Genomic DNA, 56,325 nt, shown 5'->3' with positions numbered 1-56,325 from the left:
CGTCATCACCCATAACGCGGGCATTCGTGCGATGGCCCATCGAGTCGTTCACTTTGCCGACGGGGGTATCGCCGAGGTCGTGACCAACGACACCCGGATCGCGCCCGCCGAGATCGTTTGGTGATCATGCGGGCGCTCGACAAGAAGCTGGTTCGCGACATCCGGCGACTTTGGGCGCAGGCGCTCGCCATTGCTGCCGTTCTGTCGGTGGGCGTGATGATCATGGTCATGGCCTTCGGCACGCAGCGCAGTCTGACCGAGACACGCGATACGTTTTACGACCGGGCGCGGTTTGCCGACGTCTGGTCGTCCGCCGCCCGCGCGCCGAAATCGCTGGTGGGAGAGATCGCGGCGATCCCCGGCGTTGCGCGGGTCGAGGCGCGTATCAACCAGTATGCCGTGCTCGATCTGCCGGACATGGCGGACCCGGCCATGGCGCAGATCCTGTCGATCCCGGGCTCCGGCGCGCCAGAGATGAATGCCCTGATCGTCAAGGAAGGGCGACTGCCTGAGTTCGGGCGGCGCGACGAGGTGGTGGTGAACGAAGCCTTCGCGATCGCCCATGATTATGGTCCGGGCGACGGGTTCTCGGTCACGCTCAACGGCCAGAAACGCGATGTTCGCATCACCGGCGTCGTGTTGTCGCCGGAGTTCATTTATACCATCGGCCCCGGCTCGATCATGCCCGACGATGAACGCTTCGGTATCCTGTGGATGGCTGAAGATGTTCTGGCCGCCGCCTTCGGCCTCTCCGGCGCGTTCAACTCGGTCACGCTTTCGGTCACGCGGGGCACTGACCTCGCCCCGGTGCGCGACGAGCTTGAGCGACTGCTAAAGCCCTATGGCGGCACCGGCTCCTACGCCCGCGATCAGCAGGTGTCCAACGCGTTCCTCGATGGCGAGCTGGAGCAGCTCGACGTGATGGCCCGGATCGTGCCGCCGATCTTCCTCGTGGTGAGCGCCTTCCTCGTGAACATGGTGCTGGGGCGGCTGATCCAGCTGGAGCGCGAGCAGATCGGACTGCTCAAGGCGCTGGGCTATTCAACGGGCGAAATCGCGGCGCATTACCTCAAGCTCTCCCTAGGGATCGGCGCGATCGGGGTTCTGATTGGCTGGCTCATGGGGCTGGCCGCGTCTCAGGCGATGGCATCGGTCTATGTGGAATATTTCCACTTCCCCTATCTCGTCTTCGTTCAGCGCCCGAGCGTTTATGTCATCAGCGCGTCGGCGGGCCTCTTCGCGGCGCTCATCGGGGCGATGATGGCGGTGCGCCGGGTGGTTGGTCTGTCGCCCGCCGTGGCCATGTCGCCGCCCGCGCCCACGCGGTTCCGCCGGGGCCTGTTCGACCGGCTGATCCGCGTACTGCGCCCCCAGCAGCCTACAATGATGATCCTGCGCGCCATTGGCCGCTGGCCGCTGCGCGCGGCGCTCACGAGCCTCGGCATTTCCATATCGGGCGCGATCATCGTCGCAGGGTTGTTCATGTTCGACAGTTTCGACGAGCTGCTGGACGTGGCCTTCGTGCAAGCCAACCGGCAGGACGCGATCCTGGAATTCGCGGTCGAACGGCCCGAAGCCGTGCTGGATGCGGTCGCGAACCTGCCCGGCGTCATGAAGGCCGAAGGCAGTCTGTCGATTCCCGTTCGGCTGCACCACGGCCACCTGACTCGCACGATCGGGATCGAGGCCTCGCGACCCGGCAACGACCTCGTGCGCGTTTTCGACGGTGACGACAGGGTGGAAGTGTCTCCCGAGCACGGCATCGTACTGGCGAAACGGCTGGCCGGGCATCTCGACGTGGGTGTGGGCGATATCCTCGAAGTTGAGTTTCTTCAGGAAGGCGACCGGCGTTACCGTGTCCCCGTCACCGGGACGGTGGCGCAGTTCTTTGGCCTCTCGGCATATATGGACCTCGAAACCGCGAGCAGCATCCTTGGCCACGCACCGCGCCTCAGCCTCGCCAACGTGGACATCGACCAGGCTGAGCGCGAGGCGCTCTTCGCCGCGGTGAAGGCGAGCCCGGCGATTTCCGGCATCACCTATATGTCCGAGGTGCGAAAAGGGTTCGACGAGACCATCGCGGAAAGTGCGGGGATCACCATGACGGTCTATACCTTTATGGCTGCTCTCATCGCCATCGGCGTGGTCTACAATTCGGCGCGAATTCAGCTCTCCGAGCGCGCCCGCGAACTTGCCAGTCTGCGCATCCTCGGCTTCACCCGCGGCGAGGTGAGCTACATCCTTCTGGGTGAGCTCTTCATCCTCACGCTGGTGGCGATCCCTATCGGGCTTCTGATGGGCTACGGGATGGCTGCCGGAATGGTGCTGAGCTTTGAATCCGACCTTTACGCGCTGCCGCTCATCGTGACCGAAAAGACCTATTGGCGCGCGGCGGGCGTCGTGGCGGGGGCGACCATCGTCTCCGCGCTCATCGTGCGGCGCCGGATCGACCGCATGGACCTCGTCGCCGTGATGAAAACAAGGGAGTGACCCCATGAAACTGAGAAACATCGTGATCGGCGCGGTGGCCGTGGCCGCCATCGGCGGGGCGGTCTGGGTGTCTATGCAGCCCGAAGTGGTCCCCGTGGACATAGCCGACGTCGCCTCCGGCCCGATGGAGGTCACCGTGAACGCCGACGGCACGACCCGCGTTCGTGACGTCTATGAGGTCGCGGCCCCCGTTTCCGGCACCGTCCAGCGGTCCCCCGTCACCGTGGGTGATAGCGTCGTAGCAGGCGAGACGGTGATTGCACGGATCGAACCGGGCGAGCTTGCCTTCCTCGACGAACGAGCACGCAAGCAGGCCGAGGCGGCGGTGGCACAGGCGCAGGCGGCGCTGGCGCTCTCGCGGACCCAGATCAGGGTGGCCGAGGCCGATTTGAACAACGCGCAGCGTCAGCTTAACCGTGTGTTCGATCTGCATGAGCGCGGCACCGCGCCGGACGCCCAACTCGAACAGGCCGAGACGGCCGTGGACATCGCATCGGCCACCCTCGACAGCGCCCACGCGACCGCCGACATGCGCGAGAGCGAAGTATCTGCGGCCCGCGCAGTTCTTACCCAGCCCGGAGAACGACAGGAGGTTGACGAAGGCGGCTGCTGCGTCGATCTGCGCGCGCCGGTTTCAGGCACGGTGCTGTCGGTTACGTCGCGCTCGGCCCGGCCCGTCACGGCAGGAACGGCTCTGGTTTCCATCGGACCGACCGACGACCTCGAGATCGTGGTGGAGCTTTTGTCGACTGATGCCGTGCGCCTCGCCACCGGCGTCCCCGCGCATATCGAACGTTGGGGCGGCGACGGTGCCCTTGAGGCTCGCGTGCGTGAGATCGAGCCCGCGGCGTTCACCAAGGTCTCGGCATTGGGGATCGAGGAGCAACGCGTACGAGTCGTGCTGGATTTCGCGCAGGACACCGAAGTACCGCCGCTCGGGCATAATTTCCGCGTCTATGCGCGCATTGTCGAATGGTCCGCAGACAATGCGCTTCAGGTGCCGATCTCGGCGCTTTTTCGTGAGGGCGATGACTGGGCGGTTTTCACGGTCGAGGAGGGCGCGGCGCGGCTGACACCGGTTGAGATCGGCAGGCGCAATGCAGATGTCGCCGAACTACGGAGCGGACTTGAGGCGGGCGACACCGTTATCACCCATCCGAGCGACCGGGTCAGTGATGGCACCTTGGTCGAGGCGCGTGCGGCGGGGAACTAGCTCCGCCGCGTCGATGAGCCGGCGGCAGCACGCTCCGGTCGGTCGCGACCACTGGGCAAGGGCGCACGGGCGTGGCAGAAACGCGTCATGAGCCGTATAGATACCGCCCGCGACATCCTCGCCACCCTGATCGCCTATCCGACTGTCTCGTCGGACAGCAATCTCGACCTGATCCACTGGATCGCGGATTACCTCGAGCGCCACTGGGCGCGGGTTGAGGTGCTGACCAACGCGGACGGCACCAAGGCCAACCTTTTTGCCACGATCGGCCCCGAAGGCGACGGGGGCATCGTTTTGTCGGGGCACTCGGACGTCGTCCCGGTGGCCGAGCAAGACTGGACGACGGACCCGTTCGAGATGCGCGAGGCCGACGGGCTGCTTTACGGGCGCGGCTCCTGCGACATGAAGGGGTTCATCGCATGCGCCCTGGCGATGGCGCCGTATTACGCCGGGCGCGAATTGACCCGTCCGATCCATTTCGCCTTCACCCATGATGAGGAGGTCGGCTGCCTCGGGGCCGCCGATCTGATCGAGACTCTCTCGGCGCGGGGTATCCGTCCTGCCATGGCGATCATCGGAGAGCCGACGGAGATGCGGGTGATTGAAGGGCACAAGGGTTGCTGCGAATACACCACGCGCTTCACCGGGTTGGAGGGGCACGGATCGGACCCGGGGCAGGGGGTCAACGCGGCGGAATACGCGGTGCGCTACGTCTCGCGCCTTCTGGAAATCCGCGAGGCACTGAAGGCGCGTGCGCCGGCCGACAGTGCGTTCGAGCCGCCCTGGACCACGCTCAATATCGGCGGTGTCCACGGGGGCGTCGCGCATAACGTGATTTGCGGCAAGGCGGAGGTGGAATGGGAGTTCCGCCCTGTGGTCGCGGAAGACATGGATTTCGTGAAAGACGAAATCGGGACATATGCCCGCGACGTTCTTATCCCCGAGATGCAGTCGATTGAGCCGAAAGCGGGAATCGTCACCGAGGTGATCGGAGAGGTGGCGGGGTTCGAGCCGATGCCGACCAATGCTGCACGCGACCTGGTCCAGGCGCTCACGGGTGCCAACACGGCCGGGGTGGTGCCGTTCGCGACCGAGGCGGGACTCTTCCAGTCGCTTGGATGCGACGTCGTCGTTTGCGGACCGGGCTCCATCGCACAGGCCCATAAACCAGACGAGTTCGTCGCCCTGGATCAGCTCGAAGCCTGCCTGGATATGCTCGACCGGCTGGCTTGAGTCAGACGCCAATTGGCGTGACTGTGGACCCAAAGTGCCCCGGTCGTCGTTCGGATAGACAATGTTTCGAAGTGCCGCATTCCTGATTGTGTTGCTGTGCACGGACCCCGCGCTCGCGCAACAGGTCAGGTCTGCGCCGCGCGCGGAGGTTTGCGGTGCGCCGCAAATTTCGCTCGGGATGCGGGAGGACCTTGCAGTATCCGACACGTTTTCGCAGGTGCCTGAATGGCGTTTCTGCAATGACTGCCGCGACACCTCTGAGCACGACGATGTCTTGCAAGTTGCGGCCGCTGCGTCCGGCGCGACGATCCTTTTCGATACGGGGGACATCCGGCTGTCTTCTATCGGCGAGGCTGCACCCCAGGATTGCCAGTCCTTCGACCTGGGGTCCCGACAAGTGGTTGCAGTGGACGCGTCAGCTTCAACGGAATGGACACTTGAGGAAAGCCGTAGTCGGCTCGCCGCGCAGTATTGCGCATGGGAAGATGCGGATGGGACTTTGTGCCTCTCTTTCGTGTGTCAGCCCGATGAGCAACGATGGGAACTGCTTGCGCGCGGTGTCGTGGACGGTCTGTCTTTCGACAACTTGTTGGAAGTGGAACTCGATCTTCGCGTCGACGGGGAGTTGGCCGGCTATCTGACACTCTCGGCGCGCGCGGGCCTTCCCGATACTTACCTCGCGGTCTATGTTCCCCGGCTCGACGACACGCTGTTGCGTGATCTGCGACGCGGTGAGCGTGGCTCCGCGACCGTGCGGGCCGACAAGCAAGAGCGCCGCCTGGGGATCACGCTGGACGGCTCCTCGCGGGCCCTTGGTGCCGTTCTGGCGAATTGCCCGGACCTGCAACGGCTCGCCACGCCCGAAATCGCCCCGGATCGCTTCGTCCTGCTCAATGGGACATCAAACGAAGGTGCCGTGGCCGCGGCGCGTTCGGCGCTGGATGAACGTCTGGACGCGCTGTTCGGGTTGGAAGGGGCACCTGAGCCGGATGTGCAGCGCGCCGTTGACGTGCGGGTGGACCGCTGGTGGTTCATCGACGCTCTCGTCGGACCGTCGCCGGAACTGAGTGACAGCAACTTCGCGCGGTACCTGCTCGTCCAGCCCCCGGGACGCGACTGGGTGGTTTTCGACCCTGTCGAGCGGCCCCCGAGGATTTACATTGACCGGAAGCGTCCCATAGGCGCGTGGCCGAACCTGCTGCTCGCGCAGAACCGTCGTGATCGCACGTATTATGAGAGGTGGTATTGGGACGGGGCCAACTACCTCTATCGCGAAACCATTCCGCAATAGGGCGCCACTCGCCCCGCATTCGATTGGTGCCATAGGCGCCACCCCTTGGAACCAGTGACATCGGGCCGACTCTCACAACAAATTCAACGCGATTCCGGCCTCCGCGTGTATTGTGTTACCAACATTGCCAAAAACCCGTGCGTTTGCGCGAAAGAATGTGTCGTTTTCCCCGGCTTTTGCTTCGTATTTGATCAAACGCTCATTTGTCTGGCAGAAGCCTGTTGAAATCCGTCATTCAATCGTGTTGCTTTGGACAAAAGCAAAAAACAACAAATACCAACAGGGATGTAAGGGGGTCTTTTGGCCAGCCAACCGGAAAACGACGGTTTCGTCGTCTTTGATCGCGTTCAGAAATCCTACGATGGCGAGATCCTCGTCGTGAAGGATCTGAACTTGTCCATCGGCAGAGGTGAATTTCTGACCATGCTCGGCCCGTCAGGGTCCGGCAAGACCACCTGCCTGATGATGCTCGCCGGTTTCGAGACCGCGACGCACGGGGACATCCTGCTCGGCGGTCAGCCGATCAACAACATTCCACCGCATAAACGCGGGATCGGCATGGTCTTCCAGAACTATGCGCTGTTCCCGCACATGACAGTGGGCGAGAACCTCTCGTTCCCTCTGGAAGTGCGCAAGATTTCCAAGTCGGACCGCGAAGAGAAGGTCAAACGCGCGTTGGACATGGTCCAGATGGGCGATTTCCTGAACCGCCGACCGGCTCAGCTTTCGGGCGGTCAGCAACAGCGGATCGCGCTCGCCCGCGCCCTGGTGTTTGAACCCGAGCTCGTGCTTATGGACGAACCGCTCGGCGCGCTCGACAAGCAGCTGCGCGAGCACATGCAGTTCGAGATCACGCGCTTGGCGCACAACCTCGGCATCACCACGGTCTACGTTACGCACGACCAGACCGAGGCTCTGACAATGTCGGACCGCGTCGCTGTGTTCGACGATGGCCGTATCCAGCAGCTCGATCCGCCGGATATCCTGTACGAAGAGCCGAAGAACAGCTTCGTTGCCCAGTTCATCGGCGAGAACAACACGCTCGAAGGTGTGATCAAAGAGATCAGGGGCAAGACCTGCATGGTCCGCCTCGACGACGGCGAAGAGATTATCGCGACGCCGATCAACGTGGGAGAAGTCGGCCAGCGCACCAAGGTCTCGATCCGCCCAGAGCGGGTCGAATACAACAAGGAGCGCATGCACGACGATGCGCATACCATCAAGGCCGAGGTGCTCGAGTTCATCTACATGGGCGACATTTTCCGCACGCGGCTGAAGGTCGCCGGAAACGAGGACTTCGTCATCAAGACGCGGAATGCACCGGACCAGGTAAAGCTGAAGCCCGGCACGCAGATCGAAATCGGGTGGTTGCCCGAGGACTGCCGCGCACTCGATGCCTGAACAGAACACCCTCGCGCCGGTAGGGCGCGAGTGGGATGGGGGGCGAGCACGCCCGGCTCTGCCTCTCCGCAAACCCGAAATGGGCGAACGACTGGGAGAAAGTTAATGAAACTCAAGACCCTACTCATGGGCTCCGCACTGGCCGGCGTTGGAACGCTCGCCATGGCCGAGAGCCACGCTGACATGGCGATGGACATGACACTCGTGTCCTGGGGCGGTGCCTATCAGGCCAGCCAGCAGAACGCGTATGTCGAGCCGTATCTCGAGATGAATCCCGACGTTTCCATCACCTGGGACGAAAGCTCGGCCGAAGCCGTGGCGAAGCTGCGCGCGATGAACGAAGCGGGCAACGTCACCTGGGATCTCGTCGACGTCGTGGCCTCGGACGCCATCCGTCTGTGCGACGAAGGCCTCGCGATGGAAATCGACACCGAGGAACTGCTGGCCGAAGCGCCGGACGGCACCTCGGCAGAGGATGACTTCGGCGACCTTCTGGTCTCCGATTGCTTCATCCCGCAGATCGTCTACTCCACCACCGCTGCTTACCGCCCGGACCTGTTCCCGGAAGGCGCGCCGGCACCGGAGTCCATCTGCGCGATGTTCGACACCGAGACCTATCCGGGCAAGCGCGCGCTGGAACAGCGCCCGATCAACAACCTGGAGTGGGCGCTGCTCTGTGACGGCGTTGCCAAGGAGGACATTTACGACGTGCTCGAGACCGAAGAAGGCCAGGATCAGGCGTTCGCAAAGCTCGACACGATCAAGGACGATGTCATCTGGTGGTCGGCCGCTGCCGAGCCGCCGCAGCTTCTCGCCGACGGCGAGATCGTGATGGGCTCGTCCTATAACGGTCGCTGGTTCTCGGCGATCGAAGAGCAGGATCAGCCGTTCGAGATGCTCTGGGACGCTCAGGTGTTCGACCTCGACGGCTGGATCATTCCGGCCGACCTGCCGGAAGACCGCCTGGCCCGTGTGAAGGACTTCCTGTTCTTCGCGACGGATACTCAGCGTCTGGCCGATCAGGCCGCCTACATTTCCTACGGTCCGGCGCGTCAGTCGTCCGCTCCGCTCGTGGGCGACCACGCCGAGTTGGGGATCGCGATGGGTCCGCACATGCCGACCGCTCCGGAGAACAGCCAGAACGTGTTCGTCTACAACTACGAATGGTGGGCTGATTACCGCGACGACCTGGACGCCAAGTTCCAGGCATGGCTCGCGCAGTAATCTGACCTGACATCTCTCGGGAGGGGCCTTCGGGCCCTTCCCAACCCAAGCACCGAGGACGACGATCATGAGCGACGCGACCGAGACTTCCGGCCCGATGCTGGCCGCCGACGGGCGGCCCCTGAAGGCAAGCCTCAACCGGGCGCTGCGCCGGCAGAAACTGCGGGCCCTGATGCTCATCGCGCCGCTTTTGATCTTTATCCTCGTCGCCTTTATCGCGCCGATTGCGGACATGCTGTTCCGCTCGGTCGAAAACCGCATCGTCGAAGAAACCCTCCCGCGCACCGTCGCCGCGATGGACGACTGGGACGCCGACGCGGAACCGACGCCGGGTGAAGAGGTGTATTTCGCCCTTTTCCGCGACCTGTTCGTCGCGTCCGAGAAGAAGATCCACACCCGCCTCGGCTCACGCCTGAACTACGAAACCACCGGTATTTCTTCGCTCTTTCGCCAGACCGGTCGGGATGTCGAGGATATCGCCGAAATCTACGAGGATCAGTTTGACGACCTGAACGAGAACTGGACCGAAGAGGTTTTCTGGGCCGAACTCATGGGCGACCCCGACTGGTTCGCTGAAGCGAGCACGACAGAGGACGGCACCGGTCCGGACTTCGTGATGAAGGAGGGCATGGAAGACCGCCTTCCCATGACCGCGGAAGCCTATCGCACCTTCGCCGAATTCACGCAGGTCGAGGACGAGGACAACCCGGTGGGCGAGAACGTCTGGCCGCTCGTTCACGCGATGCTCTACCACGACCTCACGGGGAACGCGGCCGTCGACGGATATACTGGCTTCGGCTCCGAGGAATTACAGGCGGCGAAAGAGGCCGCCGCCGACTTTGAAGGCGTCGACTACAAGCAGACCTTCCTCGATATCGACGAGGATTGGGGCGACCCCACGATCCTCGGCACCATCAAGGTCTATTCGCCGACCTATACGCCGGGCTACTTCCTGACCGCCGTCGACCTGCAGCTTAACCCGGAAGGGGTGGAGGCGCAGGACGAGGATCAGGCGATCTATATCAAGCTGTTCTGGCGAACGGTCTGGATGTCGCTGACGATCACCTTCGCCACAATCGTGTTGGGCTATCCCGTGGCCTATCTTCTGTCGAGCCTTCCGATGCGGGTGTCGTCGCTCCTGATGATCCTTGTGCTCCTGCCCTTCTGGACCTCGCTTCTCGTGCGAACCTCGGCGTGGAAGGTGCTCCTTCAGCAACAGGGGGTGATCAACGACCTGTTGGTCTGGTCGGGCCTCATCAACGAGGCGGGCAGGCTGGTAATGATCAACAACCAGTTGGGCACGATTATCGCGATGACGCATATCCTGCTGCCATTCATGATCCTGCCGCTCTATTCGGTCATGGCGACGATTCCCCCAAGTTTCGTGCGCGCAGCCAAGAGCCTTGGCGCGACGAACTGGGTGGCCTTCTGGAGAGTGTATTTCCCGCAATCGGTGCCGGGCATCGGCGCGGGGTCGATCCTCGTGTTCATTCTCGCAATCGGTTACTACATCACGCCCGCCCTCGTGGGGGGCACAAGCGGGATCTTCATCTCGAACCGCATCGCCTATCACATCTCGTCGAGCCTGAACTGGGGTCTCGCGGCAGCATTGGGCACGATACTGCTCGCCGCCGTGCTCATCCTCTACTGGGCCTATGACCGGATCGTGGGCATCGACAACGTGAAGCTGGGGTAAGCCATGACGGACGCAAGCGCAGACAACGAGCTTATCGTGGACACCGGCAGGCCGCCGATGTGGGGCTTCACAGTTCCCATGATTGCCTTGTTGGGTGGGTTCTTCGGCTTCCTTACGGGGAATACGAGCGACTATGGCCTGATCGGCTTTCTGATCGGTCTCGTCTATGGCGGTGCGGTGGGGTTCATTCTCAACAGCCTTGTTCCGAACCGCACGGCGGGTCGCTGGGCTCTCATCGTGATCACCGCCGTGGTTGGCTTTCTGCTGGCGCGCTGGGGCGGACTGGTCGCCGGGGCCATCGTCGGTGCCGTCGTCAGCTGGGCGGCCTACTGGATCGGGCGCGGACACTACCGCGACGGCGTGCCGATCTATGCCACCGGAGGTCAGACCCTCTGGCACAACACCTATCTCTTTATCTGCGGGGTCATCTTCTTCTTCCTGATCGCACCAATCCTCACGATCATTCCGCTGTCATTCAACGCCGAGAACTTCTTCACCTTCACGCCGGAGATGCTGTCGCTCGACCCGGAAGGCTACTCGCTCAAGCACTATCGCGACTTCTTCAACACCGACGACTGGCAGAGCGCGATGTGGAATTCTCTCAAGATCGCGCCGATGGCGACGGTACTCGCCGTGGGGTTCGGGACCCTGGCGGCGATCGGCCTCAGCCAGCCACATGTGCCGTTCCGGCAGACGATCATGGCGATCCTGATCAGCCCGATGATCGTGCCGCTCATCATCTCGGCTGCGGGCATGTATTTCTTCTATTCCCGCGTGGGGCTTCAGGGCACCTATCTAGGTGTCGTGCTGGCCCATGCCGCTCTGGGCATCCCCTTCGTCATTATCACCGTGACCGCGACGCTGGTGGGCTTTGACCGATCGCTCACACGGGCATCGGCCAACCTGGGCGCGGACCCGGTCACGACATTTCTGCGCATTCAGATGCCGCTCATCCTGCCGGGTGTGATCTCGGGCGGCCTCTTCGCCTTCATCACCTCGTTCGACGAGGTGGTCGTGGTGCTCTTCGTCGGCTCGGCGCAGCAGAAGACGCTGCCGTGGCAGATGTTCATCGGCCTGCGCGAACAGATCAGCCCGACCATCCTGGCGGTGGCCACGATCCTTGTGGCGATCTCGATCGCGCTGCTTACCACGGTGGAGCTTCTGCGCCGCCGGTCCGAGCGTCTTCGCGGCCTCGCGCCGAGTTGATCGCAAAGCTTTCTTAACCTTTTTGCCTCATGCCCTTCGGCATGGGGCAGGGCCTCTTGAAGCCCCCCGGAACCATGACTAGGCTCTTGGGGACGGGCCGTCCGGCCCGATTGACAGTCAGAGGCAGGCGCAATGAAAGATCCCATCGATACCTATATGAATACCCTCGTTCCGATGGTCGTCGAGCAGACGAGCCGGGGCGAACGGGCCTATGACATCTTCTCGCGGCTGCTCAAGGAACGGATCATCTTCCTGAACGGCCCGGTGCACGACGGCATGTCTTCGCTGATCTGCGCGCAGCTATTGTTCCTAGAGGCGGAGAACCCGTCCAAGGAAATCGCCATGTACATCAACAGCCCCGGCGGCGTTGTGACAAGCGGGCTGTCGATCTACGACACGATGCAATACATCCGGCCGAAGGTTTCGACCCTCGTGATCGGGCAGGCGGCCTCGATGGGGTCGCTGCTGCTCACCGCCGGTGCAAAGGGGATGCGCTTCTCGCTGCCCAACTCGCGCATCATGGTCCACCAGCCTTCCGGTGGCTATCAGGGGCAGGCGACGGACATCATGATCCATGCGCAGGAAACCCAGAAGCTCAAGGACCGGCTTAACCAGATCTACGTCCACCACACGGGCCAGAAACTCAAAGCCGTGCAGGATGCGCTGGAGCGTGACAACTTCATGGACCCGGGGCAGGCCAAGGACTGGGGCCTGATCGACGACATCCTCGAGTCGCGCGGCGAAGCGGAAGAATAAGAGAAATTCGCCCCCGCAAGCGTGACCAGAATCGCATTGCGGGGGCCGAGTGCCTGCCCTAAGCTTGGGCAGATTACGGACGGTTCGGGCTCCCGACGGAGCAGACAGGAGCGGGGCAGGTGCCCCCGAAAGGCGATATGGCGAACAATTCCTCCGGCAGCGACAGCAAGAACACCCTCTACTGCTCCTTCTGTGGAAAGAGCCAGCACGAGGTCCGCAAGCTGATCGCAGGTCCGACGGTCTTCATCTGTGATGAGTGCGTCGAACTGTGCATGGATATCATCCGTGAGGAAACCAAGGGCTCCGGCCTCAAATCCACCGATGGTGTGCCGACGCCGCAGGAAATCTGCGACGTGTTGGACGATTACGTCATCGGTCAGGCCCACGCGAAGCGCGTTCTCTCGGTTGCTGTTCACAATCACTACAAACGCCTCAATCACGCTGCCAAACATGGCGACGAGATCGAGTTGGCCAAATCGAACATCATGCTGATCGGCCCAACGGGTTGCGGCAAGACGCTCCTTGCCCAGACGCTCGCGCGGATTCTGGATGTCCCATTCACTATGGCGGACGCCACGACCCTCACGGAAGCGGGCTATGTGGGCGAAGACGTCGAAAACATCATCCTGAAGCTTCTTCAGGCGTCGGAATACAATGTCGAACGTGCGCAGCGCGGCATCGTTTACATCGACGAGGTCGACAAGATCACGCGCAAGTCCGACAACCCCTCCATAACCCGTGATGTGTCGGGCGAGGGCGTGCAGCAGGCGCTTCTGAAGATCATGGAAGGCACCGTGGCCTCGGTGCCCCCGCAGGGCGGTCGCAAACATCCGCAGCAGGAGTTCCTGCAGGTGGACACGACCAATATCCTGTTCATCTGCGGCGGGGCCTTCGCCGGTCTGGACCGGATCATCGCGCAGCGTGGTAAAGGGTCTGCGATTGGCTTTGGCGCTGACGTAAAAGATGAAGAGGCGCGCAAGGTCGGCGAAGTGTTCCAGGAACTGGAGCCGGAAGACCTTCTGAAATTCGGCCTGATTCCTGAATTCGTCGGGCGTCTGCCTGTCATAGCGACACTCGAAGATCTCGACGAGGACGCGCTGGTCACGATCCTGACGCAGCCAAAGAATGCACTGGTGAAACAGTACCAGCGTCTCTTCGAAATCGAGGACGCGAAGCTGACCTTCACCGAAGATGCGCTTCTGGCCATCTCGAAAAAGGCGATTGCGCGCAAGACGGGCGCTCGCGGCCTTCGGTCGATCATGGAGGACATCCTGCTCGACACGATGTTCGACCTTCCGGCGCTGGAAGGCGTGGACGAGGTCGTGGTGAACGAAGAGGCGGCGAATACCGACGCCAAACCGCTGATCATCTACGCGGAAGATCGCAAGGAAGGCGCCAGCGCCGGCTGAGCCGGACCGGGGCGTGGCACCATGGCCAAGAGCCCCGATATCCAACCCTATTCGCCGGACGACCGTGACGCGGTCTGTGACCTCGCGGTTGCAGCCTGGGCTCCGGTGTTTGAACTGACGCGTCAGGACGTGCCGGGTTTCGTCTACGATGCCTTCTACCCGGAAGGGTGGGAGCCACGTCAGGTTTCCGACGTTGGCGCCCTTCTCGACGAAGCACCCGAGGCGTTCTGGGTGGTCCGCGCGGGCGATGCGCTCGCAGCGTTTGCAGGCATCAAGTTGCACCCCGAAGACCGGATGGGCGAGATTCTCATTATCGCAGTCGCGCCCGACCACCAACGGAAAGGCATTGGTGCGGCCTTGATGGCCCATTGTGAAGCTGAAATCCGCGCTGCGGGAGCAGACATTGTGATGGTTGAAACTGTCGGCGACCGTGGCCACGCACCCGCCCGCCGTACTTATGAAAAAGCGGGTTACAAGCAATGGCCAGTGGCGCGCTATTTCAAGGATCTGACATGATGCGCCGGTGGGGCCCGGGCGAGCGCACATGACCCGCCAACGTATCAGTTCCGGTTCGCCGTTCGAGGCGCAGATCGGCTACTCCCGCGCTGTGGCGGTGGATGGCTGGGTCTTCGTATCCGGCACGACCGGCTACGACTATGCGACAATGGAGATGCCCGAGGCCATCGCCGAACAAGCTGCCAATGCGCTTGCCACGATAAGCCGCGCATTGGCGGAGGCAGGTGGGAACCTGGATGACGTGGTGCAGGTGAAATACATTCTGCCGGACGGAAACGATTTCGAAGCCTGCTGGCCCGTCCTGTCTCAGGCGTTCGCTACTGCCCGTCCGGCTGCCACGATGATCGAGGCGCGGCTCATGAAGCCCGAGATGAAGATCGAGATCGAAGCGGTCGCGCGCCTCAGTCCGTGAGAGAGGCGAGGATCACGCGCCCCGTTTCGATCATCTCTTCCGTGGCGCGATCCCACAGGACCATCGCTTTCTGATATAACTCTGGCGGCTCACGGTCGCTGCGCGCAAAGGCGTCCAGCCCACTGCTCGACTGCATGACATGGTCGGTTGTGGCGCGGGACGAAATGGTTACGCTTTTCGCGCCCGTCTCGCGCTCTGTTTCGTAGGCGTCCATGCCGTGTCCCTGCAGTTGCAGGGCGCCAATCAATACGGCGCCGGCGGCGATCGCACCGAGGTTGTGGAATTCGAACATTGCTGCTCTCCTCAATGGTTACTTTCAAATATTGGTTATGTATGCGGGACAATCTGGCCGATTTGATGGCTTTGTCACGACAACTGAACGAAACTGTCCAGACGGATCTCCGCCCATCTGCGCCAATCGGGCTGGACCTCGCCGGGGCTTTGGGCCATACGGGACAGGTCTAATCCGGAGGCATCCAATGCGGTTCATCCTGTCTCTTCTGACCTGGTGGCATGAAGAAACCCTCGGCACCCGTCTCTACACTTGGCGCAAAGGCGTGAAGGTGGGCGAGGATGCGCAGGGCAACATTTTCTACCGCACCAAGGACGACAGCAAACGCTGGGTCTGCTACGCGGGCGAGCCGGAGGCCAGTCGCATTTCGGCCGACTGGCACGGGTGGCTGCATCGCACGTTCGACGAAAATCCGGAAAATTCGCCCCTGGCGCACAAGGACTGGGAAAAGCCGCATGTGGACAACATGACCGGCACCGCCATGGCCTATGTGCCCGCAGGCTCGATCCGAAATGAACGGCCCGTCGAGCGCTCGGACTACGAGGCCTGGCAGCCCGAATAAGCTGCCTCTGGGGGTCCGCATGATCAGCCGAAGCGAGATTGCCGAAACCGTCGCCGGCGGCGTTGTGCTGGCCGTCGCGGTCGGATTCCTTCTCTATGCGGGTGGTGTGATCGGCTGGTTCGGCGGGAACAATGCGACCGAGGACTACCGGGTGAGTCTCGTGTCCGCGCGCGGCGTTCAGGTCGGATCGGACGTCCGCGTCGCGGGCGTCAAAGTGGGCCGGGTGAGCTGGCTTGCATTGAACCCAGAGACATTCTCGGCGGAGACCGAGCTGACCGTCGACCCTGCCTTCACCTTTCCGGAGGACAGCCTTGCGGTAGTAGCATCCGAGGGCCTTCTGGGCGGCAGTTTCGTGGAAATCATTCCGGGGCAGTCAGCGTTCCCGCTCGAGGCCGGGGGGCGGTTTCGCACCGCCGCACCTGAACAGGGCCTCATGGACTTCATCATCGAACAGTTGAACGGGAGGCGGTAATGCGCCCGACCATCGTTATTCTCGCCGCAGCACTCGCCGCCGCGGCCCCTGCGCGTGCCCAGGACGACGGGCAGTTCGAACCGCTCGACGTCATCGAGGGCGAAGAGCCGCTCGACACGCCCGAGGACCAGGTGTTCGAGGAGGACGTGCCGTTCGACGAATTCGGCAACCCTATCGACCCGAACGCGCCCCTGCGCGAGGGCGAGGGAGAAACCGTGACGACCGTGCAGGAAGGCCCGGAGGTGACGTCGGGTACCGGAGCGGTGCTGCGGGGGCTGGACAAGCTCGCAGGGTCCTCAATCGACCTGGACCTGTCAGAGGGCGAGACCGGAGAGCTGGGATGGCTTCAGGTCACGTTGGCCGAATGCCGCTACCCGACCGACAACCCGCAGGGCGATGCCTTCGCGCACCTCGTGATCCGGGATGGAAACGAAGAGCAGGCGTTGTTCGACGGCTGGATGGTGGCGTCTTCGCCGGCGCTCTCGGCGCTCGATCATTCGCGGTTCGACGTCTGGGTAATGCGCTGCACAACCGAGTGAGGATCGGGCAGGGGGCGTGAGGTGATGTCCGCCTCGCCGTCCGCAAGTGCTTCGCGGAGCAACAAATGGTACTGGGCGCGCGGAATCTCTACGCCGCCGAGCGTTGCGAGGTGGCTCGTGATGAACTGCGTGTCGAAAAGCGTAAAGCCGGTTTGGGCGAGATGCACCACAAGTGTCGCCAGCGCGACTTTTGACGCGTCCCGGCGGCGCGAGAACATGCTTTCACCAAAAAAAGCGCGGCCGAGCGTGACGCCATAGACGCCACCGACGAGCGCTTCGCCCTCCCACACCTCGAGCGAATGGGCACGACCGCGCCGGTGCAGCTTTCGATACCCGTCAAAGATCTGATCGTTGATCCATGTGGTGGAGCGGTCCGCGCAGCCCTCGACCACGCCCTCGAAATCTTCGTTCAGTCCGGCGCGGAAACCGCCCCGTCGGATCGTGCGGGCGAGCGAGCGGGATAGGTGAAAGCCGTCGAGCGGGAGGATGCCACGGAACTTGGGGTCGACCCAGAAAACGCCCGTGTCAGTCGCGTCCTCGGCCATTGGAAAAATGCCCGAGGCATATGCGTGGAGCAGGATTTCCGGGGTCAGCCTGTCGCGCGGGCCGGACATGCCATCAGCCCAAGTTCTTCGCCAGCCAGTGCTCCAGCCAGTGGATATCGTAATTTCCGGTCAGGATGTCTTCTTCCCCCAGCAGGGCGTGGAAGAGCGGAATGGTCGTATCGACGCCGTCCACCACGAGCTCGCCAAGCGCACGGGCAAGGCGGGCGAGCGCCTCGGGCCGGTCGCGACCGTGAACGATGAGCTTGCCGATCAGGCTGTCGTAGTAGGGCGGGATCGAATAGCCATCGTAAAGTGCCGAATCCATCCGCACGCCGAGGCCGCCGGGCGCATGATACTGGGTGATCCGGCCGGGACTGGGCGAGAAGTTCGGAAGTTTCTCGGCGTTGATCCGGATCTCGATCGCATGACCGTTGATCTGCAGGTCGTCCTGCGTGAACGACAGTCCCAGACCTTCGGCCACGCGGATCTGTTCGCGCACGAGGTCGACTCCGAAGATACCCTCGGTCACAGGGTGTTCGACCTGGAGCCGCGTATTCATTTCGATAAAGAAGAACTCTCCGTTCTCGTAGAGAAACTCGATCGTGCCGGCGCCGGAATAGCCCATCTCCGCGATGGCCTTGGCGCAGATGCCGCCGATGCGGTTACGCTCCTCCTCGCTGATGGCGGGGCCGGGCGCTTCCTCGAAAACTTTTTGGTGGCGCCGCTGGAGCGAGCAGTCGCGCTCACCCAAATGGACGCCGCCGCCTTTGCCGTCGCCGAAGACCTGCACCTCGATATGGCGCGGCTTCTGGAGGTATTTCTCGATATAGACTTCGTCGTTGCCGAAGGCGGCCTTGGATTCCGTGCGCGCCGTGCGGAAAGCGGTTTCGAGCTTCGCCTCGCTCTCGGCCACCTTCATACCGCGCCCTCCGCCACCCGCGGTCGCCTTGACGATGACCGGGTAGCCCATTTCGCCCGCGACCTTCTTGGCCGTTTCGATGTCGGGAACGCCGCCCTTGGAGCCCGGGACGACCGGGATCCCCAGCTTCTCGGCGGTTTCCTTTGCGGTGATCTTATCGCCCATCATCCGGATATGCGCAGCCGACGGGCCGATGAAGGTCAGGTCATGGTCCTCGACGATCTGTACGAAATTGGCGTTCTCGGAGAGGAAGCCGTAGCCGGGGTGGATCGCCTGCGCCCCTGTCACTTCGCAGGCCGCGATGATGCCCGGGATCGAGAGGTAGGATTGCGGACTCGGCGGCGGACCGATGCAGACACTTTCGTCGGCCATGCGGACGTGCATCGCGTCGGCGTCGGCAGTCGAATGGACGGCGACCGAGGCAATCCCCATCTCGCGGGCGGCGCGGATGACGCGAAGGGCGATCTCGCCCCTGTTGGCGATCAGGATCTTGTCGAACATGCCGGGTGCTGCCTTACTCGATGATCATGAGCGGCGCGCCGAATTCGACCGGCGAGCCATCTTCGACGAGGATGCGTTTCACGGTGCCCGCACGCGGCGCGGGAATTTGATTCATGGTCTTCATCGCCTCGACGATGAGGAGCGTGTCACCCTCGGCAACCTTGTCGCCGGGCTTCACGAAGGCGGGAGTGCCCGGTTCAGCCTGAAGATAGATCGTGCCGACCATGGGCGAGGTGACGGCGCCGGGATGGCTGGCGGGGTCCTCCTCGCCAGACGGTGCGGCGGCGGGCGCCGCCGGGGCCGCAGGCGCGGCGGGAGCAGCAGGCGCGGGCGCTGCGGGGGCCGCGAAGGTCTGCACGGTGCCACCGCGCGAAACGCGCACATTGAGCCGGTCTGCCTCGCCGTACTCCCGCTTGACCTCGAGTTCCGTGAGATCGTTTTCGCGCAGAAGCTCGGCAAGTGCCTGAATGAAGGCGACGTCGCTGTCGTGGGATTTCTTGGTCATACCGTCCTCGAGCCTGAACCCCCGTCTCACGCGGGGTCGTTACATTTCCCCGCTTATAGGACGGCAGAACCGTGGAGGAAAGGCATTGCGAACAGATTGGGCCACCCGTCTACAGTGGTGGGCGGGTCTGCGTCAGTCTGATTCGGCTGCTTCTGGACCATTTGTTTCTGTGCCGCTCGGCGTACGGGGTTCGGTCACATCGCCCGATGATGCCAAGGCGTTTTCCGGTATGCTCGGTTGGCCCTGAACGCCTGCCGCATCACGCTCGGCGGTGCGCTCGGCCTCCATGCGCGCGAGCTTCTGTTTCAGGTCACCTTCCACCTCCAGCAAGCTCACTTCGAAGGAGGGCGGTGGGCCGGCAGGTCGTTGTCCCTGAGCGACGGCACGCCTCAACGCAAGAATGTCGCGCGAAGCGGCCGCCTTAGCCTCCTGCTCCGGTCGTTCGTGCGCGTCGGTGCCCGCGTCTGTCGTGGCGCTCTGGGCCTGCACCTTGCGCACATCGACGGGGCGCGTCTCTTGGTATGGCACGGCATAGGCGGCCTTGGTGCCCAAGGGGGATGGTCCGGAAATCTCCATTTCCTTGCTCCGACTACGGTGCCCCCACCGTATGCGTCCTTCGATTTTCGGTAGCGAACGCGTGCTTGTCCACAGAATCCGGGCCTAGTGGTTAACAAGACCTTGCCGCGCGGGCGCGAGGGCGCTGGTGTAGAGATGAGTGAGGAACGCGCGCGCGTCGTCGAAATGCTCGCTCCCCTGAACTCCCAGAACCCCGCGCACCTGGATGTCGAAATCCGCGTAGTGTTGTGTCGTCGACCAGATCGAAAAGATCAGGTGATAGGGGTCGACCGGCGCGATCTTGCCCGCCTGGGCCCAAGCCGCGATCACGCCTGCCTTTTCGTCCACAAGCGGACGCAAATCGCTTGTGATCAACTCCATGATACGCGGCGCGCCCTGAACGATCTCATTGGCGAACAGCCGGCTTTCGCGGGGCATTTCACGCGACATGTCCAGCTTGCGAAGGACGTACGCCACGATCTCTTCCACCGGGTCGCCCGTCGCATCCAGAGCGCGAAGCGGCTCGAGCCAGTCGGTCATCAGGTGGGCGAGCAACTCGACATGGATCGCCTCCTTCGAGGGGAAGTAATAAAGGAGGTTGGGCTTGGAGAGCCCCGCCGCCTGCGCGATCTGGTCCAGCGTCGCACCCCGGAAGCCGTGCTGTGAGAACACGTCCAGCGCCGCCTCGCGGATGGTTTCGCGATTGCGCCTCTGGATGCGCGTGGCGGGTTTCGCCGTGGTCATGTGATCGTCCCCCGGTGCGTGAGCGGAGGGCCAGAGTGCATGGATTTGACCGGACGATCAATAACTACGCAACTCTACGGACTGGCGCGTGGCGCATGTGCCGCATAGGCTCTGCCACTGGGAGGATCGGGACATGAACCTGGCACTTTGGCTGGAACGGGTCGCGGCGGTCGCGGGAGAGCGTCCGGCGCTGTTTCGCGGCGAGACCTGCGTGGCCGATTATGCCGCGTTCCAACGTGCCGCAGCGGGCGTGGCCGAGGGGTTGAGCGCGCGGGGCATCGCGCCGGGCGACCGGGTGGCGCTCTTCATGAAGAACGTGCCGGACTACCTTATCGCGCTCTACGGGATATGGATCGCGGGTGCGGCGGCCGTACCGATCAATGCCAAGCTGCATCCTCGCGAGGCGCAGGTGATCCTCCAGGACACGCAGGCCAGGGCGGTTTTCGCGACGGACGGGTTGGCGGAAGGCCTCGCCGATATCGTCGACACGCCGATCTTCGGGATGGATACATTGTTCGAGATGGCCGCAGGCGAGCCGCGAGAGATCGCGCCACGGGCCGCCGATGACCTCGCCTGGTTGTTCTTCACCTCCGGGACCACCGGCCGGCCCAAGGGTGTCATCATCACTCACGGTATGCTGTCTACGATGTCGCTCTCCTATCTCGCCGACGTCGACGAGGTCTCACCCGAGGACGGGGCTTACTACATGGCGCCGATGAGCCATGGCGCCGGGCTTTACGCGTTGGTTCACGTTCTGAAGGGCGCGCGCCACATCTGCCCCCCGTCTGGCGGATTCGACACGGGTGAACTTCTCGCCGCGGCGAGGGCTCAGGGACCGCTCCATATGTTCATGGCGCCGACGATGGTTCGACGGATCACGGATGCGGCCAAGGCGGCAGGAGATCGTGCGCAAGGGATCAAGACCGTCGTTTATGGGGGCGGGCCGATGTACGTCTCGGACATCGAAGAAGCGGTCGATTGGTTCGGGCCGAAGTTTGTCCAGATCTACGGGCAGGGGGAATGCCCCATGTCGATCAGCGCGCTCTCGCGCGCCGAAGTTGCGGATCGGGTCCACCCCGACTGGCATGACCGGCTGGCCAGCGTGGGCCGAGCGCAATCAGTGGTCGAGGTGGCAATCGGAGATGCGGAGGGAAACCCGGTTGCACCTGGCGACGTAGGCGAGATTATGGTCCGGGGCCATACGGTGATGCCGGGGTACTGGCAGAACCCCGAGGCCACCGCCAAGACGATCCAAAACGGTTGGCTGATGACCGGAGACATGGGCTTTCTCGACACGCACGGATATCTCACGCTCAGGGACCGCTCCAAAGATGTCATCATCTCCGGCGGCACGAACGTCTATCCGCGCGAAGTGGAGGAGGCGCTCCTAACCCATCCGGAGGTGCGGGAGGTGTCGGTCGTCGGGCGGCCTTCTGCGGAATGGGGTGAGGATATCGTGGCCTTCGTCGTTGCGGACGGTGTGGACGAGGCGGCCCTGGATGCGCATGTTCTTGCACAAATCGCACGTTTCAAGCGGCCCAAGGCCTATTTTTTCACCGATGAATTGCCGAAAAACAACTATGGCAAAGTACTGAAAACCGAGCTGCGGGAGCGGCTCAAGGAGATGGACGCATGACCTCACTTAACGGAAAAACCGCCCTCATCACTGGCTCGGCCTCGGGCATTGGGCTGGGCATCGCGCTTGAACTCGCGCGTGCCGGGGCGCGTATCGCGCTCCATTCGCTGCCGGGCGACGCGGGCGCGGATGACGCGGTCAAGGCGGTGCTGGACGCGGGTGCGCCGGAGGCGAAGTTCTTCGGCGCCGACGTTTCCAAGGCGCAGAACGTGCGCGACCTCATGGCGGAGGTCGAGGGCTGGGGGCCGGTCGACATTCTCGTGAACAACGCAGGCATTCAGCACACCGCCCCGATCGAGGACATGCCGGACGAAAAATGGGACGCGATCATCGCGATCATGCTGTCGGCCTGCTTCCACACGATGAAGGCGGCATTGCCGAAGATGGCCGAGCGCGGCTATGGGCGCGTGGTCAACATCGCTTCGGTCCACGGGCTCGTCGCGTCCAAGGAGAAATCCCCCTATGTCGCGGCCAAGCACGGGCTCGTCGGCATGTCCAAGGTCGTGGCCCTCGAATATGCCTCCAAGGGCGATCCGGCCAAGGGCGGGGTGACCGTCAACTGCATCGGACCGGGTTTCACCGAGACGGCGCTGATCGAAAGCCAGATTCAGGCCAAGGCAACGGAGCACGGCGGCGACCGGGACGCGGGGATTGCTGATCTGCTGTCCGAGAAGCAGCCGTCGCTGCGCATGACGCAGACATCGGACCTTGGCGCATTGGCCCTGTTTCTGTGTTCCGATGCCGCGCACAACATCACGGGCGTTACGGTTCCCGTCGACGGCGGCTGGACCGCCCAATAGGATTGAACCGAAACCCGCGTCGCGTGCACTCTCCCCTGTAACGGGAGAAATGTGACGATGGACCCTCGGATCCGAGCGCTGGAGGCGTATCTTGTCGCCTCGGCGCGGGCCGGGGATCGGCGGGACTTGTCACGGCTCGTGGCGCTGCGGGGCGACCGGCTGATGGCCCACGCGGTCCGGCTCCTGGGCGACCGGGAGGCGGCGCGGGATGTGGTGCAGGAGGCTTGGGTCGAGATCATGCGCGGGCTCAAGAGCCTGCGCGACGATCACGCCTTTCTGCCTTGGGCGCTGAGGATCGTGACCCGCCGTGTCGCGCGCGAAATCGCGCGGCGCCAGCGGGGGCGGGCGGTCGCGGCCGCCTGGGCCGAAGAGGCCGAGACTTCGGTCGATGAGGCCGGGCCGCAGGCATCGGACGCTGTCCGGGTGCGGGCGGCGATTGCCACGCTGCCACGCGATCAGGCCGCCACCATCGCTCTTTTCTACCTCGAAGACCTCACGGTGGGGGAGGTCGCGACCGCGCTCGACGTGCCGGTCGGGACCGTGAAAACCCGCCTCATGCATTCCCGGCGCAAGTTGCGCGCCATTCTGGAAGGAGACGACGATGAACAGGATTGACCGGCTGATCGAAGAGGCCCTGTCCGAAGAGGACCGGGCCATCGCCGAGGCCACGGCGGAACGCGGCTGGTTCGCCCTCAGCCTCGACCAGTTCCGGGGCAAACTCGGCTGGGTCACTTGGGTGGTGATGATCGTGCAGACCACGATGTTTGTCGCGGCGGTCTGGTGCGGGATCGAGTTCTACGGGGCGACCGATACATTGGTCGCTGTGAAATGGGGGATCACGGCGGCCACGCTTGCGCTGATGGCGACCGTGCTGAAACTCAGCCTCATGCCTCAGATACAAGCTGACCGGGTTCTGCGCGCGCTAAGGCGGGTTGAGTTGATGATCGCGAAACGGGACGCGGGCCAGTGACCCAGACGATCGCCCTGATTGCCGGCCCCTACCTGTTGGTGACCGCCATCGGTTTCCTCGTCTCGCGCCGGTTTTATGAACGGATGGTCTTGGGCAATGCGGATGCCGATCCGGTGCTGCTGAACTTGTCCGGTGCCGTGCATTTCGTGGTCGGGATGCTGATCCTGGTCAACCACTGGGCCTGGGGCGGGGTCGGCCAAGTGCTGGTATCATTGCTCGGCGTGGCCGCGGTGGCCAAGGGCGCCTCCCTGATCGCGGTGCCGGAGCTGACCCTGAAGACACCGAAAACGGTGGGCACGACTTTGACGATGAGTGCTGCGGGCTTCGCTGTCTGGGGGGCGGCCCTGATCTGGGTTGCCCTCGCGACGTGAAGATGCTCCCGCCGTGGCCGACATGAAAAGACCGGCGCACGGGGGCCGTGCGCCGGTCGCGAACGTGAACACGTCCGTGAGTGATATGTCTTACGAACCCGAAGCGGCACGCAGGCTCGACGTGGAGTCGATCACCGTCGCAGTTTCGCTGTCGAATTCTTCCATCGCTTCAAGATCGGCTTCAGTGTAGCCGGTGATCATGAACTCGGTGACTTCGCCTTCGTCGGAGGATTCGTTCACGGCGAGGTGCTCAAGGTCGACGGCGACGTCGTGTTCGCCGATGCCCAGGAAACCGCCGATACCGATGACGGCCCAGACCTTGTTGTCGGCCATGACGAAGTTATCGATCTCACCGATGTCATTGCCGTCCTGCGACACGACGCTGGTGCCGATCAGGCTCGAGATTTCGATGTCGGCAGCCGCCTCGAGGTCGGAGTCGATCATGCCAGCCTCGGCGGACATTTCACCGTCCATCTCGCCTTCGACTTCAGCTTCGGCGTCGGCAGCCATGTCGCCCATCTCGTCGCCGGCTTCTTCCATCGTGTTCTCGGCGTCGGCGGCCATGTCTTCGGCGCCTTCCTCGATGTCTTCGGCCGTGTTTTCGGCCGCATCAGCTACGTCTTCAGCCGTGTTCTCAAGGGCTTCGCCGGTCTCTTCAGCAGCGGTCTCCACGTCCGATTCCAGTTCGGTCTCGGTTTCCATCTCGGCGTCGGCGGTCATGTCGTCGCCGGTCGCCTCCATGTCCGTCGACATGTCGGTGTCGGAATTCATGGTGGTGCTGTCGGTAGCCATATCGCCGTCGACTTCCGTGTCAGTCGAGACATCCTGCGCGAATGCGGAGCCCGCGACCAGAACCAGAGCGGCAGCCGAGGTCATCAGTGTCTTGTTGAGCGGTTTCATTGGGTAATCTCCTCTTGTCGTGGCGCGTTGCGCGCCTTGATGGGACAATGCCGGGAACGAACAATTGTTCCTGCGTCGCGGAGATTAGCGGTGGCTCTCCGGAAAACACTTTTGAGTCAATTGGTTGTGAGATCGGCGTGAAAAAGGCCGGCGCTATCAGCACCGGCCTATCGGATCTGCGGGGCGCCTTGGCAGGCGCCAAGAGGGCAAAGTTCAGTCTTGTTTGCGGTTCTCGATCAGTTCGTCGACCACGGACGGGTCGGCCAAGGTCGAAGTGTCACCGAGTGCGCCGTAGTCGTTCTCGGCGATCTTGCGCAGGATTCGCCGCATGATCTTGCCCGAACGCGTTTTCGGCAGACCTGGGGCCCACTGGATGTAGTCGGGCGATGCGATCGGGCCGATTTCTGTCCGAACCCAGTTGCGCAATTCGGTCTTGAGTTCGTCGGTGTATTCCTCGCCTTCCATCAGGGTGACGTAGCAATAAATGCCTTGTCCCTTGATCTCGTGCGGGAAGCCTACGACGGCGGCCTCGGACACCTTGGAGTGGGCCACCAGAGCGCTTTCCACCTCGGCGGTGCCCATGCGGTGGCCAGACACGTTGATGACGTCGTCCACGCGGCCGGTGATCCAATAGTCGCCGTCCGCATCGCGCCGGCAGCCGTCACCGGCGAAGTAGTAGCCCTTGTAGTCCGAGAAGTAGGTTTTGACGAAGCGTTCGTGGTCGCCGTAAACCGTGCGCATCTGGCCGGGCCAGCTGTCGGCGATGCAAAGGACGCCTTCGCAGGCGGTTTCCTTGATCTCCTGTCCGGTCGTTGGCTCCAGCACGACGGGCTGAACGCCGAAGAACGGTTTCATGGCCGCGCCGGGTTTGGTCGCGTGGGCGCCGGGCAGGGGGGTCATCATGTGACCGCCGGTTTCCGTCTGCCACCAGGTGTCGACGATGGGGCAATTCCCCTTGCCGACGACATCGTTGTACCAGTTCCACGCTTCCGGGTTGATCGGTTCACCCACGGTGCCCAGCACCTTGAGGTCCGACAAGTCATACTTGGTCACCCATTCCGTGCCTTGACCCATGAGGGCGCGGATCGCGGTGGGGGCGGTGTAGAATTGGTTCACTTTATGTTTTTCGCACACGGCCCAGAACCGGCCGGCATCCGGGTAGGTTGGCACGCCTTCGAACATCAGCGTGGTCGCGCCGTTTGCGAGCGGGCCATAGACGATATAGCTGTGGCCAGTGACCCAGCCCACATCGGCCGTGCACCAGTAGACGTCACCATCGTGGTAGTCGAACGTGATTTCGTGTGTCAGCGACGCGAAAAGCAGGTAGCCGCCCGTCGTATGCACGACGCCCTTGGGTGCACCGGTGGAGCCGGAGGTGTAAAGGATGAAGAGCGGGTCTTCCGCGTTCATCGGCTCCGGGTCGCACTCTGCCGAAGCATTTTCCATAAGCGCGGTATAGCCGTGGTCGCTGTCGCGCAGCGCGATGTCGGCACCGGTGCGCTCGACCACGAGGCAGGCCACGTCACCGCAATGTTCGCGCGCCTTGTCCACGTTTTTCTTGAGCGGCGTCGCGCGCCCACCACGTGGGGCTTCGTCCGCCGTGATGATGAGCTTGGCCTCACAGCCCGACACACGGGCTGCCAGCGCCTCGGGCGAGAAGCCCGCGAAGACGATCGAGTGGACCGCACCGATGCGCGTGCAGGCAAGCATTGCGTAGGCGGCCTCGGGGATCATCGGGAGGTAAAGCACTACCCGGTCGCCCTTGCCGACGCCCAGACCCTTGAGCACGTTGGCGAACTTGTTCACCTTCTCCGACAGTTCGTTGTAGGTGATTTTCGTATCGACATTCGGGTCGTCGGATTCCCAGATGATCGCAGTCTGGTCTCCGCGCGTGGGCAGGTGGCGGTCGACGCAGTTGACCGAGACGTTCAACTCGCCGTCCTCGAACCATTTGATCGACACGTTGTGGTAATCGAACGAAGTGTTCTTGATCTTGGTCGGCGTCTTGATCCAGTCCAGACGCGTCATGTGCTCGCGCCAGAACGCATCCGGGTCATTCACCGATTTCGCGTACCAGTCGTCATATGTCGCGGCGTCGATGCGGGCGTTCTTTACGAAGTCTTGGGATGGGGCGTAGGTCTTGTCGGACATTGTCGGTCCTCCTCCTGCCGGGTCTTTTTCAGGTTGACGGACGCCCCTTGGGACGCCCGTGAAAGGAGAAACGGCGCACCCTCCCGGCGCGCCGGAGCTCTGGCTCAGATGGCCAGGTATTCCTGCCGAAGCTGCTCGTTTTCGAGCACCTCCTTGGCGCTGCCGTCGTAAACGACGGTGCCAGTGTCGAGGATAACGGCCCGATCGGCGAGTTCCAGTGCCCGGACCGCGTTCTGTTCGACAAGGACCGTGGTGATGCCCTGCGCCTTAATGACGTTGAGCGTCTTCTCGATCTCGTCGACGATCACGGGAGCAAGGCCCTCGTAAGGCTCGTCGAGCAGGAGCACCTTGATGTCGCGCACTAGTGCGCGCGCAATGGCGAGCATCTGTTGTTCACCGCCGGAGAGGGTGGTGCCCTCCTGCTTGCGGCGCTCCTTCAGACGCGGGAAAAGCTCATAAACGCGCTCCAGCGACCAACCGATGGGCGGCGCGATCTGGGCGAGTTGGAGGTTTTCTTCGACAGTCAGGCCCTGAATGATCCGGCGATCCTCGGGCACGAGCGCAAGCCCGTGTTGTGCGGCCTCATAGGACGCCATCTCGTGCAACGGCTTATGGTCGAGCCAGATCTCACCTTTGGTCACCAGCGGACTGCCTGTTCGGGCGATTGCGCGCAGGGTCGAGGTCTTGCCGGCGCCGTTGCGGCCCAGAAGCGCCAGAATTTCGCCTTCGTGAATGTTAAAGGTCACACCCTGCACGATGTAGCTTTCGCCATAGTAGGCGTGGATATCCCAGCAGGAGAAGAACGCGGGCGCGGTCGTGGCCTGGTTGGCATTCTTGGAGTGATCGACCGGCTCGCGGCGCTTGGCCTCTCCGACGACTTGTTCGTTCATGTCCCTCATCTCCTTACGCAGCCTCACCAAGGTAGGCTTCTTTCACCTTCGGATGGCCCTTGATGTTCTCGGGCGTATCCTCGACCAGCGGCGTGCCTTGGGCAAGCACCGTGATCCGGTCGGCAAGCGAGAACACGACGTGCATGTCATGCTCGATGATTGCCATCGTGATATCGCGCTTCTCCCGGATCTCCTTGAGCAGGTCGATCGTGTTGTTCGTGTCGGCGCGGGCCATGCCCGCCGTCGGCTCGTCAAGGAGGAGGAGCTTGGGCTCCTGTGCAAGGCACATCGCCATCTCCAGGCGCCGTTTGTCGCCGCGTGACAGGGACGACGCGTGCATGTGCCGCTTGTCGATCATGTTCACCTCGGTCAACATCTTCTCGGCCTGTTCGACGATATCCGTCTCGTGGGCCACGGTTTCGAACGGATGCATCCGGAACGATCCGTCGCGCCGCGCAAAGCACGAGATCATCACATTTTCCATCACGTCGAGGTCGGAGAAAATCTCGGGCGTCTGGAACACGCGGGAGATGCCCATCTGGTTGATCTGGTGCGGTTTGAGGCCGAGCACCGACTGGCCGTTGAACATCACGCTGCCGGTATCCGGGATCAGCTTGCCCACGAAGCAATTGAGCAGGGTGGACTTGCCCGCGCCGTTCGGCCCGATGATGGCATGGACGCTGTTTTCCTGAACCGAGAGGTTCACGTCCGAGAGGGCCTGTAGACCGCCGAAGCGCTTGCCCACGTTCTTTACTTCAAGGATTCCCATTGGAGTTTCTCCTTATTCCGCGGGCTGGGTCTGCGCTTCCGAACCGTCGTCCTTGGACTTGCGGCTGCGGAAGCGGCGGGCGATGCGCTGGCCGCCTTCGACGAGGCCACCGGGCAGGAAGATGACGACGAGCATGAAGAGCAGGCCGAGCGTCAGGTGCCAGGATTTGCCGACGAAGAAGTGGCTGACACCGATGAGGAAGTTCTCGATCCCGTCCGGCATCCAGGCGAACCATTGGTGCAGCATGTTGTCGTTGATCTTCGAGAAGATGTTCTCGAAATACTTGATGAAGCCAGCGCCGAGGATCGGACCCATGAGGGTGCCGGCACCGCCGAGGATGGTCATCAGGACGACTTCGCCCGAGGCGGTCCACTGCATCCGCTCGGCGCCTGCCAGCGGGTCCATCGACGCCATAAGCGCACCGGCGAGGCCGGCATACATGCCCGAGATCACGAAAGCCGCGAGCGTGTAGGGGCGAGAGTTGAGGCCAGTGTAGTTCAGCCGCGTCTGGTTCGTCTTGATCGCGCGCAGCATCAGGCCGAAGGGCGAGCGGAAGATGCGCATCGACAGGTAGAACACGAGGATCGCGACGATAGCCGTGAAGTAGTAGCCGTTGTTGAAGGTGAACTCCCACCCGCCGACGTTCAGTTTCGAGCTCTCGTTCATCACGATGCCGAAGAAGTGCGGCGAGGTCGGGCTGTTTTCGCCCATCAGGACCTGCGGGTCGTTGGTGTAGACCTGAAGGCCGGTCTCACCATTGGTGAGCGGGGTAAGCACCGAGTAGGCGAGGTTGTAGCTCATCTGCGCGAAGGCGAGCGTGAGGATCGAGAAGTAGATCCCCGAGCGGCGCAGCGAGATGAAACCGATGACCAGCGCGAAGACCGCCGAGACGACGACTGCGAGCAGGATGCCGGGGACAACGCTGTAGCCTAGCAGCTTGTACATCCAGACCACCGAGTAAGACCCGACCCCCAGGAAGGCCGCGTGGCCGAAGGAGAGATAGCCGGTGAGGCCGAACAGAATGTTGAAGCCGATGGCGAAAATCCCGAAGATCGCGAACCTTTGCATCAGGTCCGGATAGCCCGCGTTGAACGTGGCGAGGCCGGAGCCCTCGGGGAAAGGTTGCAGAAGGATCGGCGTGAACAGCGTCAGCGCGATGACGATCAGCAGGAAGGTTGTGTCTTTGCGGGACAGACCGAGCATTTTCATGGCTTAGTCCTCCATCACGCCGGCACGGCCTAGCAGGCCCCGCGGACGGGTGAGCAGAATGAGGATGGCGACGAGGTAGATGATGACCTGGTCGATCCCCGGGATGAGGGATTTGATTTCGTTCATGGATGCGAAGCTTTGCAGGATGCCCAGCAGGAAGCCTGCGGCCACAGCGCCCGGGAGTGATCCCATGCCGCCGACCACGACCACCACGAATGACAGCACGAGGAAGTCCATGCCCATGTGATAGTTCGGCGCGAGGATTGGCGTGTACATCACCCCTGCCATGCCGGCCACCGCGGCTGCGAGGCCGAACATGAGCGTGAAGCGCCGGTCGATGTTGATGCCGAGAAGCCCGACCGTCTCGCGGTCCGCCATGCCGGCGCGCACGACCATCCCGAAGGTGGTGAACTGCAGGAAGGCGAAGACACCGCCGAGCACGAGGGCCGCGAAGCCGAAGTAGACGAGGCGCCAGTAAGGATAGATGATGACGTTCGGGTCGAAGCCGAGCAGGACGCCGAAGTCCATCGAGCCCGCGAACGCGTCGGGCGCGCCAGTCTGGATCGGGTTGGCACCGAAGAAGTACTTAACCAGCTCCTGCAGAACGATGGCGAGGCCGAAGGTGACAAGGATCTGGTCCGCATGCGGACGCTTGTAGAAATGCTTGATGAGGCCCCGTTCCATGACGAAGCCGACGATCAGCATGACCGGGATGGCCGCGATGATGGCGAGAGGCACGGACCAATCCATTAGCCAGTGGCCGACCTCGGGACCAAACCAGCTTTCGATATATGGGATCTGGACGACGAGCGGATTCCCGAGGAAGTCGGTCTTGGTCGGGTCCACCTGATCATAGGACAGGCTGAAGACGCGTTGGAGCGTCACCGCGACGAAAGCGCCGATCATGAACAGCGCCCCATGGGCGAAGTTCACGACGCCGAGTGTGCCGAAAATGAGCGTGAGCCCGAGCGCGATCAGCGCATAGGCCGAGCCCTTGTCGAGCCCGTTCAGAATTTGAAGAATAATGGCGTCCATTGTCCCCACCGAAGCTGCATGTGTGGTGTGTGTAACGAACGCGGCGCGGGTCTTTCGCCCACTGCCTGCGTCGCGGGTGTAGGGCGGGGATGACCCCGCCCTACGTCAGTCGAAGGAGCTTACGCGCCGTCGTTGCACTCGCCGAGCGAGGCTTCGTCGCCACCGAACATCGGGTGGTTCGGCTCGTAGGTGACCTGGCTGACCGGCGTCTGCTCGACGATTTCGAGCGTATCGTACTCGGTCGTCGGGTTGTCGGCGCCTTTCATGACCAGCACGTCCTTGAAGCACTGGTGGTCTTCGGCGCGGTACAGGACCGGGCCGTTGCCCATGCCGTCGAACTCGAAGCCTTCGAGGGCTTCGGCCACGGCGCAGGGATTGAACGAGCCCGCACGGGTCACGGCGTCTGCATAGAGCAGGGTCTGCACATAGCAGGTGTGCGCCGAGTTGGACGGCGGACGGCCGTACTTTTCGCCGAACGACTTGACGAACGCCTGGGTGCCCGGGTCGGTGAGCTGCCAGTTCCAGTTCATGGAGCCATACACGCCCTTGATGTTCTCGCCAGCACCGGCGGCCATCAGTTCGGAGTAAAGCGGAACCACGATCTCGAAGTTCTTGCCGTTGGCCTGCGCGTCACGCAGACCGAACTGAACGGCCTGTGTCAGCGAGTTGATCATGTCGCCGCCGTAGTGGTTCAGGATCAGCACGTCTGCGCCGGAGTTCAGAACCGGCGTGATGTAGGACGAGAAGTCGCCCGCGCCAACCGGCGTCATCACGTTGTTGACCGTTTCCCAGCCGAGCGCCTCGGTGGCGGACTGGATCGACTCCTGCTGGGTCCAGCCCCAGGTGTAGTCGGCGGTCAGGTGGTAGGCGCGACGGTCGGTGCCGTAAGCGTTCTTCAGCACCGGAGCGAGCGCTGCGCCCGACATGTAGGCGTTGAAGAAGTGACGGAAACCGTTGGCCTTGCGGTCCTTGCCGGTCGTGTCGTTGGAGTGCGTGAGGCCCGCCATGAAGATGATGCCGGCTTCCTGGCACAGGCCCTGAACGGCCACGGCCACGCCCGAGGACGAGCCGCCGTTGATCATCACGACGCCGTCTTTTTCGATCATCGATTTGGCCGAGGCACGGGCCGCGTCCGATTTGGTCTGGGTGTCGCCGGTGACGAAGGCGGCTTTCTTGCCCATGATGCCGTCACCGCCGAGCGCCTTCGACGAGAAGGTGTTCAGCATGCCGCCGTCACCCATGCCGTTGATGTGCTCGATGGCGAGTTCCTGCGCGCGCAGCTCGTCGAGACCTTCGTCGGCGTAGGGGCCCGTCTGCGGCACATTGAAGCCGAAGGTGACGGTGTCGCCGGTCGGCTCGTTGGTGAACGCCATTGCGCCGGAGGTAAAGATCGTCGGCATCGCGAGACCGGCGCCGGTCACGGCCCCCGTCTTGAGAAGCCCACGACGGGTGAAGTTCGATTTGGACATAAATATCCTCCCGTTTGGAAATGACGGCATGGCCTCCCCGCGCATGCCGTGTGCCTTTACAGGCTGAAAACATTAATGAGGCGTGAGAGAAAATTTCGCAACAAATGCCTCAGATGTAACAATTTTTTTGTAAACAAATGAACTGTCGTCGTGCTATGTTTGTAAACAAATTTTCGCGCAGGTGCAGAAAGCGCCGGAAAACCAAGGAAAATTTCCATGCCAGAGTCCCGCTTGACCGGCAGCCGTATCCGCGAACGACGTCTTGCGCTGGGCCAGCGACAGGCCGATCTCGCCCGCGCCGTGGGTGTTTCGCCGGCTTACCTCAATCTCATCGAACACAACCGCCGCAGAATCGGAGGCAAGTTGCTTCTGGATCTGGCGCTCGAATTGGATACGGATGCCGCGCTGCTTTCCGAAGGGGCCGGTCAGGCGCTTGTCACGGGCCTTCGCGACGCGGCCGACCGGTCGTCGGACGCCACGCCCGAGGTCGAGCGGGTAGAGGATTTCGCGGGTCGTTTTCCCGGCTGGGCGGAGCTGGTGGTTGCGCAAGCGCGGCGCATCGAGGATCTCGAGCGGGTGGTCGAGACGCTGTCGGACCGCCTTACGCATGACCCGCATCTGGCCGCCTCCCTGCACGAGGTCATCTCGACCGTGACTGCCATCCGCTCTACCGCCGCGATCCTTGCCGAAACGGATGACATCGATCCGGACTGGCAAAACCGGTTCCTGCGCAACATGCGTGAGGAAAGCCAGCGGCTCTCATCCTCAGCGGAGGGGTTGGTGACGTATCTCGAGGCGGGGTCGGATCGGCGGGAGATGCAGGTCTCGGCAGCTGACGACGTCGCCGCGCTTGTCGAGGAGGCGGGTTACCATTTCGCGCCTTTGGAGTCGCCTGCGGTAGGTGAAGGCGAAATCGCCATGATGCTGGAGCGCGCTGGCACCCTGCGTGATCGGGGCGCCCGGGACCTCGCGCGGCGGATGCTGGTGCGCTACCTGGCCGATGCCCGCGCCATGCCACTCCACGCCTTCCGAACGTCCCTGACCAATACGGGTCACGACCCAGCGCGGGTGGCGGATGGGTTCGCGGTCGGGCTCGATGCGGTCCTCAGGCGTATGGCGAGCTTGCCGGCTGAGGATGCGGTTCCACCGCGTGGGCTTGTGGTCTGCGATGGCTCGGGAACCGTGACACTGCGTAAGCCGCTCGAAGGTTTCCCCTTGCCGCGCTTCGGGGCTGCCTGCCCGCTCTGGCCGCTTTACCAGGCGCTCGCGCGGCCGGCGCAGCCGATCGAACAGGTGGTCGAGATGCCCGGCACGGACCCGCGTCTGTTCCTCTGTCGCGCCGTTTCGGTGCCGCGGTCCGCCTCATCTTTCGACGCGCCGCCTGTTCACGAGGCGACGATGGTGATCGAACCGGTCGACGAAACCGATCGTCCCGTCGTTCCCGTCGGGGCCTCCTGCCGCATCTGCCCGCGCGAGACCTGTGCGGCGCGGCGCGAGCCCTCCATCCTGGGGATGCGTGTCTGAGGTCGGCACCCGCCCGCGAACTCTTTTGACTCTGCGCAACCCAGCGGCGATAAACGAAAAACGGGTCTCGAGGGAGGAAGAGATCCAGCGGGGGAGACAATGGGCAAACAGGTTCTGCTGATCGAGGACGAACCGAACATTATCGAAGCGATCTCGTTCATTCTCAGCAGGGATGGGTGGTCCGTCGCAACCCATGCAAATGGTGAAACCGCGATGGACGCCGTGCATCGCCACGCGCCCGACGCGCTCGTGCTGGACGTGATGTTACCCGGCCGCTCGGGTTACGACATTCTTCAGGACCTGCGCGCGAATCCGGCCACGGCGGACATTCCCGTGCTGATGCTCACGGCCCGCGGACAGAAGAAGGACCGCGAAGTGGCCGACCGGCTCGGCGCCACGCGGTTCATGACCAAGCCGTTTTCGAACGCCGAGGTGCTGACGGTCCTGCGCGAGATCACCGGCGGAGGCTGAGACGCGAATGACCCGCCGTCCCACCACCTTCCTCGCCCGTGACACCTATCGTCGCCGCAGGCTCATCGACGGGCTGCGGGTGTTGCCCTTCCTCGGCGCGCTTTTGTTTCTCGTCCCGCTCCTCGGTGCGGAAACCACCGGGCGCGCGACGGCCTATGCCGGAATGTACCTGTTCGCTGCCTGGTTCCTGCTCATCGTCGGTGCCGCGCTGATGATCCGGGCTCTGGCTCGTGCCCCGGGCGGCGTCGGTGCCGATCCGCTTGAGCCCGGCTCGCGCGGGGACGAGGTCTGAGGCATGGTCGGGTTCAACCTGCTGATCTTCGTCAGCCTCGCCTATGTGGGGTTCCTGTTCCTCGTGGCCTTCTGGGGCGACCGGCAGGCGCGCACGGGCCACGGCGGCTGGCTGCGCGCGCCGATTATCTACACGCTCAGCCTGTCGATCTATTGCACCGCGTGGACCTTTTACGGGGCTGTCGGTTACGCTGCACGATCGGGTCTTGAGTTCGTCACGATCTACCTCGGTCCGACGCTCGTCATGGTTGGCTGGTGGTGGGTCCTTCGCAAGCTGGTGCGGATCGGGCGGGCGCAACGCATCACCTCAATCGCCGACCTGATTTCGTCGCGCTATGGCAAATCGAACCTGCTGGGCGTGCTCGTCACCCTGCTCGCGGTGATTGGCACGACGCCCTATATCGCGCTTCAGCTTCAGTCCGTCGTCCTGTCGTTCTCGGTCTTCGCCCAACAGGGCGGTGAAGGGCTGGCGGACCCCGAGGCGACCGCGTTCTGGGTTGCCGTGGGCCTTGCGGCCTTTACCGTGCTTTTCGGCACCCGAAACCTGGACGCGAATGAGCGCCACCATGGGGTCGTTACGGCCATCGCGGTAGAGGCGGTCGTCAAGTTGGTCGCGCTCCTTGCTGTAGGTATCTTCGTCGTCTGGGGCGTAAGTGGCGGGCCGGCGGACATTGTCCGCACGATCGAGGCGTCGCCTATCGACCGTTGGGATCTTCAGGGACCGCGCTGGGCAACGATGATTTTCCTATCCGCGGCGGCCTTTCTCACTTTGCCGCGCATGTTCCAGGTCCTCGTGGTGGAGAACGTGGACGAAAAGCAACTCGCCACCGCGAGTTGGGCCTTTCCGTTCTACATGTTTCTCATGAGCCTTTTCGTGGTCCCGATCGCGGTTGTCGGGCTCGAGATTCTTCCTGATGGCAACCCGGACCTGTTCGTCCTCACCGTGCCTCTGCATTTCGAGCAAGGCGGGCTCGCGATGCTTACCTTCCTCGGTGGCTTTTCCTCGGCCACCTCCATGGTGATCGTGGCGGCCATCGCGCTCTCGACAATGGTGTCCAACCACATCGTGATGCCCATCTGGCTTTCGGCCCGCTCAGGCGGGGCCGCGATGTCGGGCGATGTGCGGCAGGTCGTTCTCCTGTCGCGGCGCATGTCCATTGCCGGGGTACTGGGTCTCGGCTGGCTCTACTATCACCTTTCCGGCGGGTCCGAGGCGCTGGCAAGTATCGGCCTGATTTCCTTTGCGGGTGTGGCGCAGGTGCTGCCCTCGATGATCGGCGGACTGTTCTGGCGCGGTGCGACCCGGGTGGGAGCCGCGCTGGGCCTTACCGTGGGATTTGCCGTCTGGGCCTACGCACTGTTCCTGCCGTCCTTCGGAGATGCCGGCATGATGACGGCGCGTGTGCTGGCAGAGGGGCCTTGGGGCATCGGTTGGTTGCGCCCGCAAGCGTTCTTCGGTGTCGAGGGGATGGACCCGGTGGTCCACGCGATATTCTGGTCGATGGTGCTGAACACGGGGTGTTTCGTCCTGGGCTCGCTTCTTTCCTTCCCGCGTCCCATCGAACGCCTTCAGGGCGCGCAATTCGTCAACGTGTTCGAACATTCCCGCACTGCCCAAGGCTGGACGCGCGGCAATGCAGAGAGCGAGGACCTACTGGTGATGGCCCAGCGGATCATGGGGGCAAGCCAGGCGCAGGCGCTGTTTCAGGAGGAAAGCGCGCGGCAAGGCAAGGATGGTTACCTGCCGGATACGACACCGGATTTCTTGCGTATCCTGGAGCGGGAGCTGTCAGGCTCGGTGGGCGCGGCCACAGCCCATGCTATGGTCGGCCAGATCGTCGGCGGGGCGGCGGTGTCCGTGGATGACCTCATGGCCGTTGCGGATGAGACGCAGCAGATCCTTGAGTATTCCTCGCAGCTTGAGGCCAAGTCCGAGGAATTGGCCCGCACTGCCCGCCAGTTGCAGGAAGCGAATGAAAAGCTCACCTCGCTGTCCATTCAAAAGGATGCGTTCCTCAGCCAGATCAGCCACGAGCTGCGCACGCCAATGACGTCTATCCGCGCGTTCTCGGAAATCCTCAAGGAAGGCGAGATGGCCGTCGAGGATACGCGCAAGTATTCCGGGATCATTCAGGACGAGGCGATCCGGCTTACACGACTGCTCGACGACCTGCTCGACCTGTCGGTGCTGGAGGCCGGGCAAGTCACGCTCAATGTCCAGAGCGGTAATTTGACGGACGTTCTCGACCGTGCCGTGTCCGCGGCTAGTACGGTACGCGACGGTCGCCCGCTTTCAATCAAGCGCACGCCCTCGCGCGAGGACGTCGCGCTTCGCACCGATACGGACAGGCTCGCGCAGGTGTTCATCAACCTGATTGCCAATGCGAGCAAGTACTGTGATTCCGCCAAACCGCGCCTCGCGATCTCGGTGGTGGAGCAGGGCGGACGCCGTCATGTGGACTTCGTTGACAACGGCACCGGCATCCCTCCGGAAAGTCAGGTGGTGATTTTCGAGAAATTCTCGCGCCTCTCAGATCAGCAAAAGGCGGGAGGCGCCGGGCTCGGCCTCGCGATCTGCCGCGAGATCATGTCCAAGCTCGGAGGCGGGATCACATACTTGCCGGGGCAGGGCGGCGCTGCCTTTCGCGTGACATTGCCGCTTTAGCCGCAACGCTTTGTAAACCTTGTTCTGCGAGGGTCGGTCTCGGACAATTATGCCTGTGGCCAAGGACATGAGCACTGACGAACGCCCCAGCGCGATGCAGCGCAAGGCGGGGGCCGGACGCCCGCCGCCCGAGATTGGCACGCCAACGGCGGCCAAGCTCCTGCGTGCCGCCGCCATGCAGGCAGGGGAGGACGTGGTGGCGTTGTCTATCGTCGCAGGGCAGGCGGAGGAGACGCGCACCACACTCGCTCCGCTGGTCGAGGCGTTGGACGAGACCACGCTTCTGGCCCTGGTCGAGGGTCCGGAGGGGCGCTATGGGCTGGTCCTGCTTGATCCGGACACGATGGGGGCCTTGATCGAGATGCAGACCACAGGACGCGTGGTGCCACGAGCCGCCACACCGCGCGCACCTACTCGAACCGATGCGGTGATGTGCGCAGACTTCATCGACAGGGTTCTGGAGCTTCTCGAACAGCGCGCCGCAGATGCCGACCTCGCGTTGACACCGGCGCTCTCGGGCTATCGCTACGCCCTTGCGCTATCTGAGCCGCGCGCGATCCCCCTGACCCTCGAAGATATACCCTATCGTCGGTTCCGCCTGTCACTCGACCTGGGCCGTGGCGCGAAACAGGGGGTCTTCGATCTGATCCTACCGCACGAGGCCGCGCCGGTGGCGGGCCGATCAGGCGCCGGGGACACGGCAGGTTTTACGGAAGCGTTGGGCGCGGTCGTGGCCGAAAGCGCCGTATGCCTCACGGGCACGCTGCACCGGGTAGAACTGACTCTGTCAGAGGTGGCCGACTTCGCGGTCGGGAGTGCCATTCCCATCCCCCGCGAGGCACTTGGGTGTGTGGCGATCGAGGATATCGACGGCCGGACAGTCGGCCACGGACGTCTCGGCATGGCGAATGGCAACCGCGCGATCCGTATAGGTGCGGCGCAAAAGGCCGATGGAGCGGAGGCTTCATCTCACACTATCGAACCCAGTGCGTCGGCTACGCTTCTCGAGCCGGATCAGCTATCTGACTTGAACGCCTCGCCCGACGCGTTCCCTGAACCGGCGCTTGCAGATACCTACGGGGACGGAGACTTCGCTGATCTGAGTGGAACGGCCGAACCAGGTGACCTGACCGGCCTTGATGAGCTTGGCGCCCTGGACGATCTCATTGCTGCCGACGACCTTCCGGACCTGGCCGATCTGTCCGACCTTTAAGCTGCCAAAAGGCGGGGCCGGGATTCCCTGTCTTGACCTCAATCAAGGCAAACACCACGTTTTCTGTTCAGGATGCGCCTGTAAAACAGGAATCTGCCATGGCCAAGACTGCAAAATACCGCCCAATTCTCGAAGCACGACTCGCCGAACTCGACACGCGGCTGCACGAAATCGATGATGAGCTCGACAGCCACCAGTCGATAGACTGGGAAGAGCTGGCGACTGAACGCGAGGAAGACGAAGTGCTGGAAGGCATGGGTGCTTCGGGACAGGCCGAGATCGCGCAGATCAAGGCCGCACTCGACCGTATGGACGAGGGCGAATATGGCTATTGCGTCCAGTGTGGAACGGAGATCGCCGACGCGCGGCTCGATGTCGTTCCACAAACCCCTTTCTGCGCGGAATGCGCGGCCAAAACGGGGTAGGAGCCCAAGCCGCCGCGGGCACGCGGCGGCACATGTGACGGGAGGAAAGTATGAAAAGCGAACTCGTGAAGACGGCTGACGCGTTGATGGATGACATTTCAGCCGACCCGGTCAACTGGCGCATGTGGGAGGACCGGCTTCGGCAGGTCATCGCGGGCCACGCAGACAACAACATGGACCTCCCCGCACAACTTCGCGTCTACGCCGACTGGCTGCGCCAGGACGATCTTGAGGATCAGTTCGAGAACATGCCCGTCTGACGTCCGCGTCGGAATGAATAATTGCATTGGGTGCGTCCGCGCCGTATTTTGTTTCAACATTTTGAATAATAAGCGGTAGCGCCGCATGAACGCGGGACCAGCAGGGTCAAAATCGGACAAGGTAGGCTGGGAGTTGCGCGATGGCGTGGCGATCCTGACGGTTAACAATCCGCCGGTGAATGCGCTCGTGCAGCCGGTGCGCGCAGCACTTTTCGAAGGTATCGTCCGCGCCGCTGATGACCCCAAAGTCAACGCTGTAGTGATCAGGGCCGAGGGCCGCACGTTCCCGGCTGGCGCTGACGTGCGAGAATTTTCCCTTCAATCTGGCCAGCCCACGCTTTCAGAGCTCTGCGACAAGGTCGAAACGTCGCCCAAGCCGGTCATTGCGGCAATTCACGGAACGGCGTTGGGCGGTGGTTTTGAACTCGCGCTCGCTTGCCATTACCGGATGGCGCTGCCTGATGCGCGGTTTGGCTTTCCGGAAGTGACGCTGGGTCTTGTGCCCAATGCCGGAGGAACGCAGCGTCTTCCTCGGTTGGTGGGGGCGCGCATCGCGCTCGACATGTTGATATCCGGCAAGCCAATTGACGCCCGGCGGGCAGAGAGCGCGGGGCTTGTCGACAAGGTCGTGCAAAAGAACCTCGAGCGCGCCGCGTTCGGCTCCGCCCGGAACATGGGCGAGAATGGTACGCCGACGCGCCCGACAAGGGACCGACGAGAGGGGCTGCGCGACGCGACGCAGTATCTGGATGTTATTCAGGCGCGTCGCCGTATGCTGGAGGACCACGTCAGTGCCGCCGCCCGCCTCGTGGAACTCGTCGAGGCGGCGTTGCTCGTTCCGTTCGGGGCAGGCTTGGACATGGAGCATGTGGCCTACGAAGACCTCGTGAACTCCGAGACCGCACGCGGACTACGCCACGCCTTTATCGCCGAACGCCGCGCGGGCCGGTTTCCCTCGCTTGCCGGGGTCGCCGCGCAGACGGTTGCGGCCATAGGCGTTGTGGGAGCGGGCCCTCTGGCGCGTGATGTAGCCATGTCAGGCCTTGCTGCGGGTGTACCGGTCACTATCGCACTTGAGGACGACACCGCGATTTCCCGTGTGAGGGCCCGGATCGAACGCGCCTATGCCGATGCGGTGGAGGCGGGGCGGATTGCAGGCAAGGATCGCGATTCCTATTTGTCCCGCCTTGTCGTCTCGGACGACTACCGGTCGTTGTCGGATGCAGACGTCGTGATAGACGCGCTGCCGGAAGATAGTGTGCGAAAGGCGCATGTACTCGGTCGGGTTGGAGAAGTCGCCATGCGTCACGCGGTGCTGGCAAGTTCCACCGCCGAATGCGACGTTGAGGCGCTGGCTCAGGCCTCCGCCCGCCCGGACCGTTTCGCGGCGATGCACTTTGCGGGCACCGGCGCGCGCAGCCGGCTCGTCGAGGTGGCCCCGGCGCGGGCGACAGAGCCACAGGCGACGATGACGCTCCTGCGCCTTGCGCGGGCAATGGGCAAGGGGCCGGTGCTGACCTCTGCGCGTCCGGGGCTGGTCTTCAACCGCCTCCGTTTGGCCTATTACACCGCAGCCGCGCTGCTCCTCGAACGTGGCGCAATGCCGGGTGACGTGGACGCGGCAATGCGCGAGTACGGTATGCCCCAGGGGCCGTTTCAGGCGCAGGATATTGCGGGGGTCGATACGGTCTGGGGGCTTGGCGCCGAGGACTGTGCTTCGGCCATTCCGCTCAGGATGATTGAGAATGCGTGGTACGGTCAGCGATCCGGGCAGGGCTTTTACCTCTACGAAGAAGGGGACCGGCGCGCGCGTGTCGCACCGGAGGGCCTTCAGATGATCCGGGCGCTCCGCGCCGAGAAAGGCATCGAGGCGCGCGAGATCGGGGCGAAAGAGATCGTTGCGCGCTGTCTCTATGCCATGGCGAACGAAGGGGCACGCCTTGTTGCGGCGCGGGTCGTGGCCCGGCCCTCCGACGTTGATGCCGCAATGCTGCTTGGGGCAGGTTTCCCCCGTGCGCGCGGTGGGCCGATGCTTGCCGCAGATCTTGTCGGCGCGCTTGCGGTGCGCAAGATGCTCACCGAATGGTCGCGCGAGAACAGCTTCTGGGCCCCAGTGCCGCTCTGGGACGATCTTGTGAAATACGGGAAAATCTTCGAAGCGATGAACGCCGACTGAACGCCTCAGGCGAGGATGACGCCCACCACGACCATGATCAGACCGAAGGCCGAGAGCATCAGAGCGCCGAAGTTCAGAACCATTGCGCGACGCACCGTTTCGCGCAGGTCTTCGTCGGCCAGTCCGGCCCGTTTCGCCCGCAGAACGCGCAGGGCGCTGACGACGAGGCCAACGAGCCCGATGACCGAGATGACGGCGCCTATGACGATCAGAAGTTCCATGCCGGGCCTCTAGCGCGCGCGGGGATCTGCTGCAAGGGAGAAGGGGACTTGATGGGCCTCGCGCGAGCGACTAGCAAGAGGCTCCAGCCAAGCGATGAGGACATGATGGACGACGTGATTGACGACAGCCAGGGCAGCCCCAGCAGCTACCGCGTGACGGCGGACGAGCTGCGCCAGTTCATCGAGCGGTTCGAGCGCCTGGAGATGGAGAAAAAAGACATCGCGGACCAGCAGAAAGAGGTCATGGCCGAGGCCAAGGCACGCGGCTACGACACGAAAGTGATGCGTAAGGTCATCGCTCTGCGAAAGCGTGAGCCGGATGATATCGCGGAGGAAGAGGCCGTCCTCGACATGTACAAGTCCGCGCTCGGCATGTCCTGAGACTTGCTTCGATCCGCGACCGGGGCCGTCCGTCGGGGCGGCCTTTTTCGTTGGGTCAGGCGGTGATCATCGTGACGCCCGGAATGCGGGACAGTTCCAGCATGTCGTCGTCGTAGGAGGACGACAGTTCTTCGACAAGTTCGTTCGTCCAGCCGGGCAGGGTGATCTCCTCCTCGACCGCGTCGTCGATGGCGTATTTATCGAGAAAAGCCGAGAGGACCCGGCGGCGCTGAATTTCGCTCGTCGGCTGGTTCTCGGCCATGTAAGCGCGAAGTCGTTTCACCCCTTCGCGCTTCATGATCTGGGCCAGAATGTCGAGCCCGCCCTTGAACAGGATCCGCATGTCGATGGCCGTGATCTCATGCATGACCTCGGGCCAAATGAGGGGCGTGTCCTCGTTGCACCAGATCGTGACGGGGCAGTCCGGGTTCTCTTCACGGATGTCGCGGATCACGTCGGACCAGACCATGCCCTGCGGATTGAGCTTGCTCATGATCTCGTCGCGATTGAGATCAGCATACTTCTTGAGAAAGGCAGGGACGAACGTCGCAGGATTGCGGACGGAAAGGAAAAACTCCACGTCGTGATCGGGAAAGAGATTGTGCAGGACGCGGGTCTTTTCAGGCGCTGCCGGGTAAAGCATACCGTCTTCCAGCACGCGGCGCGGACCCGAGATGAAATTGTCGAAAGAAAAGACAAGCCGGTCCGGGTCGGTGCCGTCGAGAATCTGCTCGAGCACCATGTCCTGCGTCTCCAACGAAGCGGGCTTGCCAGCAAGCTTGACCGAGACGTCGGTCAGCAGTTGGCGGTAGCGCGAAGGTCCGGGAACCGCGACGCCCTGCTCAGTAAAAACCTGGGTATTCTTGACGAGGGATTTGACGAGTTGGTCCTCGTCGGTGCAATGGGCGCCGATATGAAATGCGATCTGCATATGAGGCGGGCCGTCCTTTCGATCCTGGGGCAACTTATAACGGGAAATCTGGACAGTTAAACCGGAAATGGGATAAGCGGGGCGAGGTATGGTTGAGCAAAATGGTCAAGTTATGGCGGCGCCAAGGCGACTGCGACGTCCGGGCCCCTGGTCCACGGGGGCGCTCCTGATCGGGCTGCTCGTGGTGGGGCCGATCCTGGCCGTCGTGTGGATGGCGCTGAACCCTGTCGAGAACGTCTGGCCGCACCTGATTTCGACCACGCTCCCGCGGTACTTCAAGAACACCGTGATCCTCGCCTTGTCCGTCGCTTTCCTTTCTGCGGCGGTCGGCACGGGCGCCGCGTGGCTCATTTCCATGTACAGGTTTCCGGGCCGACGGTGGCTGGAATGGCTGTTGCTGTTTCCGCTGGCCATTCCGGCCTATGTCGGGGCCTATGCGCTCGTGGATTTTCTGGAGTATTCCGGCCCGGTCCAGACCGGTTTGCGCGGGCTGTTCGGCTGGGAGAGCGCGCGCGACTACTGGTTCCCCGAAATCCGTTCGCGCTGGGCCGCCATCGTCGTCCTGACTGCGGCGCTGTCACCGTATGTGTATCTCCTGACCCGCACGGGGTTTCGCGAGCAGTCGGGCGGTGTCTACGAGGTGGCGCGCGCGCTCGGCACCGGTCCTTTCGGACGGTTCTGGAAGGTGGGCCTGCCGCTCGTGCGGCCCGCCATCGCTGCGGGGTCGGCCATCGTGATGATGGAGACCGTCTCGGACTTCGGAACAGTCGACTTCTTCGCGGTCCAGACACTTACCACAGGCATCTTCACGACGTGGCTGGAGATGGGCAACGCGGGCGGTGCGGCACAGATCGCGCTCGTCATTCTGGGCCTCGTACTGATCCTTGTCGCGGTCGAGAAAGTCAGCCGCTCTAAGAGCCGGTTTTACCGTCTCGAGCGGCAACAGCGACCCGTGGAGCCGATGCAACTTTCCGGCTGGCGCGCGTGGCTGGCCACGACGATGTGCACGATCCCCTTCGCGGTTGGCTTCGTTCTGCCGGTCAGTGTGCTCATGTGGCACGCGGTGAACAATGCCGAGGGCTGGCTTGCGCCGGGGCTGCTGCGTGCGCTTGGGCATACCGTGACAGTGGGGGGGAGCGCGGCCGTCGTGACCGTCGTGCTGGCGCTCTTCCTTGTCTACGGCGTCAGACTGACGGGCTCGCGGCTGCCACGCACAGTCCTGCCAGTTTCCACCATTGGTTATGCCGCTCCCGGCGCCGTGCTCGCGGTCGGCATCCTGATCCCCCTCGCTGCCCTCGACAATACACTGGCAGATACGGTGCTGGCGCTGACCGGGTTCGACCCCGGTTTGCTTTTGACCGGGACCGCGGTTGCCATGGTCTATGCGTATTGCGTGCGCTTCTTCGCGATTGCACAGAACGCGGCGGATGCGGCGATGGGGCGCGTATCTCCGTCGCTGCCCATGGCGGCCCGTTCATTGGGCCGGAGCGCGGGCGGGGCACTTCGCGAGGTTTATGTGCCGCTTATCCGGGGGTCGGTGGGCACCGCGCTGCTTCTCGTCTTCGTGGATTGCGTGAAGGAACTGCCCGCCACGCTGCTGTTGCGTCCGTTCAACTACAACACGCTCGCGACTCGCGTTTACGAGAAAGCCTCGCTCGAACAGATCGGGGAGGCGGCCCCGGCTGCAATTCTCGTGATCCTCGTGGGGCTGGTGGCTGTTGCCTTGATGGCCCGCGCGAACCGTTAGGCGATTGACAGGGCCCACGAGCAGGCCTACCTGCGCTTCGATGCGCCGATGAGCGCAGCGTGTCGCCCGCCGCGTAGCCAACCGGCAAATGAGCGGGCCCTTTGGATGTGACATCATGACGGGAATGTTGTTTCCCTCGGGCGATCCCACCGCGGACCGGCGGGCGGGCTATGCGGAGACGATGGCGCATCTCGGCGACATGGACGCCGCGATACAGGTGTTGGGAATTGCGCTGGACCTGTCGCCGGACTGGGCCGCAGGGTGGTTCCGCCTCGGGGAGTTCCACGACCTTGTGGGCGAAACAGACGTTGCCGTGGAGATGTGGCGACGGGCCGAGGCCTTGGACCCGTCCGACCCTTTCGGCGCGGGACTGAGGTGCGATCTCACCCGCGCGGTGCCGGTGTCCGAGACGATGCCGCCGGCCTTCGTGGAGCTGCTCTTCGACCAGTATGCTTCGCGCTTCGAATCTTCGCTGGTCGGCAAGCTGGAATATTGCGGGCCGGAAGAGATCATGTTGGCGCTTGATGCCGCCGGATTTCATAACGCGGCCCGTGCGCTCGACCTTGGCTGCGGCACGGGCCTCTTGGGCGAGCGTCTGCGCCCATTCTGCCGCTGGCTGGAGGGATATGATTTGTCGGCAGGGATGCTTGGGGAGGCGGAGGCGAAAGGCCTCTACGATCGGCTCGGGAAGCGTGACATCGGTGCGCTAGAAATCGTGGGCGCTCCTTTCGACCTGATCGTCGCGGCCGACGTTTTCGCCTATCTTGGCGCCTTGGAACGGGTCGTGGCGTGGTGTGCCGGGATGCTCGTACCGGGCGGGAGGTTCGCTTTCACGGTGGAGCAAGGCACTGAAGGTGTGACTCTGCGCGAGAGCCAACGGTTTGCTCACGGGCGTGATTACATAGAGGACATCCTGCAAGAGGCAGGCTTTGGCGCGATCCGGATCGCCGATTGCGTGGTCCGCATGGATCGAGGGGCCCCCGTTGCGTCGCTCTGCGTCGTGGCTGACTTGTCAAGCACGACCCGGGATGCCGGCGAAGAGGAGCGGGCCGTCCTCCTGGCTTGAGCGGTTCCGGAATGAACGGGCTCGTGCCCGCTTAGGTGTTGCGCCGCCCCGGCTGCGCCGGGACGCCGCGGCGGGGGAGGCGATGCCTCTCCGTTGCCTCGTAGGTGAACCCTCTCACCGCGTCATCTGAAAGCGGAGATGCGGTCAGGCGTGCAGGGCGTGGATCAGTGTATTGAGGTCCACGGTGCCGATCATCTTGCCGGACTCGTCCGTCACGCCGACGATGCGATTGGGCGCGTCGTTGATAACCGGGAAGGCCTCGGACAACACCATCTCGCCATCCACGACCGTCCCGTCGAACCCTTCCGGGGCCGGGGAGGCGAGACCATAAAGACGGATCACCTTGGCGCGGTTGATGTCTTTGGTGAAGTCCGCGATGTAATCATCCGCCGGCTTCAGCACGATCTCTTGCGCATCGCCCTCCTGAATGAGGGCGCCGTCGCGAAGGATCGCGATATTTTCGCCCAGTCTCAGCGCTTCGTCGAGGTCGTGGGTGATGAAGATGATCGTCTTGTGCAATTCATCCTGAAGTTCGAGCAGGATCGACTGCATGTCGTATCGGATCAGAGGGTCGAGCGCCGAGAAGGCCTCATCCATCAGCAGGATCTCGGCATCAGGGGCGAGCGCGCGAGCCAGGCCGACACGCTGTTGCATCCCGCCCGAAAGCTGGCCGGGGTAGTGCCGTTCGTAGCCGGTCAGTCCGACGCGGTCGATCCAGTGCTGCGCGCGTTTCTTGGCCTCGCTTTCGTCGACGCCTTGGATGGTCAGGCCATACTGGACATTCTCCTCGACGAGACGGTGGGGGAGGAGACCGAACTTCTGAAACACCATCGACATTTTGAAGCGCCGGATGTCGCGAAGCTGTTCTTCGGACATCTTCATCACGTCCTCGCCGTCCACGAGGATTTCCCCTGCGGTCGGTTCAATCAGCCGGTTCACATGGCGGATCAGGGTGGATTTGCCCGAGCCCGACAAGCCCATGATGACCTGAATGCGCTTTTCCGGGATGTCGAGGGAGACGTCCTGAATGCCAAGCACATGATTGTGCTTGTCCAGAAGCTCTGGCTTACCCATGCCATCCTTGACCAGCGGCAGGACTTTCTGGGGCTTGTTGCCGAAGATCTTGTAGAGGTTCTTGATCTGAACCTTGATGTTTTCTTCAGTCATTACCGTGTCCCGTGCGATAGGCCTGAAGCCGTTTTCCGTAGGTCTGCGAGACCCGGTCGAAGATGATCGCCAGTGCCACGATAGCCAGGCCGTTCATCACGCCGAGCGCGAGGTACTGGTTTGAGATCGCACGCAGCACTGGGACACCAAGGCCCTGAACGCCGATCATCGAAGCGATAACGACCATCGAAAGGGCCATCATGATGGTCTGATTCACGCCCGCAAAGATGTTGGGCAGCGCCAGAGGGACTTGCACGCCGAACAGTTTCTGACGCGGAGAGGCGCCGAATGCATCGGCCGCCTCCATCACGTCGCTGTCGACGAGGCGGATGCCAAGGTTCGTCAGGCGCACGATCGGCGGGATCGCATAGATGCACACGGCGATCAGGCCAGGCACCTTGCCGATACCCAGGAGCATGACGACGGGGATGAGGTAGACGAATGACGGGATCGTCTGCATTACGTCGAGGATCGGGGTGATGATCGACTGCATCCGGTCCGAACGCGACATCAGGATACCGATCGGGATGCCGATGGCGATACAGAGGATCGTGGCGACCGAGATGATCGCGAGGGTGGACATCGTATCCTCCCACATCCCGAAAAAGCCGATGAGGACGAAGGCAAAGACCGAACCGATCGTGATCTTCCAGTCCCGTGCGCCCAGCCATGCCAGCCCGCCGATGACCAGCAGGATGATTGGCCACGGCGTGGCCTGAAGCAGGTCCTCGAACCAGACGAGGAACTGCAGGAGAGGGTTGAAGAATGCCTCCAGCGCTTCCCCGGTGGCGCGCGTGAATTCACGGAAGTTGCCGTCGATCCAGCGGCGCATGGCTGAAAGGTCGGCCCGTCCCAATGACGGGAATTCAGTCAGAAATTCCATCCCTGTGTCCCTTGGCGGTTGTTATCGTTGGATTGAAAAAGGGCCCGCGTCCGACGCGGGCCCTCTGTACCGTCAGGCGGCGATCAAAGTGCGTCCTTGACCTTGGTTGCCACGTCTTCGGACACCCAGGACGTCCAGATGTCCTCATGCGAGATGAGGAATTCGAACGCGGCATCTTCGCCGGTCGCCTGGTTCTCGTTCATGAATACGAGCATCTGGTTCATGATGTCGCCGGGGAAGACCCGCGATTCAAAGTAATCCGCCGCGACGCCGCCCTTCTCCATGAAGTCGTCGGTCACGACCGTCTCGACCTCGGACACGGTCCAGGCGGTCGGCTGCGGATCCTGGCAGTCCTGTTCGGCCAGCGCGATGCAGCCGTCCCAGTTCTCACGTCCTGCGAACTCGACTTCGAACGGCAGCATGACCATGTCGTACTTGCCGATCATCGAGGTGGGCGACCAGTAGTAGCCGAACCAGTTCTCGCCACGGTCGGCGGCTTTCGCCATCGAACCGTCCAGGCCGGCAGCCGAGCCGGGATCGACAAGAACCCAGCCTTTTTCTTCCATGTCGAAAGCGCGGAAGAGGTTGGCGTTCACGAGTTGGCAGCCCCAGCCGGCCGGACAGCCGATGAAGGCGCCTTTGGATTTGTCTTCGGCATAGGGGAACAGGTCCGGACGCTCGAGCAGCTTCTCGACTGTATCGAGTTCCGGGTATTCCTCGGCAAATGCAGGGGTCACCCACCAGCCTTCTCCCAGACCCGTGATCGGGCCGTCGTTGAGGGCCACGAGCGAGCCTTCTTCCTTGGCTGCGGTGAGCGGGTCCCGCACCGCATTGATCCAGAGTTCCGGCGCCACGTCCGGCTCTGCCTTCTCGCTCATCGAGGCGAAGGTCGTTGTCGTCGCGCCCGGGATGAGCGAAACGTCACAGCCATAACCTTCCTCGAGGATGATGGCATCGACATTGGCCATCAGTTCGGCCGAAGCCCAGTCCATTTCGGCGATCGAAACGTCGCCGCATTCCTGCGCCATCGCCGCTCCAGCGAAGCTTACGGAAAGGCCAAGCGCGCCGAGCACGCTGAGTGTCTTGGTTTTCATGATTGTCTCCCTGTGTGGTCGTCAGTTCAGGTTTTTTCATCTGTCCCGAATGCGACACCAACTCATGCACATGTCGCAAACAGAGCATAGGCTCCGGAGGTTGTAAACACTCCGGCGCCGCGCAGCGCGAAGATTTGACGGGCCACTGGGCAAAAAAACCAAAGGAAATCGACTGACAGGCGCGCATGGGCTTGATCGAAGCCGCTGCCCGGTCTAAATCGCGCCGAGTGCCCCTATAGCTCAGCTGGTAGAGCAACTGATTTGTAATCAGTAGGTCCGCGGTTCGAGTCCGTGTGGGGGCACCACAACTTTCTGTTTTCATTGTTCAATTATCCTGACGCAACGGTCAGAAGTGCGATGAGAATAACGCTGGGCCCTTCCAGATTCATTCTGGAGCGGTGAAAGACGCGGGGGTGCTTGGCCTTGCGACCAGGGATTTGCCGGAAGTAAGGCGAACGATCGGCCCGCGCATTCAATTCTTAGTGCAGTAACGCCTCTTCGAACGGAAAGCGCGAGAGGGTTTCGACGCCGGTTTCGGTGATAAGCACTTGCTCTTCGAGCTTTACGCCTTCGCCCCCGTCTGCGGCACCAATGAAGCTTTCGACGCAAAGCGTCATGCCGGGAAGGATCTCGCCATCGTATCCGGCATCCGGGAAGTCCCCGTGATGGTAGAGATAGGGGTACTCCCCGGTCATACCGCAGCCGTGAGCCGACAAGTAATAGCGGTGCGCATAGTACTTCTCCGGGATGTCCCATGCTGCGTCCGCATAGTCTCGGAAGGACAAACCGGGACGCAGGATCGAAATGTTGTGCTGAACCTGTTCATAAGCCGTGTTGTAGAGTTCGCGTTGTGCGGCGGTCGGGGCGTTGGGGCCTGCGTGGAAGGTGCGCGAGAAGTCCGAGTAGTAGCCGTGACAACCGACCACATCGGTATCGAGGGCGATCAGGTCGTTTTCGCCAATCACATTCGGTCCGGTTTCCTGAAACCATGGGTTCGTGCGCGGACCGGCATTCAGGAGCCGGGTTTCGATGTAGTCGCCATTCTGCGCGATGATGGCGCGATGCAGGACCGACCAGAGTTCGGCTTCCGTCAAACCCGGTCGGATCGCGACGCGAAGCTCGGCGACGCCCCGCTCTGTCGCACGCAGTGAGCTGCGCACGCATTTAAGCTCTTCCTCCGATTTGATGGCGCGCGCCATTTCGATGGGATGCTGGGCGTCGACGACCCGGAGTCCGGCGTTAGACAACGCGATCGCAACACCGGCGTTCAGCCGCTCGAGTCCTATGGTCGCTCCTGGGCCGCCCAGAACCTCGGCGAGCGTGTCGGCCATTTCGTTGGCCCAGTCGGCTTCGCGTTTCGCGATGTCGGGGCCGGCGGCAACGAAGCTGGCAGTGGCTGCCGGGCGCACTTCATCCACCGTCTCATAGCCTTCACCGAGGTGCTGTGCGCCGGTGAACTCGAAGAGGATTGAGCGGTGCGCGGTCAGCAGGAGATATCGCGAGGGCGTGTTGCGGGAGGTGAAAACCTGCATATTCCGCGTGCCGGTCGCATAGCGGATGTTGACTGGATCGGACAGGATCAGCGCATCGATGCCCAGAAGCTCCATCTGCGTCCGCACACGGTCGCGGCGGTAGAGCCGCACCGCCGAGAGGTCGATGCCTTCGCTTTCCGGAGTCCGGTCGAGAAGTGAGAGATCGTGGAGATCACCGCGTTCGGCGTGCCAATCCAGTGTCGTCATGGTCGTCTCCAAGCGGCTGTTTCGCGTCGGGTCAGTAGCGTTCTGCATCAAGCCGTGAGAAAATGCGACCTTTGAAGTATGCGACCGGCGAAGGCCTTTCCTGCCAGGTCGGAGTCGGCTGTAGCCGTGCCTGAACGGACTGCCGGGCATGCCATTTTCCGGACGCGATACTTTGCAGGCAGCAAACCGAGTCGGCGCAATACCGGCCTGCAGCGCACAACTCGTGATTAAGAAACCATTGAAACTGGGTAGATGCGAGCGAGATTTCATGTTCTCTTGGAACACGTCGTTAATTTTTGGCCTCCTTCCTCGTCAGTCTGCGAGAGGCGGTTTCAAATAGCGCATCACGTTGGTGTGCGAACAGACAGGGAGAGACTATGACCAAGAAAGACAAAGATCTTATCAACCGGATCGCCGCGGGGGCCAAGGAAGGCCGCATCTCGCGCCGCGACTTCATGAGCTATTCGGCTGCCGCCGGCCTGACGGTTGCTGGCGCCACCAGCCTCTGGGGCACGTCCGCCAGGGCCGCTCCAACCCGTGGCGGCACGTTCCGCTGGGGCATCCACGATGGTAACACCGGCGACACTCACGATCCGGGCAGTTATGTCACCCGGACGATGATTTTCCTTGCCCACACCCATCGTTCCTACCTGACGATGATCAACGGCGACGGCTCGCTTGGCCCGGATCTGGCCGACAGCTGGGAAGCCAACGACGAAGCCTCCGAGTGGACCTTCTCGCTCAACCCGAACGCTACTTTCGGCATGTCGGGCAACAAGGTGACGGCCAACGACGTGATCGCATCGCTCAACCATCACCGGGGTGACGACACGACATCGGCAGCCAAAGCGCTCCTGACCGACGTGGTCGAGATCACGGCTGATGGCGACAATACCGTGGTGGTCACGCTGTTGGGCGGCAACGCGGACTTCCCGTGGCTGATGACCGATTACCACCTCGCAATCTGCCCGGCCAACGACGACGGCACGATCGACTGGCAGTCCGGCGACGGCTCCGGTCCGTATGTAATCGAGTCCGGCGAGTTCGGCGTTCAGTTCAGCCTCGTGCGCAACGAAAACTGGCACGGCGAGGGCGCATGGTTCGACAAGGTCGATATCATCACGCTCAATGACCCGAACGCGCGTCAGACCGCTCTGGTCACCGGAGACGTGGACTCGGTCAGCCAGATCGACCTCAAGACGATGGCGCTCATGCAGCGCGATCCGAACCTGCAGCTCTTCAACGTCCCGTCCGCGGGTGCGATCACGCTGCCGATGCTTTGCGACACGGCGCCGTTCGACAATGTCGACGTGCGTAACGCGCTCAAGCTGTCGATGAACCGCGACGAGATCATCGAGAAGATCATGTTCGGCGCCGCGACCAAGGCCAATGATTTCCACCATTCGCCAGCTCAGCCGTATTGGCCCGAGGATATCCCGCAGCGCGATTATGACCCGGATCAAGCAAAATCGCTGCTCAAGAAGGCCGGGATGGAAAACCTCGAGGTCAACATATCTACCGCCGACAGTGTCACCGCCGGGGCGGTCGATATGGCCGTGCTCTATGCTGAACATGCCAAGGCGGCGGGCATCACCATCAACGTCACGCGTGAACCGAACGATGGTTATTACTCGGACGTGTGGCTGAAGAAGCCTTGGTGCCTCGTCTCGTGGGGCGCGCGTCCGACGCCTGACGTGATGTATACCTTGGCCTACAAGAGCGACGCGGCCTGGAACGAGAGCCGGTGGCAGAACGAGCGTTTCAACGAACTCCTGCTGCAAGCGAAGGCCGAACTGGACGACAGCCTCCGTGCCGAGATGTATCGCGAAATGGCGATGCTGGCGCGCGACGATGGTGGCACCGTCATCCCGTTCTTCAACAACTTCGTATACGCGGCGCGCTCCAACGTGGGCACGCCGGACAGCCTCGCTGCGAGTTGGGAGGGCGATGGCGCCCGCGCGGCGAGCCGCTGGTGGTTTACCGAGTAATCGGAAGAAAAAGGGTCCGGCACCTCCGAAGGTGCCGGACCCACTTTTTTTGGCGCGTGGTTCTGTCCCGCCGGTCTCGTTTTTCCGAAGACCGACATCCCAGGCCGCACGAAAACAAAACAAGCGGCGCAAAAGTCCGCGTGATGCAACCGGGGGAGTGACACATGGGCGGCCTGCTCAATCTTGTACTCAAACGGCTGGGCCTGGGTCTGATAACCCTCCTGGTCGTCTCAATTCTGATTTTTTTCGCCGTGGAGCTTCTCCCTGGCGATACCGCCGAGCAGATCCTCGGTCAGGGCGCGACGGAAGAGACCGTCGCCGCGCTGCGGGAGCAACTTGGCCTGAACCGGCCGTGGTATGTCCGATATCTCGACTGGCTCTCCGGGGCAGTCGTGGGTGACTTTGGCGTCTCTGCCCTCTCGGGCGAGCCGGTGATGGACGTGATCGGCGGACGTTTCGTCAACACTCTGTTCCTCGCCGCCTACGCCGCGGTGCTCGCCGTTCCGCTGGCCATTACGCTCGGTGTGATCGTCGCGCTGCTGCGCAACACGGTGTTCGACCGTGTGGCCAACGTGCTGACGCTCACCTCGATCTCCAGCCCGGAATTCTTCCTTGGCTACATCCTGATCCTGTTTCTCGCTGTGAAGAACCCCTTCTTCCCGGCGATCGCGAGTCTGTCGGACGGCATGAGCCTTGGCGAACTCCTGAACCGGACGTTCCTTCCGGCGCTCACGCTGGTGTTGGTCGTCACGGCACACATGATGCGGATGACGCGGGCGGCGATCATCAACCTGCTCGCCTCGCCTTATATCGAGATGGCTCGGCTTAAAGGCGTATCGCCCTGGCGGGTGATCGTGCGACATGCACTTCCCAATGCCTGGGCCCCGATCATCAACGTGGTCGCGCTCAACCTCGCCTATCTCATCACCGGGGTGGTGCTCGTCGAGGTCGTCTTCGTCTATCCCGGGATCGGCCAGGCTTTGGTCGATGCGGTGGCGAAGCGCAACTTCCCTGTGGTGCAGGCCGCGAGCCTGATCTTCGCGGCGACCTTCATCCTTCTGAACCTCGCGGCGGACGTTGGCGCGATCCTGACCAACCCGCGCTTGCGGCACCCCAAATAAGGAGGCGGTACAATGATGTTCTTCGTAATCGGCTACTACGTCTTCTTGCTTCTCGCCTCGGTTGTGCTGTCGCTATTCAATCAGACCAAGTGGTTTCGAATGGTGTTCGCACTGTTTCTGGTCTCGATCATCGTGGGAATCGTCGGCGGAGCGCCGGCCTTGCGTGCCATAGCGATCTTCGCCGCGCTCCTCGCGACGGCGGCGGCGCTCTCCTTCGCGTTCAAGGAGTTCCTGATCCTCATCGTGAGACCGAACCTCGCCAAGGAGCTTCGCACCGCGCCGCTCACCGCGTCGTTCGGGATTTTCATCATCTTCACCTATGCGATTGCGGGCACGTTCGCCCCCTGGATCGCGCCATACGGGCAAGCCGAGGTCATCGCCGGAGCCTTTGCGCCAGCGGATGCGAACATGCTCCTCGGGGCGGATCAGCTCGGTCGAGACGTCTTCAGCCGGATCATATATGGCGCGCGCAACTCGGTGGGCCTCGCGCTTATCTCGACCTTGGGCGCTTTCATCCTCGGTGCGCTCGCGGGCCTGCTCGCCGCCGTCAAAGGTGGCTGGTTTGACCAGTTCATGGGTCGCGTCGCGGACATCATCATGTCTGTGCCATCGCTGATCTTCGCGCTGCTTATGCTGTCGATCTTCGGCACGAAGTCCTGGGTCATCGTCCTCGTCGTCGCGATCATCTACAGCCCCCGCGTTTTCCGCCTCACGCGGGCCGTCGCGGGCAACATTGTCGTGATGGACTATATCGAAGCTGCCAAGCTGCGCGGTGAGGGCGACTGGTATCTCATACGGCGCGAGATCCTGCCGAACTCGACCGCTCCCCTGATCGCGGAATTCGGCCTTGAGTTCGTCTTCGTGTTCCTGCTGATCGCTGGTCTGTCCTTCCTCGGCCTGGGCATTCAGCCTCCGACAGCGGACTGGGGGTCGATGGTGCGTGAGAACGCGACATTGATCTCGTTCGGCGACATCACCCCACTGATCCCTGCCGCAGCCATCGCGCTGTTGACCGTCTCGGTCAACTTCGTCGTCGACTGGATGCTGTGGCGGTCCTCCGGCCTGAAGGAGAAATGATATGAGTGCAAAGTTCCTGGAAAAAGACATCCTGCTGGAGATCGAGGATCTTCAGATTCAAGGGTATTCCGAAGAAACCTGGATCGACATCATCAAGGGCGTCAACCTGACGCTGCACCGGGGTGAGGTTCTGGGGCTGATCGGGGAGTCCGGTGCCGGCAAATCCACGATCGGCGCGGCCGCCATGGGATACGCCCGCGACGGCACCCGGATTTCCGGCGGCCGGATCGAGTTCGACGGGATTGAGCTGACCACGGCGACTGAAAGCGACAAGCGGAGCCTGCGCGGCTCGCGCATCGCCTATGTCGCGCAATCTGCGGCGGCCAGTTTCAACCCGGCGCACAAGATCATCGACCAGCACACCGAGGCGCCGGTTCAGTACCGGATTCAGAAACGTCTCGAAGCGCAGGAAGACGCGATGAAGCTCTACGAGCAGCTGCGCCTTCCAAACCCGAACGAGATCGGCTTTCGCTATCCGCACCAGGTGTCCGGCGGTCAGCTTCAGCGGGCGATGACGGCGATGGCGATGTCCTGTCGTCCGGACCTTATCATCTTCGACGAGCCGACCACGGCGCTCGACGTGACGACCCAGATCGAGGTGCTGGCCGCGATCCGCGATATCGTGGATCAATACAATACGGCGGCGATCTACATCACCCACGACCTAGCTGTCGTGGCGCAGATGGCGGATACGATCAAGGTGCTGCTGAAGGGCGAAGAGGTGGAGCAGGCCTCGACTGTCGAAATGCTTGAAAACCCACAGGAGGACTACACCAAGTCGCTCTGGGCGGTGCGCAGTTTCAAGCGGCCGCAGAAGGCGCGGCCCAAGGACGGCACGGAGCCGATCATCTCGGTCAAGAACATCGACGCGGCGTATACTGGCGGTGTGAAGGTCCTGGATGACGTGTCCTTCGACATCTATCCGGGCATGACCGTCGCTGTCGTGGGCGAGTCCGGGTCGGGCAAATCGACGACGGCGCGCTGCATCACCGGGCTCCTGCCGCCAATGGCGGGCGAAATCCAGTTCAAGGGTGACACGCTCCCGCCGAAGTATACGGACCGGTCGAAGGATCAACTGCGCCAAGCTCAGATGATCTATCAGATGGCCGACACGGCATTGAACCCAAAGGTGCAAATCAATGAGATCATCGGTCGTCCGGCGCAGTTCTATTCCGGGCTGAAGGGCACCGCGCTCAAACAACGG

Annotated in this window: 55 protein-coding genes and 1 tRNA gene (2 of these 56 cut by a window edge); 37 read left to right on the top strand and 19 right to left on the bottom strand. The window is 62.7% G+C overall.

The genetic code is table 11. The annotated features are described in order from the left end of the window. From B2585_RS18435 to B2585_RS18375, 13 genes are all read left to right on the top strand, one after another. Positions 1-124, top strand: partial view of an ABC transporter ATP-binding protein gene (locus B2585_RS18435; protein WP_292025400.1) — the 3' end only. 593 nt of this gene lie to the left of the window's left edge; the window shows 124 of its 717 coding nt (coding positions 594-717); the start codon falls outside the window, past its left edge; the stop codon is at positions 122-124. 2 nt (positions 125-126) lie between these two features. After that, positions 127-2,490, top strand: a complete 2,364-nt coding sequence (locus B2585_RS18430) for an ABC transporter permease (protein WP_292025399.1) — start codon at positions 127-129, stop codon at positions 2,488-2,490. Between the two features lie 4 nt (positions 2,491-2,494). After that, positions 2,495-3,703: an efflux RND transporter periplasmic adaptor subunit gene (locus B2585_RS18425; RefSeq protein WP_292025398.1), complete on the top strand. Its 1,209-nt coding sequence runs from the start codon at positions 2,495-2,497 to the stop codon at positions 3,701-3,703. A gap of 87 nt (positions 3,704-3,790) precedes the next feature. Continuing rightward, positions 3,791-4,936, top strand: coding sequence for an acetylornithine deacetylase (gene argE, locus B2585_RS18420; RefSeq protein ID WP_292025397.1), 1,146 nt, complete (start codon positions 3,791-3,793; stop codon positions 4,934-4,936). Between the two features lie 61 nt (positions 4,937-4,997). After that, complete coding sequence (locus B2585_RS18415; RefSeq protein WP_292025396.1) at positions 4,998-6,227, top strand: hypothetical protein; 1,230 nt, start codon at positions 4,998-5,000, stop codon at positions 6,225-6,227. Between the two features lie 300 nt (positions 6,228-6,527). Next, positions 6,528-7,628 carry an ABC transporter ATP-binding protein gene (locus B2585_RS18410; RefSeq protein WP_292025395.1) on the top strand — a complete coding sequence of 367 codons (1,101 nt, stop codon included), beginning with the start codon at positions 6,528-6,530 and terminating at the stop codon, positions 7,626-7,628. A gap of 105 nt (positions 7,629-7,733) precedes the next feature. Then, positions 7,734-8,852 carry an extracellular solute-binding protein gene (locus tag B2585_RS18405; RefSeq protein WP_292025394.1) on the top strand — a complete coding sequence of 373 codons (1,119 nt, stop codon included), beginning with the start codon at positions 7,734-7,736 and terminating at the stop codon, positions 8,850-8,852. 67 nt (positions 8,853-8,919) lie between these two features. Further along, positions 8,920-10,548 (top strand): ABC transporter permease, encoded by a 1,629-nt coding sequence (locus B2585_RS18400; RefSeq protein ID WP_292025393.1) that lies wholly within the window; start codon positions 8,920-8,922, stop codon positions 10,546-10,548. Positions 10,549-10,551: 3 nt separating this feature from the next. Further along, positions 10,552-11,754 (top strand): ABC transporter permease, encoded by a 1,203-nt coding sequence (locus tag B2585_RS18395; RefSeq protein WP_414674070.1) that lies wholly within the window; start codon positions 10,552-10,554, stop codon positions 11,752-11,754. 132 nt (positions 11,755-11,886) lie between these two features. Beyond that, on the top strand, positions 11,887-12,510 hold the full coding sequence (locus B2585_RS18390; protein WP_292025392.1) for an ATP-dependent Clp protease proteolytic subunit: 624 nt from the start codon (positions 11,887-11,889) through the stop codon (positions 12,508-12,510). 137 nt (positions 12,511-12,647) lie between these two features. Further along, positions 12,648-13,919, top strand: coding sequence for an ATP-dependent Clp protease ATP-binding subunit ClpX (gene clpX / locus B2585_RS18385; RefSeq protein ID WP_292025665.1), 1,272 nt, complete (start codon positions 12,648-12,650; stop codon positions 13,917-13,919). Between the two features lie 21 nt (positions 13,920-13,940). Then, positions 13,941-14,435 carry a GNAT family N-acetyltransferase gene (locus tag B2585_RS18380; protein ID WP_292025391.1) on the top strand — a complete coding sequence of 165 codons (495 nt, stop codon included), beginning with the start codon at positions 13,941-13,943 and terminating at the stop codon, positions 14,433-14,435. A gap of 28 nt (positions 14,436-14,463) precedes the next feature. Beyond that, a complete protein-coding gene (locus B2585_RS18375) occupies positions 14,464-14,847 on the top strand; it encodes a RidA family protein (RefSeq protein WP_292025390.1) in 384 nt (127 codons plus the stop codon). On the opposite strand, the gene B2585_RS18370 is transcribed toward B2585_RS18375, so the two are convergent. Beyond that, entirely contained in the window at positions 14,837-15,139 is a 303-nt protein-coding gene (locus B2585_RS18370) for a hypothetical protein (RefSeq protein ID WP_292025389.1), read from the bottom strand. The two genes, B2585_RS18375 and B2585_RS18370, sit on opposite strands and share 11 nt — an antisense overlap. A gap of 187 nt (positions 15,140-15,326) precedes the next feature. Here B2585_RS18370 and B2585_RS18365 point away from each other — a divergent pair, with 187 nt between their 5' ends. From B2585_RS18365 to B2585_RS20670, 3 genes are read left to right on the top strand one after another with little or no spacing between them, the layout of a single operon-like run. Continuing rightward, positions 15,327-15,701: an NADH:ubiquinone oxidoreductase subunit NDUFA12 gene (locus B2585_RS18365; RefSeq protein ID WP_292025388.1), complete on the top strand. Its 375-nt coding sequence runs from the start codon at positions 15,327-15,329 to the stop codon at positions 15,699-15,701. Between the two features lie 19 nt (positions 15,702-15,720). Next, on the top strand, positions 15,721-16,173 hold the full coding sequence (locus B2585_RS18360) for an MlaD family protein (RefSeq protein WP_292025387.1): 453 nt from the start codon (positions 15,721-15,723) through the stop codon (positions 16,171-16,173). Further along, entirely contained in the window at positions 16,173-16,712 is a 540-nt protein-coding gene (locus B2585_RS20670) for a DUF2155 domain-containing protein (RefSeq protein WP_339717245.1), read from the top strand. Before B2585_RS18360 ends, B2585_RS20670 begins: the two co-directional genes overlap by 1 nt. Here B2585_RS20670 and aat read toward each other — a convergent pair. From aat to B2585_RS18330, 5 genes are all read right to left on the bottom strand, one after another. After that, positions 16,667-17,326 carry a leucyl/phenylalanyl-tRNA--protein transferase gene (aat, locus tag B2585_RS18350; protein ID WP_292025386.1) on the bottom strand — a complete coding sequence of 220 codons (660 nt, stop codon included), beginning with the start codon at positions 17,324-17,326 and terminating at the stop codon, positions 16,667-16,669. The two genes, B2585_RS20670 and aat, sit on opposite strands and share 46 nt — an antisense overlap. Before the next feature lie 4 nt (positions 17,327-17,330). After that, a complete protein-coding gene (gene accC, locus B2585_RS18345; protein ID WP_292025385.1) occupies positions 17,331-18,677 on the bottom strand; it encodes an acetyl-CoA carboxylase biotin carboxylase subunit in 1,347 nt (448 codons plus the stop codon). 13 nt (positions 18,678-18,690) lie between these two features. Beyond that, the gene (accB, locus tag B2585_RS18340; RefSeq protein WP_292025384.1) at positions 18,691-19,182 is read right to left on the bottom strand and encodes an acetyl-CoA carboxylase biotin carboxyl carrier protein; all 492 of its coding nucleotides are present in this window, start codon (positions 19,180-19,182) and stop codon (positions 18,691-18,693) included. A 132-nt stretch (positions 19,183-19,314) separates the two neighbouring features. Further along, the gene (locus tag B2585_RS18335; RefSeq protein WP_292025383.1) at positions 19,315-19,758 is read right to left on the bottom strand and encodes a hypothetical protein; all 444 of its coding nucleotides are present in this window, start codon (positions 19,756-19,758) and stop codon (positions 19,315-19,317) included. Between the two features lie 84 nt (positions 19,759-19,842). Then, positions 19,843-20,481: a TetR family transcriptional regulator C-terminal domain-containing protein gene (locus B2585_RS18330; protein WP_292025382.1), complete on the bottom strand. Its 639-nt coding sequence runs from the start codon at positions 20,479-20,481 to the stop codon at positions 19,843-19,845. 133 nt (positions 20,482-20,614) lie between these two features. Here B2585_RS18330 and B2585_RS18325 point away from each other — a divergent pair, with 133 nt between their 5' ends. The 5 genes from B2585_RS18325 to B2585_RS18305 are packed head-to-tail and all read left to right on the top strand — an operon-like array spanning position 20,615 to position 24,258. Next, on the top strand, positions 20,615-22,117 hold the full coding sequence (locus B2585_RS18325) for a class I adenylate-forming enzyme family protein (RefSeq protein WP_292025381.1): 1,503 nt from the start codon (positions 20,615-20,617) through the stop codon (positions 22,115-22,117). Further along, on the top strand, positions 22,114-22,917 hold the full coding sequence (locus B2585_RS18320) for a 3-hydroxybutyrate dehydrogenase (RefSeq protein WP_292025380.1): 804 nt from the start codon (positions 22,114-22,116) through the stop codon (positions 22,915-22,917). Before B2585_RS18325 ends, B2585_RS18320 begins: the two co-directional genes overlap by 4 nt. 57 nt (positions 22,918-22,974) lie before the next feature. Beyond that, positions 22,975-23,532, top strand: a complete 558-nt coding sequence (locus B2585_RS18315; protein ID WP_292025379.1) for an RNA polymerase sigma factor — start codon at positions 22,975-22,977, stop codon at positions 23,530-23,532. Further along, positions 23,519-23,887 (top strand): DUF6768 family protein, encoded by a 369-nt coding sequence (locus tag B2585_RS18310; protein WP_292025378.1) that lies wholly within the window; start codon positions 23,519-23,521, stop codon positions 23,885-23,887. Before B2585_RS18315 ends, B2585_RS18310 begins: the two co-directional genes overlap by 14 nt. Further along, entirely contained in the window at positions 23,884-24,258 is a 375-nt protein-coding gene (locus B2585_RS18305; RefSeq protein WP_292025377.1) for a hypothetical protein, read from the top strand. The genes B2585_RS18310 and B2585_RS18305 overlap by 4 nt, the downstream gene beginning before the upstream one ends. A gap of 90 nt (positions 24,259-24,348) precedes the next feature. On the opposite strand, the gene B2585_RS18300 is transcribed toward B2585_RS18305, so the two are convergent. The 7 genes from B2585_RS18300 to B2585_RS18270 form a co-directional block, all read right to left on the bottom strand. Next, positions 24,349-25,158 carry a PRC-barrel domain-containing protein gene (locus B2585_RS18300; RefSeq protein ID WP_292025376.1) on the bottom strand — a complete coding sequence of 270 codons (810 nt, stop codon included), beginning with the start codon at positions 25,156-25,158 and terminating at the stop codon, positions 24,349-24,351. Between the two features lie 213 nt (positions 25,159-25,371). Continuing rightward, positions 25,372-27,309, bottom strand: coding sequence for an acetate--CoA ligase (gene acs, locus B2585_RS18295; RefSeq protein WP_292025375.1), 1,938 nt, complete (start codon positions 27,307-27,309; stop codon positions 25,372-25,374). Positions 27,310-27,413: 104 nt separating this feature from the next. After that, positions 27,414-28,199: an ABC transporter ATP-binding protein gene (locus tag B2585_RS18290; RefSeq protein ID WP_292025374.1), complete on the bottom strand. Its 786-nt coding sequence runs from the start codon at positions 28,197-28,199 to the stop codon at positions 27,414-27,416. A 13-nt stretch (positions 28,200-28,212) separates the two neighbouring features. Next, complete coding sequence (locus B2585_RS18285) at positions 28,213-28,968, bottom strand: ABC transporter ATP-binding protein (RefSeq protein WP_292025373.1); 756 nt, start codon at positions 28,966-28,968, stop codon at positions 28,213-28,215. A gap of 12 nt (positions 28,969-28,980) precedes the next feature. Next, a complete protein-coding gene (locus B2585_RS18280; protein ID WP_292025663.1) occupies positions 28,981-30,171 on the bottom strand; it encodes a branched-chain amino acid ABC transporter permease in 1,191 nt (396 codons plus the stop codon). Between the two features lie 9 nt (positions 30,172-30,180). Then, the gene (locus B2585_RS18275; protein ID WP_292025372.1) at positions 30,181-31,212 is read right to left on the bottom strand and encodes a branched-chain amino acid ABC transporter permease; all 1,032 of its coding nucleotides are present in this window, start codon (positions 31,210-31,212) and stop codon (positions 30,181-30,183) included. A 119-nt stretch (positions 31,213-31,331) separates the two neighbouring features. Continuing rightward, entirely contained in the window at positions 31,332-32,681 is a 1,350-nt protein-coding gene (locus B2585_RS18270) for a substrate-binding protein (RefSeq protein WP_292025371.1), read from the bottom strand. Positions 32,682-32,897: 216 nt separating this feature from the next. On the opposite strand from B2585_RS18270, the gene B2585_RS18265 reads away from it, so the two are divergent. The 8 genes from B2585_RS18265 (at position 32,898) to B2585_RS18230 (ending at position 41,706) form a co-directional block, all read left to right on the top strand. Next, positions 32,898-34,205, top strand: a complete 1,308-nt coding sequence (locus B2585_RS18265) for a short-chain fatty acyl-CoA regulator family protein (protein ID WP_292025370.1) — start codon at positions 32,898-32,900, stop codon at positions 34,203-34,205. 99 nt (positions 34,206-34,304) lie between these two features. Further along, complete coding sequence (locus B2585_RS18260) at positions 34,305-34,676, top strand: response regulator transcription factor (protein WP_292025369.1); 372 nt, start codon at positions 34,305-34,307, stop codon at positions 34,674-34,676. Between the two features lie 7 nt (positions 34,677-34,683). Then, positions 34,684-34,968 carry a hypothetical protein gene (locus B2585_RS18255; protein ID WP_292025368.1) on the top strand — a complete coding sequence of 95 codons (285 nt, stop codon included), beginning with the start codon at positions 34,684-34,686 and terminating at the stop codon, positions 34,966-34,968. Positions 34,969-34,971: 3 nt separating this feature from the next. Then, positions 34,972-37,632 (top strand): ATP-binding protein, encoded by a 2,661-nt coding sequence (locus B2585_RS18250; protein WP_292025367.1) that lies wholly within the window; start codon positions 34,972-34,974, stop codon positions 37,630-37,632. A 67-nt stretch (positions 37,633-37,699) separates the two neighbouring features. Beyond that, positions 37,700-38,845 (top strand): FliM/FliN family flagellar motor C-terminal domain-containing protein, encoded by a 1,146-nt coding sequence (locus B2585_RS18245; RefSeq protein WP_292025366.1) that lies wholly within the window; start codon positions 37,700-37,702, stop codon positions 38,843-38,845. Positions 38,846-38,943: 98 nt separating this feature from the next. Next, on the top strand, positions 38,944-39,270 hold the full coding sequence (locus B2585_RS18240; RefSeq protein ID WP_292025365.1) for a TraR/DksA family transcriptional regulator: 327 nt from the start codon (positions 38,944-38,946) through the stop codon (positions 39,268-39,270). 50 nt (positions 39,271-39,320) lie between these two features. Next, positions 39,321-39,530 (top strand): hypothetical protein, encoded by a 210-nt coding sequence (locus tag B2585_RS18235; protein ID WP_292025364.1) that lies wholly within the window; start codon positions 39,321-39,323, stop codon positions 39,528-39,530. 85 nt (positions 39,531-39,615) lie between these two features. Continuing rightward, entirely contained in the window at positions 39,616-41,706 is a 2,091-nt protein-coding gene (locus B2585_RS18230; protein WP_292025363.1) for an enoyl-CoA hydratase-related protein, read from the top strand. Between the two features lie 5 nt (positions 41,707-41,711). On the opposite strand, the gene B2585_RS18225 is transcribed toward B2585_RS18230, so the two are convergent. Continuing rightward, positions 41,712-41,927 carry a hypothetical protein gene (locus B2585_RS18225; RefSeq protein ID WP_292025362.1) on the bottom strand — a complete coding sequence of 72 codons (216 nt, stop codon included), beginning with the start codon at positions 41,925-41,927 and terminating at the stop codon, positions 41,712-41,714. 105 nt (positions 41,928-42,032) lie between these two features. On the opposite strand from B2585_RS18225, the gene B2585_RS18220 reads away from it, so the two are divergent. Next, the gene (locus B2585_RS18220) at positions 42,033-42,308 is read left to right on the top strand and encodes a DUF2312 domain-containing protein (protein ID WP_292025361.1); all 276 of its coding nucleotides are present in this window, start codon (positions 42,033-42,035) and stop codon (positions 42,306-42,308) included. A 55-nt stretch (positions 42,309-42,363) separates the two neighbouring features. Here B2585_RS18220 and B2585_RS18215 read toward each other — a convergent pair whose 3' ends face one another. Then, on the bottom strand, positions 42,364-43,239 hold the full coding sequence (locus tag B2585_RS18215) for a hypothetical protein (RefSeq protein WP_292025360.1): 876 nt from the start codon (positions 43,237-43,239) through the stop codon (positions 42,364-42,366). A gap of 88 nt (positions 43,240-43,327) precedes the next feature. Between B2585_RS18215 and B2585_RS18210 the strand changes: the two genes are divergently transcribed. Both B2585_RS18210 and B2585_RS18205 read left to right on the top strand, forming a co-directional pair. Then, positions 43,328-44,986: an ABC transporter permease gene (locus tag B2585_RS18210; RefSeq protein WP_292025359.1), complete on the top strand. Its 1,659-nt coding sequence runs from the start codon at positions 43,328-43,330 to the stop codon at positions 44,984-44,986. A gap of 115 nt (positions 44,987-45,101) precedes the next feature. After that, complete coding sequence (locus B2585_RS18205; RefSeq protein ID WP_292025358.1) at positions 45,102-46,052, top strand: methyltransferase; 951 nt, start codon at positions 45,102-45,104, stop codon at positions 46,050-46,052. A gap of 144 nt (positions 46,053-46,196) precedes the next feature. On the opposite strand, the gene B2585_RS18200 is transcribed toward B2585_RS18205, so the two are convergent. From B2585_RS18200 to B2585_RS18190, 3 genes are all read right to left on the bottom strand, one after another. Beyond that, on the bottom strand, positions 46,197-47,219 hold the full coding sequence (locus tag B2585_RS18200) for a quaternary amine ABC transporter ATP-binding protein (RefSeq protein ID WP_292025357.1): 1,023 nt from the start codon (positions 47,217-47,219) through the stop codon (positions 46,197-46,199). Further along, entirely contained in the window at positions 47,212-48,102 is an 891-nt protein-coding gene (locus B2585_RS18195) for an ABC transporter permease (protein WP_292025356.1), read from the bottom strand. Before B2585_RS18195 ends, B2585_RS18200 begins: the two co-directional genes overlap by 8 nt. Before the next feature lie 83 nt (positions 48,103-48,185). Next, positions 48,186-49,196, bottom strand: coding sequence for an ABC transporter substrate-binding protein (locus B2585_RS18190; protein WP_292025355.1), 1,011 nt, complete (start codon positions 49,194-49,196; stop codon positions 48,186-48,188). 229 nt (positions 49,197-49,425) lie between these two features. Here B2585_RS18190 and B2585_RS18185 point away from each other — a divergent pair. Then, a tRNA-Thr gene (locus B2585_RS18185) sits at positions 49,426-49,501 on the top strand. 174 nt (positions 49,502-49,675) lie between these two features. On the opposite strand, the gene B2585_RS18180 is transcribed toward B2585_RS18185, so the two are convergent. Then, positions 49,676-50,935, bottom strand: a complete 1,260-nt coding sequence (locus B2585_RS18180) for a M24 family metallopeptidase (protein WP_292025354.1) — start codon at positions 50,933-50,935, stop codon at positions 49,676-49,678. A 377-nt stretch (positions 50,936-51,312) separates the two neighbouring features. Here B2585_RS18180 and B2585_RS18175 point away from each other — a divergent pair, with 377 nt between their 5' ends. From B2585_RS18175 to B2585_RS18160, 4 genes are all read left to right on the top strand, one after another. Continuing rightward, positions 51,313-52,923, top strand: coding sequence for an ABC transporter substrate-binding protein (locus B2585_RS18175; protein WP_292025353.1), 1,611 nt, complete (start codon positions 51,313-51,315; stop codon positions 52,921-52,923). 164 nt (positions 52,924-53,087) lie between these two features. Continuing rightward, positions 53,088-54,044 carry an ABC transporter permease gene (locus B2585_RS18170; protein WP_292025352.1) on the top strand — a complete coding sequence of 319 codons (957 nt, stop codon included), beginning with the start codon at positions 53,088-53,090 and terminating at the stop codon, positions 54,042-54,044. 12 nt (positions 54,045-54,056) lie between these two features. Beyond that, on the top strand, positions 54,057-55,121 hold the full coding sequence (locus B2585_RS18165) for an ABC transporter permease (RefSeq protein ID WP_292025351.1): 1,065 nt from the start codon (positions 54,057-54,059) through the stop codon (positions 55,119-55,121). 1 nt (position 55,122) lies between these two features. After that, on the top strand, positions 55,123-56,325 hold the 5' portion of the coding sequence (locus B2585_RS18160) for an ABC transporter ATP-binding protein (protein ID WP_292025350.1). The gene runs 459 nt beyond the window's last position; 1,203 of the gene's 1,662 nt are visible here — the first part of the coding sequence; its start codon is at positions 55,123-55,125; the stop codon falls past the right edge of the window.

The sequence above is a fragment of the Maritimibacter sp. UBA3975 genome, from assembly GCF_002384975.1.
In the GTDB taxonomy this organism is placed as follows: Bacteria; Pseudomonadota; Alphaproteobacteria; order Rhodobacterales; family Rhodobacteraceae; genus Maritimibacter.
This window is presented reverse-complemented; position numbering and strand designations above follow the sequence as displayed.

Bases quoted from the DNA above. Each gene is read 5' to 3' on its own strand.
- B2585_RS18360 (WP_292025387.1), top strand. From the start codon at position 15,721: ATGATCAGCCGAAGCGAGATTGCCGAAACCGTCGCCGGCGGCGTTGTG.
- B2585_RS18230 (WP_292025363.1), top strand. From the start codon at position 39,616: ATGAACGCGGGACCAGCAGGGTCAAAATCGGACAAGGTAGGCTGGGAG.
- B2585_RS18405 (WP_292025394.1), top strand. From the start codon at position 7,734: ATGAAACTCAAGACCCTACTCATGGGCTCCGCACTGGCCGGCGTTGGA.
- B2585_RS18285 (WP_292025373.1), bottom strand. From the start codon at position 28,968: ATGGGAATCCTTGAAGTAAAGAACGTGGGCAAGCGCTTCGGCGGTCTA.
- B2585_RS18220 (WP_292025361.1), top strand. From the start codon at position 42,033: ATGGACGACGTGATTGACGACAGCCAGGGCAGCCCCAGCAGCTACCGC.
- B2585_RS18310 (WP_292025378.1), top strand. From the start codon at position 23,519: ATGAACAGGATTGACCGGCTGATCGAAGAGGCCCTGTCCGAAGAGGAC.
- B2585_RS18415 (WP_292025396.1), top strand. From the start codon at position 4,998: ATGTTTCGAAGTGCCGCATTCCTGATTGTGTTGCTGTGCACGGACCCC.
- B2585_RS18400 (WP_292025393.1), top strand. From the start codon at position 8,920: ATGAGCGACGCGACCGAGACTTCCGGCCCGATGCTGGCCGCCGACGGG.
- B2585_RS18190 (WP_292025355.1), bottom strand. From the start codon at position 49,196: ATGAAAACCAAGACACTCAGCGTGCTCGGCGCGCTTGGCCTTTCCGTA.
- B2585_RS18215 (WP_292025360.1), bottom strand. From the start codon at position 43,239: ATGCAGATCGCATTTCATATCGGCGCCCATTGCACCGACGAGGACCAA.
- B2585_RS18280 (WP_292025663.1), bottom strand. From the start codon at position 30,171: ATGCTCGGTCTGTCCCGCAAAGACACAACCTTCCTGCTGATCGTCATC.
- B2585_RS18335 (WP_292025383.1), bottom strand. From the start codon at position 19,758: ATGGAGATTTCCGGACCATCCCCCTTGGGCACCAAGGCCGCCTATGCC.
- B2585_RS18165 (WP_292025351.1), top strand. From the start codon at position 54,057: ATGATGTTCTTCGTAATCGGCTACTACGTCTTCTTGCTTCTCGCCTCG.
- B2585_RS18245 (WP_292025366.1), top strand. From the start codon at position 37,700: ATGAGCACTGACGAACGCCCCAGCGCGATGCAGCGCAAGGCGGGGGCC.
- B2585_RS18205 (WP_292025358.1), top strand. From the start codon at position 45,102: ATGACGGGAATGTTGTTTCCCTCGGGCGATCCCACCGCGGACCGGCGG.
- B2585_RS18290 (WP_292025374.1), bottom strand. From the start codon at position 28,199: ATGAACGAACAAGTCGTCGGAGAGGCCAAGCGCCGCGAGCCGGTCGAT.
- accB (WP_292025384.1), bottom strand. From the start codon at position 19,182: ATGACCAAGAAATCCCACGACAGCGACGTCGCCTTCATTCAGGCACTT.
- B2585_RS18200 (WP_292025357.1), bottom strand. From the start codon at position 47,219: ATGACTGAAGAAAACATCAAGGTTCAGATCAAGAACCTCTACAAGATC.
- acs (WP_292025375.1), bottom strand. From the start codon at position 27,309: ATGTCCGACAAGACCTACGCCCCATCCCAAGACTTCGTAAAGAACGCC.
- B2585_RS18375 (WP_292025390.1), top strand. From the start codon at position 14,464: ATGACCCGCCAACGTATCAGTTCCGGTTCGCCGTTCGAGGCGCAGATC.
- B2585_RS18430 (WP_292025399.1), top strand. From the start codon at position 127: ATGCGGGCGCTCGACAAGAAGCTGGTTCGCGACATCCGGCGACTTTGG.
- B2585_RS18180 (WP_292025354.1), bottom strand. From the start codon at position 50,935: ATGACGACACTGGATTGGCACGCCGAACGCGGTGATCTCCACGATCTC.
- B2585_RS18425 (WP_292025398.1), top strand. From the start codon at position 2,495: ATGAAACTGAGAAACATCGTGATCGGCGCGGTGGCCGTGGCCGCCATC.
- accC (WP_292025385.1), bottom strand. From the start codon at position 18,677: ATGTTCGACAAGATCCTGATCGCCAACAGGGGCGAGATCGCCCTTCGC.
- B2585_RS18255 (WP_292025368.1), top strand. From the start codon at position 34,684: ATGACCCGCCGTCCCACCACCTTCCTCGCCCGTGACACCTATCGTCGC.
- B2585_RS18320 (WP_292025380.1), top strand. From the start codon at position 22,114: ATGACCTCACTTAACGGAAAAACCGCCCTCATCACTGGCTCGGCCTCG.
- B2585_RS18390 (WP_292025392.1), top strand. From the start codon at position 11,887: ATGAAAGATCCCATCGATACCTATATGAATACCCTCGTTCCGATGGTC.
- B2585_RS18195 (WP_292025356.1), bottom strand. From the start codon at position 48,102: ATGGAATTTCTGACTGAATTCCCGTCATTGGGACGGGCCGACCTTTCA.
- B2585_RS18265 (WP_292025370.1), top strand. From the start codon at position 32,898: ATGCCAGAGTCCCGCTTGACCGGCAGCCGTATCCGCGAACGACGTCTT.
- B2585_RS20670 (WP_339717245.1), top strand. From the start codon at position 16,173: ATGCGCCCGACCATCGTTATTCTCGCCGCAGCACTCGCCGCCGCGGCC.
- B2585_RS18175 (WP_292025353.1), top strand. From the start codon at position 51,313: ATGACCAAGAAAGACAAAGATCTTATCAACCGGATCGCCGCGGGGGCC.
- B2585_RS18240 (WP_292025365.1), top strand. From the start codon at position 38,944: ATGGCCAAGACTGCAAAATACCGCCCAATTCTCGAAGCACGACTCGCC.
- B2585_RS18275 (WP_292025372.1), bottom strand. From the start codon at position 31,212: ATGGACGCCATTATTCTTCAAATTCTGAACGGGCTCGACAAGGGCTCG.
- B2585_RS18315 (WP_292025379.1), top strand. From the start codon at position 22,975: ATGGACCCTCGGATCCGAGCGCTGGAGGCGTATCTTGTCGCCTCGGCG.
- argE (WP_292025397.1), top strand. From the start codon at position 3,791: ATGAGCCGTATAGATACCGCCCGCGACATCCTCGCCACCCTGATCGCC.
- aat (WP_292025386.1), bottom strand. From the start codon at position 17,326: ATGTCCGGCCCGCGCGACAGGCTGACCCCGGAAATCCTGCTCCACGCA.
- B2585_RS18270 (WP_292025371.1), bottom strand. From the start codon at position 32,681: ATGTCCAAATCGAACTTCACCCGTCGTGGGCTTCTCAAGACGGGGGCC.
- B2585_RS18250 (WP_292025367.1), top strand. From the start codon at position 34,972: ATGGTCGGGTTCAACCTGCTGATCTTCGTCAGCCTCGCCTATGTGGGG.
- B2585_RS18170 (WP_292025352.1), top strand. From the start codon at position 53,088: ATGGGCGGCCTGCTCAATCTTGTACTCAAACGGCTGGGCCTGGGTCTG.
- B2585_RS18210 (WP_292025359.1), top strand. From the start codon at position 43,328: ATGGTTGAGCAAAATGGTCAAGTTATGGCGGCGCCAAGGCGACTGCGA.
- B2585_RS18380 (WP_292025391.1), top strand. From the start codon at position 13,941: ATGGCCAAGAGCCCCGATATCCAACCCTATTCGCCGGACGACCGTGAC.
- B2585_RS18365 (WP_292025388.1), top strand. From the start codon at position 15,327: ATGCGGTTCATCCTGTCTCTTCTGACCTGGTGGCATGAAGAAACCCTC.
- clpX (WP_292025665.1), top strand. From the start codon at position 12,648: ATGGCGAACAATTCCTCCGGCAGCGACAGCAAGAACACCCTCTACTGC.
- B2585_RS18300 (WP_292025376.1), bottom strand. From the start codon at position 25,158: ATGAAACCGCTCAACAAGACACTGATGACCTCGGCTGCCGCTCTGGTT.
- B2585_RS18225 (WP_292025362.1), bottom strand. From the start codon at position 41,927: ATGGAACTTCTGATCGTCATAGGCGCCGTCATCTCGGTCATCGGGCTC.
- B2585_RS18235 (WP_292025364.1), top strand. From the start codon at position 39,321: ATGAAAAGCGAACTCGTGAAGACGGCTGACGCGTTGATGGATGACATT.
- B2585_RS18325 (WP_292025381.1), top strand. From the start codon at position 20,615: ATGAACCTGGCACTTTGGCTGGAACGGGTCGCGGCGGTCGCGGGAGAG.
- B2585_RS18395 (WP_414674070.1), top strand. From the start codon at position 10,552: ATGACGGACGCAAGCGCAGACAACGAGCTTATCGTGGACACCGGCAGG.
- B2585_RS18330 (WP_292025382.1), bottom strand. From the start codon at position 20,481: ATGACCACGGCGAAACCCGCCACGCGCATCCAGAGGCGCAATCGCGAA.
- B2585_RS18370 (WP_292025389.1), bottom strand. From the start codon at position 15,139: ATGTTCGAATTCCACAACCTCGGTGCGATCGCCGCCGGCGCCGTATTG.
- B2585_RS18260 (WP_292025369.1), top strand. From the start codon at position 34,305: ATGGGCAAACAGGTTCTGCTGATCGAGGACGAACCGAACATTATCGAA.